At 45.1% G+C, this 43,917-nt stretch carries 48 protein-coding genes (1 of these 48 cut by a window edge); 14 read left to right on the top strand and 34 right to left on the bottom strand.

What is annotated here, in order from left to right; translation table 11 throughout:
• The 4 genes from R7P35_RS15000 to R7P35_RS14985 form a co-directional block, all read right to left on the bottom strand.
• On the bottom strand, positions 1–176 hold a 176-nt coding region (locus R7P35_RS15000), incomplete at its 3' end, for a nitronate monooxygenase (protein ID WP_318092289.1).
• Positions 177–363: 187 nt separating this feature from the next.
• Positions 364–1,767: an ethanolamine permease gene (gene eat, locus R7P35_RS14995; protein WP_213904400.1), complete on the bottom strand. Its 1,404-nt coding sequence runs from the start codon at positions 1,765–1,767 to the stop codon at positions 364–366.
• A gap of 11 nt (positions 1,768–1,778) precedes the next feature.
• Entirely contained in the window at positions 1,779–2,663 is an 885-nt protein-coding gene (gene eutC / locus R7P35_RS14990) for an ethanolamine ammonia-lyase subunit EutC (RefSeq protein WP_213904399.1), read from the bottom strand.
• Positions 2,656–4,068 (bottom strand): ethanolamine ammonia-lyase subunit EutB, encoded by a 1,413-nt coding sequence (locus tag R7P35_RS14985; RefSeq protein ID WP_213904398.1) that lies wholly within the window; start codon positions 4,066–4,068, stop codon positions 2,656–2,658. The genes eutC and R7P35_RS14985 overlap by 8 nt, the downstream gene beginning before the upstream one ends.
• Before the next feature lie 184 nt (positions 4,069–4,252).
• Here R7P35_RS14985 and R7P35_RS14980 point away from each other — a divergent pair, with 184 nt between their 5' ends.
• Positions 4,253–5,203: a helix-turn-helix domain-containing protein gene (locus tag R7P35_RS14980; RefSeq protein WP_017819780.1), complete on the top strand. Its 951-nt coding sequence runs from the start codon at positions 4,253–4,255 to the stop codon at positions 5,201–5,203.
• 44 nt (positions 5,204–5,247) lie between these two features.
• Here the strand turns inward: R7P35_RS14980 and R7P35_RS14975 are convergent, their stop codons facing one another.
• Positions 5,248–5,775 carry a TetR/AcrR family transcriptional regulator gene (locus R7P35_RS14975; protein ID WP_005373975.1) on the bottom strand — a complete coding sequence of 176 codons (528 nt, stop codon included), beginning with the start codon at positions 5,773–5,775 and terminating at the stop codon, positions 5,248–5,250.
• A 122-nt stretch (positions 5,776–5,897) separates the two neighbouring features.
• On the opposite strand from R7P35_RS14975, the gene R7P35_RS14970 reads away from it, so the two are divergent.
• Entirely contained in the window at positions 5,898–6,119 is a 222-nt protein-coding gene (locus R7P35_RS14970; RefSeq protein ID WP_017819779.1) for a hypothetical protein, read from the top strand.
• A gap of 98 nt (positions 6,120–6,217) precedes the next feature.
• Here R7P35_RS14970 and R7P35_RS14965 read toward each other — a convergent pair whose 3' ends face one another.
• Together R7P35_RS14965 and R7P35_RS14960 are read right to left on the bottom strand one after the other, a co-directional pair.
• Positions 6,218–6,589, bottom strand: a complete 372-nt coding sequence (locus tag R7P35_RS14965; RefSeq protein WP_005373979.1) for a VOC family protein — start codon at positions 6,587–6,589, stop codon at positions 6,218–6,220.
• 59 nt (positions 6,590–6,648) lie between these two features.
• Positions 6,649–7,539 (bottom strand): LysR family transcriptional regulator, encoded by an 891-nt coding sequence (locus tag R7P35_RS14960; protein ID WP_017819777.1) that lies wholly within the window; start codon positions 7,537–7,539, stop codon positions 6,649–6,651.
• Positions 7,540–7,648: 109 nt separating this feature from the next.
• Between R7P35_RS14960 and R7P35_RS14955 the strand changes: the two genes are divergently transcribed.
• Positions 7,649–8,260, top strand: a complete 612-nt coding sequence (locus tag R7P35_RS14955) for a LysE family translocator (protein ID WP_017819776.1) — start codon at positions 7,649–7,651, stop codon at positions 8,258–8,260.
• Positions 8,261–8,390: 130 nt separating this feature from the next.
• Here R7P35_RS14955 and R7P35_RS14950 read toward each other — a convergent pair whose 3' ends face one another.
• From R7P35_RS14950 to R7P35_RS14940, 3 genes are all read right to left on the bottom strand, one after another.
• Positions 8,391–8,600 carry a hypothetical protein gene (locus R7P35_RS14950; protein WP_005373984.1) on the bottom strand — a complete coding sequence of 70 codons (210 nt, stop codon included), beginning with the start codon at positions 8,598–8,600 and terminating at the stop codon, positions 8,391–8,393.
• A gap of 105 nt (positions 8,601–8,705) precedes the next feature.
• Entirely contained in the window at positions 8,706–10,304 is a 1,599-nt protein-coding gene (gene groL, locus R7P35_RS14945; RefSeq protein WP_158155724.1) for a chaperonin GroEL, read from the bottom strand.
• A gap of 33 nt (positions 10,305–10,337) precedes the next feature.
• Positions 10,338–10,628, bottom strand: a complete 291-nt coding sequence (locus R7P35_RS14940; RefSeq protein WP_005373989.1) for a co-chaperone GroES — start codon at positions 10,626–10,628, stop codon at positions 10,338–10,340.
• Positions 10,629–10,895: 267 nt separating this feature from the next.
• On the opposite strand from R7P35_RS14940, the gene R7P35_RS14935 reads away from it, so the two are divergent.
• Entirely contained in the window at positions 10,896–11,246 is a 351-nt protein-coding gene (locus tag R7P35_RS14935; protein WP_054865459.1) for a rhodanese-like domain-containing protein, read from the top strand.
• Between the two features lie 93 nt (positions 11,247–11,339).
• On the opposite strand, the gene R7P35_RS14930 is transcribed toward R7P35_RS14935, so the two are convergent.
• From R7P35_RS14930 to R7P35_RS14915, 4 genes are all read right to left on the bottom strand, one after another.
• Positions 11,340–11,738 carry a GFA family protein gene (locus R7P35_RS14930; RefSeq protein ID WP_005388696.1) on the bottom strand — a complete coding sequence of 133 codons (399 nt, stop codon included), beginning with the start codon at positions 11,736–11,738 and terminating at the stop codon, positions 11,340–11,342.
• Between the two features lie 251 nt (positions 11,739–11,989).
• Positions 11,990–12,253 carry a DUF3012 domain-containing protein gene (locus tag R7P35_RS14925; protein WP_005373992.1) on the bottom strand — a complete coding sequence of 88 codons (264 nt, stop codon included), beginning with the start codon at positions 12,251–12,253 and terminating at the stop codon, positions 11,990–11,992.
• 194 nt (positions 12,254–12,447) lie between these two features.
• Positions 12,448–13,467: a type 2 isopentenyl-diphosphate Delta-isomerase gene (gene fni, locus R7P35_RS14920; RefSeq protein ID WP_054576170.1), complete on the bottom strand. Its 1,020-nt coding sequence runs from the start codon at positions 13,465–13,467 to the stop codon at positions 12,448–12,450.
• Between the two features lie 238 nt (positions 13,468–13,705).
• Entirely contained in the window at positions 13,706–15,505 is a 1,800-nt protein-coding gene (locus R7P35_RS14915) for a cation:proton antiporter (protein WP_005373994.1), read from the bottom strand.
• A gap of 440 nt (positions 15,506–15,945) precedes the next feature.
• Between R7P35_RS14915 and R7P35_RS14910 the strand changes: the two genes are divergently transcribed.
• On the top strand, positions 15,946–18,609 hold the full coding sequence (locus R7P35_RS14910) for a DUF2339 domain-containing protein (RefSeq protein WP_044129539.1): 2,664 nt from the start codon (positions 15,946–15,948) through the stop codon (positions 18,607–18,609).
• 88 nt (positions 18,610–18,697) lie between these two features.
• Here the strand turns inward: R7P35_RS14910 and R7P35_RS14905 are convergent, their stop codons facing one another.
• The 12 genes from R7P35_RS14905 to flgB are packed head-to-tail and all read right to left on the bottom strand — an operon-like array spanning position 18,698 to position 28,688.
• Complete coding sequence (locus R7P35_RS14905; RefSeq protein ID WP_136976308.1) at positions 18,698–19,738, bottom strand: flagellin; 1,041 nt, start codon at positions 19,736–19,738, stop codon at positions 18,698–18,700.
• A gap of 18 nt (positions 19,739–19,756) precedes the next feature.
• Positions 19,757–20,656 carry a flagellar hook-associated protein FlgL gene (gene flgL / locus R7P35_RS14900; RefSeq protein WP_005373998.1) on the bottom strand — a complete coding sequence of 300 codons (900 nt, stop codon included), beginning with the start codon at positions 20,654–20,656 and terminating at the stop codon, positions 19,757–19,759.
• A gap of 13 nt (positions 20,657–20,669) precedes the next feature.
• Positions 20,670–22,043 carry a flagellar hook-associated protein FlgK gene (flgK, locus tag R7P35_RS14895; protein ID WP_005374000.1) on the bottom strand — a complete coding sequence of 458 codons (1,374 nt, stop codon included), beginning with the start codon at positions 22,041–22,043 and terminating at the stop codon, positions 20,670–20,672.
• On the bottom strand, positions 22,044–22,592 hold the full coding sequence (locus R7P35_RS14890; protein ID WP_005384422.1) for a rod-binding protein: 549 nt from the start codon (positions 22,590–22,592) through the stop codon (positions 22,044–22,046).
• Positions 22,593–22,602: 10 nt separating this feature from the next.
• Positions 22,603–23,739 carry a flagellar basal body P-ring protein FlgI gene (locus tag R7P35_RS14885; RefSeq protein ID WP_086026720.1) on the bottom strand — a complete coding sequence of 379 codons (1,137 nt, stop codon included), beginning with the start codon at positions 23,737–23,739 and terminating at the stop codon, positions 22,603–22,605.
• Complete coding sequence (flgH, locus tag R7P35_RS14880) at positions 23,724–24,395, bottom strand: flagellar basal body L-ring protein FlgH (protein ID WP_017635111.1); 672 nt, start codon at positions 24,393–24,395, stop codon at positions 23,724–23,726. Before flgH ends, R7P35_RS14885 begins: the two co-directional genes overlap by 16 nt.
• Before the next feature lie 32 nt (positions 24,396–24,427).
• Positions 24,428–25,213, bottom strand: coding sequence for a flagellar basal-body rod protein FlgG (flgG, locus tag R7P35_RS14875; protein WP_318092281.1), 786 nt, complete (start codon positions 25,211–25,213; stop codon positions 24,428–24,430).
• 24 nt (positions 25,214–25,237) lie between these two features.
• Positions 25,238–25,969 carry a flagellar basal-body rod protein FlgF gene (gene flgF / locus R7P35_RS14870; RefSeq protein WP_005374009.1) on the bottom strand — a complete coding sequence of 244 codons (732 nt, stop codon included), beginning with the start codon at positions 25,967–25,969 and terminating at the stop codon, positions 25,238–25,240.
• A gap of 12 nt (positions 25,970–25,981) precedes the next feature.
• Positions 25,982–27,178 (bottom strand): flagellar hook protein FlgE, encoded by a 1,197-nt coding sequence (flgE, locus tag R7P35_RS14865; protein ID WP_017635110.1) that lies wholly within the window; start codon positions 27,176–27,178, stop codon positions 25,982–25,984.
• 27 nt (positions 27,179–27,205) lie between these two features.
• On the bottom strand, positions 27,206–27,889 hold the full coding sequence (gene flgD / locus R7P35_RS14860; RefSeq protein ID WP_005384410.1) for a flagellar hook assembly protein FlgD: 684 nt from the start codon (positions 27,887–27,889) through the stop codon (positions 27,206–27,208).
• Positions 27,889–28,323: a flagellar basal body rod protein FlgC gene (flgC, locus tag R7P35_RS14855; RefSeq protein ID WP_318092279.1), complete on the bottom strand. Its 435-nt coding sequence runs from the start codon at positions 28,321–28,323 to the stop codon at positions 27,889–27,891. The genes flgD and flgC overlap by 1 nt, the downstream gene beginning before the upstream one ends.
• Positions 28,324–28,325: 2 nt before the next feature.
• Complete coding sequence (flgB, locus tag R7P35_RS14850) at positions 28,326–28,688, bottom strand: flagellar basal body rod protein FlgB (protein ID WP_005374013.1); 363 nt, start codon at positions 28,686–28,688, stop codon at positions 28,326–28,328.
• 77 nt (positions 28,689–28,765) lie between these two features.
• Here flgB and flgA point away from each other — a divergent pair, with 77 nt between their 5' ends.
• The 4 genes from flgA to R7P35_RS14830 all read left to right on the top strand — a co-directional run bounded on the left by flgA (position 28,766) and on the right by R7P35_RS14830 (position 31,165).
• Positions 28,766–29,563, top strand: a complete 798-nt coding sequence (flgA, locus tag R7P35_RS14845) for a flagellar basal body P-ring formation chaperone FlgA (protein ID WP_031777223.1) — start codon at positions 28,766–28,768, stop codon at positions 29,561–29,563.
• Positions 29,564–29,698: 135 nt separating this feature from the next.
• Positions 29,699–29,980: a flagellar biosynthesis anti-sigma factor FlgM gene (gene flgM / locus R7P35_RS14840; protein WP_005374016.1), complete on the top strand. Its 282-nt coding sequence runs from the start codon at positions 29,699–29,701 to the stop codon at positions 29,978–29,980.
• Positions 29,981–30,000: 20 nt separating this feature from the next.
• Entirely contained in the window at positions 30,001–30,438 is a 438-nt protein-coding gene (flgN, locus tag R7P35_RS14835; protein WP_005374018.1) for a flagellar export chaperone FlgN, read from the top strand.
• Positions 30,419–31,165: a lytic transglycosylase domain-containing protein gene (locus R7P35_RS14830; RefSeq protein ID WP_136976309.1), complete on the top strand. Its 747-nt coding sequence runs from the start codon at positions 30,419–30,421 to the stop codon at positions 31,163–31,165. Before flgN ends, R7P35_RS14830 begins: the two co-directional genes overlap by 20 nt.
• 434 nt (positions 31,166–31,599) lie before the next feature.
• On the opposite strand, the gene R7P35_RS14825 is transcribed toward R7P35_RS14830, so the two are convergent.
• Complete coding sequence (locus R7P35_RS14825; RefSeq protein ID WP_005374021.1) at positions 31,600–32,118, bottom strand: NUDIX hydrolase; 519 nt, start codon at positions 32,116–32,118, stop codon at positions 31,600–31,602.
• 277 nt (positions 32,119–32,395) lie between these two features.
• Here R7P35_RS14825 and R7P35_RS14820 point away from each other — a divergent pair, with 277 nt between their 5' ends.
• On the top strand, positions 32,396–32,662 hold the full coding sequence (locus R7P35_RS14820; protein WP_005374023.1) for a DUF333 domain-containing protein: 267 nt from the start codon (positions 32,396–32,398) through the stop codon (positions 32,660–32,662).
• Between the two features lie 249 nt (positions 32,663–32,911).
• On the top strand, positions 32,912–33,568 hold the full coding sequence (locus tag R7P35_RS14815) for a hypothetical protein (protein ID WP_005374025.1): 657 nt from the start codon (positions 32,912–32,914) through the stop codon (positions 33,566–33,568).
• Here the strand turns inward: R7P35_RS14815 and R7P35_RS14810 are convergent.
• The gene (locus tag R7P35_RS14810) at positions 33,558–34,400 is read right to left on the bottom strand and encodes a YdcF family protein (protein WP_136976310.1); all 843 of its coding nucleotides are present in this window, start codon (positions 34,398–34,400) and stop codon (positions 33,558–33,560) included. The genes R7P35_RS14815 and R7P35_RS14810 overlap by 11 nt on opposite strands.
• A gap of 131 nt (positions 34,401–34,531) precedes the next feature.
• Between R7P35_RS14810 and R7P35_RS14805 the strand changes: the two genes are divergently transcribed.
• Positions 34,532–35,902, top strand: a complete 1,371-nt coding sequence (locus tag R7P35_RS14805; RefSeq protein WP_017819764.1) for an L-serine ammonia-lyase — start codon at positions 34,532–34,534, stop codon at positions 35,900–35,902.
• 121 nt (positions 35,903–36,023) lie between these two features.
• Here R7P35_RS14805 and R7P35_RS14800 read toward each other — a convergent pair whose 3' ends face one another.
• A complete protein-coding gene (locus tag R7P35_RS14800) occupies positions 36,024–36,260 on the bottom strand; it encodes a hypothetical protein (protein WP_054579233.1) in 237 nt (78 codons plus the stop codon).
• A 248-nt stretch (positions 36,261–36,508) separates the two neighbouring features.
• On the opposite strand from R7P35_RS14800, the gene R7P35_RS14795 reads away from it, so the two are divergent.
• On the top strand, positions 36,509–37,384 hold the full coding sequence (locus tag R7P35_RS14795) for a LysR family transcriptional regulator (protein ID WP_005384388.1): 876 nt from the start codon (positions 36,509–36,511) through the stop codon (positions 37,382–37,384).
• A gap of 68 nt (positions 37,385–37,452) precedes the next feature.
• Here the strand turns inward: R7P35_RS14795 and R7P35_RS14790 are convergent, their stop codons facing one another.
• The 5 genes from R7P35_RS14790 to R7P35_RS14770 form a co-directional block, all read right to left on the bottom strand.
• Positions 37,453–38,322, bottom strand: a complete 870-nt coding sequence (locus tag R7P35_RS14790) for a LysR substrate-binding domain-containing protein (RefSeq protein ID WP_115386473.1) — start codon at positions 38,320–38,322, stop codon at positions 37,453–37,455.
• A 136-nt stretch (positions 38,323–38,458) separates the two neighbouring features.
• The gene (locus tag R7P35_RS14785) at positions 38,459–39,439 is read right to left on the bottom strand and encodes an OmpA family protein (protein WP_005374035.1); all 981 of its coding nucleotides are present in this window, start codon (positions 39,437–39,439) and stop codon (positions 38,459–38,461) included.
• A 454-nt stretch (positions 39,440–39,893) separates the two neighbouring features.
• Positions 39,894–41,018, bottom strand: a complete 1,125-nt coding sequence (locus R7P35_RS14780) for a M14-type cytosolic carboxypeptidase (RefSeq protein ID WP_205391264.1) — start codon at positions 41,016–41,018, stop codon at positions 39,894–39,896.
• Positions 41,019–41,131: 113 nt separating this feature from the next.
• Positions 41,132–42,532, bottom strand: coding sequence for an FAD-dependent oxidoreductase (locus R7P35_RS14775; protein ID WP_213904395.1), 1,401 nt, complete (start codon positions 42,530–42,532; stop codon positions 41,132–41,134).
• Positions 42,533–42,748: 216 nt separating this feature from the next.
• Complete coding sequence (locus R7P35_RS14770; RefSeq protein ID WP_064369428.1) at positions 42,749–43,108, bottom strand: DUF3316 domain-containing protein; 360 nt, start codon at positions 43,106–43,108, stop codon at positions 42,749–42,751.
• Positions 43,109–43,520: 412 nt separating this feature from the next.
• On the opposite strand from R7P35_RS14770, the gene R7P35_RS14765 reads away from it, so the two are divergent.
• A protein-coding gene (locus tag R7P35_RS14765) for a VirK/YbjX family protein (protein WP_005374042.1) crosses the window boundary here: on the top strand, positions 43,521–43,917 show its 5' portion. 530 nt of this gene lie beyond the right edge of the window; 397 of the gene's 927 nt are visible here — the first part of the coding sequence; it begins with the start codon at positions 43,521–43,523; its stop codon lies beyond the right edge, outside the window.

Genomic DNA, 43,917 nt, shown 5'->3' with positions numbered 1-43,917 from the left:
ATAAGTTGAAGTTCTTTTACGATGGCGTCTTTGTTCAGCATTCCACAAGGTAACGAGCCAAGCCCGCCAACATTACTGACGGCGATGGTCATTTGGCTGTCTTGCACACCGGCCATTGGCGCTTGAATAATCGGTAACTCTGTTCCCAAAAGTGTATTAAATACCTTGTTTATCATGATCTTTCCTTGAAAACTTAACCTTTACCTGTGATGGATCTGCGCCATCGTTATCCAGACTAGACTTTCACATGATTAAACACTTATAAAGTTAAAGTGATGCATTTGTGCGCTATGCACTTTTGATAGAAATGACAAAGGGAGCCTATGGCTCCCTTAATATGCTGAATAAAAAGAATCAAAGTGACTATCGTACGACATCTGATTCAAGCTCTAGCTCTGCCACAGACAGCATGGCAAACTCTTCCTCGGCGGTTGCTGCCACCAATTTGTTGCGGCTGTATAACCCATAATAAACACCACCGATAAGAAACAATCCCATTGTCATGAAAAAGGCTGAGGGATCAAAAGCATAAACACCTGTCATTGCGATCAAAGAAAGCACCAGAGAAATACTCGAAGTAATTATCCCACCAGGCGTTTTATATGGACGAGTTAATTCCGGCTGTTTAATTCGCAATAAAATATGGCTCAAGGACATTAATGCGTACGATACAGTCGCACCGACAGCAGCCATCGCCAAGATTAAGTCCCCCTCACCCGTAAGTGAAACCAAGAACCCAAAAACGCCCGGAACCAAAAGCGCACGAGAAGGCACTTTTTTGTCACTGGTTAATGACAAAGTTTGCGGTAAATAACCCGCGCGGGAAAGCGCAAACACCAAGCGACTGTAACCATAAATGATTGAAAAGAAAGAAGCGATAAGGCCAGCCAATCCAAGTAAGTTCACGGCCATTGCTACCGTTGAATTGCCCGTAAGCTTTAGGGCGTCAACTAATGGCACCGCGCTATCGCCTATGACCTTTGAGCCAACCGCACCAGCCAAAAGGACGACTACGAGAGTTGCGGTTAGCAATAAAAACAGCATCGCACCAATGATGCCTTTGGGAACATCTTTTGCCGGATTTTTTGCCTCCTCTGCCGCTAAAGGCACACCTTCAACCGCAAGAAACAACCACATTGCAAATGGCAACGCAGCCCATACGCCATACCACCCAAACGGCAAGATTTCTGTTGCCTGAGCCGTCGCCGGAGCAATATCGAATAAGTTATTAACGTCAAAGTGACCAATAAGCACAGCAGCAGTAATGAGAATAGCTAGCACAGCCAAACCGCTGATGACCATCATTACTTTGAGAGCTTCGCCAACACCTGCCATATGAATAGCGATAAAGACGGCGTAGAAAAGTGCGTAAACAACAGGGCCATCGATACCAACCAATTCATTCACTGCTGAGCCAATAAAAATCACTATCGCAGCAGGCGCTAGCGCATATTCAATCAAAACTGATAAGCCAGTGAAAAAGCCACCTGCCGGCCCCATCGCCTGTCTTGCGAAGCTGTAACCACCACCCGCAGCAGGAATAGCCGCAGACATTTCAGCTAAAGACAATACTAGCGTGAAATACATTACTGCCATCGCGATAGCAGCAATAAGAAAGCCTCCCCATCCTGCTTGAGCGATGCCAAAGTTCCAACCGGCGAAGTCACCAGATATAACATAAGAGACACCTAAGCCAGCAAGTAAAATCCAACCTGCGGTGCCTCTTTTTAGCTGCCTTTTGGCCAAGTACTCCTGATGTTTAGACATAGTAAATCCTTCTACTTTGATGAAATTAAAAAGTTGTCGCTGTGTTTATCTTCAACACTTGCGCCACTTGGCTCATTGATATCGGAGCGATCTTTCAGATTCACTCCTGACAGTTGTAATTTTCGAGCCTCCTTGAGCAAGTAAAATGCGCGTTCACAGGCATCGTCATAGTTGAGCCCCTGAGGGCGCACATTGGAAATGCAGTTTCTTTGGGAATCTTTAGAGCCTCGTTTAGCCCCCCAAGTGAGATACATACCCATGCTATCCGGAGAAGTTAGACCGGGTCTCTCTCCAATTAAAACCAGCACGGCCTTGGCGTTAAAACATTCACCAACATCATCCCCTACCGCTACTCTTCCTTGCTTTACGATTGTGATAGGTGCGAATTTCCATTGATGTTCATCATCAGCGCTTAAAAGAGAAGTCAATCGAGTAACAACAGGCACGGCATGGTTTTGAATTGCGACGGAAGAAAGTCCATCAGCAATAACAATCGCAAGATCAATGTCAGTGTTATGCTCATTTGCTATCGAGTTGAGCGTTTGCCAAGAAGATTCATCAAGCAGCCTTCCTAAATCTGGCCTTTGCAGGTACATAAGCCGGTCACTCACTTGACTGCTCACTACCACTGGAGGCTCTAAGGTATTTTCAAGAATCGAGTAAGAGTCCGATAAACCAGCAACGAGAGAGTCAACATTCAAACTGCAATGCACTGCATCCATAGCTTGGGCATGATCCAGCTGAAATGAGAGTAACTCGTTGGTTGGTACACTGTTTCCGCTACGACCCAGAGCGATCCGAGCAGAGGTGAAGTCACGTAACTTGCCCCACGGGTTGTGTGTGACAACTCCAGACTCATCTTGTGGGGACTGAGCAATGGTGATTACTTTACCCATGAGAATACCCCTTATTCAGTTGGTTAATTGCTCCCGAAAACGAGCGAGAGATTTGCTCACTTAACCGAACGTCTTGCACGCTCTCGAAAATCTGCATCTCCATTAACCATTTTTCAAACTCTGGTGCTGGCTTCAAACCGAGTACTTTTCTTGCGTAAAGGGCATCGTGAAATGAGGTAGTTTGATAGTTGAGCATGATGTCATCAGACCCTGGAATACCCATGATGAACGAGCACTCGGCCACACCTAATAGTGTCAGCAAGTTATCCATGTCATTCTGATCGGCATAGACATGATTGGTGTAACAGATATCGCAACCCATAGGTAAACCAAGCAACTTCCCACAGAAATGATCTTCAAGCCCAGCACGAATGATCTGTTTGCCATCAAACAGATACTCAGGGCCAATAAACCCAACGACAGTATTAACCAACAAAGGATCGAACTGTTTCGCGACAGCATAAGCGCGGGCTTCACAAGTCTGCTGATCGACCCCATGAAATGCATTCGCAGACAGCGCTGTACCTTGTCCGGTTTCAAAATACATCACATTGTTTCCTACGCTACCTCGATTCAAAGACAACGCGGCTTCATGGGCCTCTTTCAAAATCGACAAGTCGATTCCGAAGGTATCATTCGTCCCTTGCGTGCCGCCTATCGACTGAAAAACGAGATCGACTGGTGCACCCATTTCAATGGCTTCGATCGTGTTCGTGACATGAGTTAACACACAAGACTGAGTCGGTATTTGATAGTGTTGAATCACCTCATCCATTAAGTTCATTAACTTAATAGCTTGAGGTACATTATCTGTTGCCGGATTGATACCGATAACCGCATCGCCATTTCCGTACATCAGACCATCAAAAATGGTCGCTGCGATACCGTTGAGAGAATCAGTGGGATGATTCGGCTGTAAGCGAGTAGACAGGCGACTCGGCAAACCAATCGTATTCCGAAAAGCCGTGACAACTTGGCATTTTTTAGCAACGAGAATCAAATCCTGGTTGCGCATAATCTTACTGACTGCGGCCACCATTTCTGGTGTTAAACCTTGACGAATTTTAGCCAACGTTTCACCATCGGCTTCTTCACTCAGCAGCCAATTTCGAAAATCTCCGACCGTCAAGTGCTCAATCGGCTTAAAGGCTTCAAGGTCATGCGTATCGATAATTAGGCGAGTGATATCGTCGCTTTCGTATGGAATAACCGCCTCGTTAAGAAACGTTTTAAGTGGTAACTCAGACAGCGCCATTTGTGCGACTACACGTTCTGCCGCTGACTGAGCACAAACCCCGGCTAACGCATCGCCTGAGCGCTCCGGTGTCGCTTTCGCCATCAAGTCAGCTAATGACTTAAAGGTATAGACTTTACTTCCTTGTTGCCGACGATAAGTTGCCGTCATTGCTCTTCCTCTTCACTATTTGGTTCGCTTTTTGCTGAACTATCAATAAGCTTTAAGAAAGTATTGCCAAATGTGTTCCGTAGCGTTATCAAAAACTGGCAACATTTATAAACCAATAATAAACAATGAGTTATGTAAATACTGCTCCAACATGACTCACAAAAAAGGAATGAGCATCACAAGGATGAGTAACCAAATGCCCCAAACTGCACCAATGCTGTGCATCCATCACACTAAGGATGCAAACCAACAAGCTGCGAGTCTGATAAACTGGCAACAGGAATATGACCAACTCAGCGATGGTCGATTTTTAGGTCAAATTCGAGAACGACGATTTCCCAATTTCCATGTGTTTCGTGAAGACAGTAACCGCTCGCTAAGACAGCAATGCAGGGTTGAAGAGGGAGGTATTTGGTTGGGTTTGAGTGCGGAAAATAAGCCGCTACACCTAAATCACAGTCAGTTTAATTCAAGCCAGCTTTTGCTTAGGCAAGGTGGCGCTGATTTTGAGTTAATGACACCGGAGCAGTTTTCTATCTATGGAATAGTGCTCGACAAAAACTTCGTTCACATCATAGAAAATCAACTTGAGCTTGGGAGTATCCAGAACAACATATTTCACTTAACGGGTTTGACGGAAAAACACATTCAACAACTTAAATACTACTTAGGCACGTTACTTGGTTCCGCCGAGCCAAGATGGTCTGAAACCACACATCAAGCAATCTTAAAAGACATTGTGCTGGAGTTGTTCTCACTCAGTTCACTGCACACGAGCCATCCGATATCAATCTCTCATCGTCAACACGTGATGCAGCGTATAAAACAACAGCTACAGGATCTAGACTACCGTACACCAATAACCGTCAGTGAACTGTGTGACGCAGTACACGTCAGTCGTCGCACACTACAGTACACCTTTGAACATTGCTGTAATACTTCCCCAAAGCAGTTCATACATCGAATGCGCCTGAATCAAGTACGTAGAGTGCTACAAAGCCCTGAAGATAATCGAACAATTGCAGAAATTGCTTTTGACTTTGGTTTTTTCCATCTCGGGCAGTTCAGTCAAAGCTACAAGCGGCTATTTGGTGAGACGCCAACTGAAACGAGAAAATGGGAGTCCAGCAAATAAGATGACAGGCAGTATATTCTTTCAGATCCTGCGTTGGGGCCATGTTATGCAGTCGCAATGATTTGCTGAAACTTAGCATGAAGCTCTTCAAGTGCCGCTTCAACATCCGGTTCTGCACGGCTCAAGTGCGAGATTAACGTCATAAAATAGCAGTCAAAAATCAGCGGTATTTTTCCCTCAAGGACGGAGCTTCCGTTTACAGATTGAAACAAAGCTTGGTTAAACGACTGATAATAATCCAAATCCCAAATCACTTCTTTCAACAAAGCTCGGCTCAGCTCAACGTTCGCAAAATAGTAGCGATAGTATTTCTCCGTCAGCGCCAAACCAATGTCGATATCGGTTTTACCTTCCACACTGACTAGCGTTTCTTGGCTGATCTGTTGCAGTTGCGCCAGCATCCCTTCGCGCAAAATCGACAGTTTAGTCGGGAAATGGCTAAACACTGTGCCATCGGCTACTCCTGCTTCTCTCGCTATCTGCCTTGTGGTCGTCATGTCATAGCCATTTTGAGCAAAAGATGCCCATGCGGCTTTTAGAATTTTATCTCTGGTTTGTTGTCGCTTCGTCATTGATGTGTCTGCTTAATGAGCCTGAAAGGATCATACCTTGCGTGGTTGAGATTGACAAATTGAGCGCGCTCATTTATAAAATTGAGCATGCTCATTTTATATAAAAACAAAAGGAATCGCTCATGTACGTATTAAACAAACTAGGCCAAGGATTGATTTTCTTCCCGACCATCTTCTGCTTTTCGTATATTTTAAGACCGATATTAATGGTCATCCTTATTCCAGGAGGACTCGCACTTTTGGCGTTAATCGGTGGCGCAGAAGTCAGAGCAGAACTCAAAGCCATGCTGCTTGAGGAGCTTTTTGGCGTTAGCCCATCGCACACCACCTCGAAAAAGGCGTGAGTGCGCTACAAACGTTGGCAAGGCTAAGTAAAAAAGAAAACGCGCAGATATCGAGATCTCAATACCTGCGCGTAGATGTGGTGAAAATAAGACTGGCGTTAGTCAGTATTCATGTTCTGGCCAATTCGCCATAAAACGCCACTAGGGTCAAACAAACAACATTCGCGCATGCCCCAAGGTTGCTCGACCAGCTCAGTCAAACGCGAACCAAATTCTTCATGACCCACTTTGGATAAGTGCTGATGCCAGCTTTCTGCGTCTTCTACGAGCAAGTGCATCATGAAGTTATTGCCGTGTTCTGGCTCATAAAAATTCTGTAAAAGAAACGCGCAGCTACCTTGAGAGAAGTATGCTACATCACCGAAGTCCGATGCCATTTCAAAGCCAATCGCCTCATAAAAACGTTTTGATAGCGCGTAATCTTTCGCCGGAACAAATGATTTGATTTCAACAATATTGAGGTTTTCCATTTCCAATTTCCTAAGCCTTTTTCCATAAAACTGACTGACGTAATCTCGCTCTATGCCTTCTATTCGCCTTGCGTAATCTGCTGTGATGACAGTGGCACACACTCTGCCATTTGCGTTTGTAACCACGTGATAAATTTATGTTCGAGTTCTGTACGCTTTTTATCTTGACTCAATAAAACGTAATTGCAACTTGATGGAGAAAACCCAAATGGTGCGACCAAATTACCACGCTTAATATCGTCCATGACAAAAGGATACGATCCCATTGCGACGCCTAAGCCATCCACCGCTGCTTGTATGCAAAAATAAAAATGCGTGAATGATTGCTGAGTGTTGCCGTTGAAAGTTTCACAACGTGTTGATTGCTGCCAATCCGCCCAAGCATTCGGTCTGGTTTGGCTATTCAACAATCGAGCTGCTTTCAAATTGTCTTTAATGGATTGCCAATACTCAGGAGAAAATACCGGCCCCACCCACTCTTCCACAAGAATGGTTTTGTCGTAATCGTGATGCTGCGCAAAATCGTCTCGACGAATCGCCATCGAAAGCCCAGTTGATCCTAATGTTACCGGGCCACCAGCCGTCGACAAACGAACATCAGCACGGTGTTCATCATTAAACGCGGCCAACCTTGGCATCAACCAGCGCATGGTTAATGTCGGTTCACAAGACACTTCAAGATGCTGATGCTTCTCTTGCATAAGCGTATTCACGCCTTTTTCTAGCGTTTGGAATGCCGTTTCTGTGTATGTCTTGAGTAATTCGCCTTCTGCCGTCAACACGACTTTCCTGCCCTCTTTGAAGAACAAAGGTTGAGACAGATATTGCTCAAGTTGCTTGATCTGCTTACTCACGGCTCCGTGGGTAATGTTCAGTTTGTCAGCCGCTTCAGTGTAGCTTGAAGAACTCGCCGCAACGTGGAAGACATAAAAAGATTTCAGGTGACGCATCTGTGAGTTTTTCTCACCAATATGGGAATATTTTTCGATTATAGTCAGTAATAAAGACGCCTACAATTCCGCTACATCCCAGACTTCATCATTCAAACAGGAAATCGATATGGAATTTGTAACTCTTGCGTTATTAGGTGTGCTTATTGTTATTAGCCCTGGCGCAGACTTTGTTTTGGTATTAAGAAATAGCTTAAATCAAGGACGAAAAGCAGGCGTGTACAGTGCGATTGGTATCAGCATGGCGATCAGCATCCACATCGCATACTCCATGCTGGGGATCAGTTACTTAACTTCACAAAATGAATGGTTGTTTAATCTCGTGCGCTATCTTGGGGCCGCTTATCTTGTCTACCTTGGGATTAAAGGAATATTCTCCTCGCAGCCTGCGTCAAACTCAGAAACCATTCAACAGAGCGAGTATTCAATGTGGCGATTTTTCATGCAGGGATTTCTGTGTAATTTACTCAATCCCAAGACGATGCTGTTTTTTCTGAGTATTTTTAGCCAAGTGATTTCTCCCGACTCTAATCAGCAACACATCGCCTTTTTTTACGGGATTTATATGATTGCGCTGCATGGTATTTGGTTTTCTATCGTTGCTGTTTTATTCACGTCATCCCAGCTACAAGCTTTCTTGTTGAAGATTAAGCATCGACTCAATCAAGCATGTGGGGCGGGATTGATCATTTTCGGCGCAATGCTGGGCTTAAAGGTGTAGTGCGCTTGCGGTCCGATTACCCCAGTTCAAATTGATCATTGAACAAGTGGCAGTAATCAAATAAAATTCACATTATCAATACTTTAAATTAGAAAAAAACAGCCAACGTGCGCTGGCTGTTTCGATACAGTTAATGGATGACCCGAGCGTCCCCTTTAAATAACTGAGACAGATCGATAGTGAATATCGTCACTGTCGGACGTTTAGGCAGAGCATTTTCGATCGAAAACTCTGGCCCAGCTGGAACGAGGGGGAAGTGAATAGCAGTCGGCCACGTTGACGAAGCTTCATTACCGCCCGGCTCAGATATTGAGAAAGAAAACGCAGGTAAACGGGTCATAACACTTACCTCAAATGACTGATTAGCGGGCTCAAGCGAGCCCGCTTAGGTTTTGCAATGTTATTGTTATTTTAACGCTTACTTAATCACTAACGATTGATGACGTTAGATATCAAGTTCTTTGTCTTCAACGTGGTTGGTGATCATCGCTTCAGTGGTGATCATCAAGCCAGCAACAGACGCAGCGAATTGAAGCGCTGAGCGTGTTACTTTCGCAGGGTCCAAGATACCCATTTCGATCATGTTGCCGTATTCACCTGTTGCAGCGTTGTAACCGTAATCGGCATCACCCGCTTTGACAGCGTTCGCCACAACAGAAGCTTCGTCACCTGCGTTAGTTGCGATTTGACGAAGAGGCTCTTCCATTGCACGTAGGGCAACTCGGATACCCACGTTTTGGTCATCATTGTCGCCTTTTAGATCCGCCAATTCTTTCGCGATCTTAGTTAGAGCTACACCACCACCAGCAACAATACCTTCTTCAACCGCTGCGCGAGTAGCGTGTAGCGCATCGTCCACGCGGTCTTTCTTCTCTTTCATCTCAACTTCGGTTGCAGCGCCGATCTTGATCACCGCTACGCCGCCAGAAAGCTTCGCAACACGTTGTTGAAGCTTGTCTTTATCGTATTGAGAGGTGGTTGTTTCGATTTGTTTTTCAATCGAAGCCACACGATCAGTAATCGCGCTTGCTTCTGCTGCGCCACCCACAATGGTTGTTGTGTCTTTGGTGATGGTCACTTTCTTCGCACTACCTAGTTGCTCTAACGTTGCTTTTTCGAGCTCTAGGCCGATTTCTTCAGAGATGACCGTACCAGCAGTTAGTACCGCAATGTCTTCCATCATCGCTTTACGGTTGTCACCAAAGCCAGGCGCTTTCACCGCGGTCGCACGCACGATGCCGCGCATGTTGTTCACAACCAATGTCGCTAGCGCTTCACCTTCGATGTCTTCAGCAATGATCAATAGCGAGCGAGAAGATTTCGCCACTTCTTCTAGTACAGGCAATAGCTCGCGGATGCTGCTGACTTTTTTGTCCACCAATAAGATGTATGGGTTGTCTAGCTCGACGCTGCCATTTTCTTGGTTAGTGATGAAGTATGGCGACAAGTAACCGCGGTCAAATTGCATACCTTCAACCACAGACAATTCGTTGTTTAGACCTTGGCCTTCTTCAACCGTAATCACGCCATTGCGACCCACTTTCTCCATCGCTTCTGCAATGATTTCACCGATCGCGCGATCGCTGTTTGCAGAAATGCTACCCACTTGGGTGATAGATTCTTTGTCGCTGCATGGCTTAGACATTTCACGTAGTTTCTCAACCGCCGCTTCAGTGGCCTTGTCGATACCACGTTTTAGGTCCATTGGGTTCATGCCAGAGGCTACCGCTTTAAGACCTTCATTGATGAAAGATTGCGCCAGTACGGTAGCGGTCGTTGTACCGTCCCCCGCTTCATCATTCGCTTTGGACGCCACTTGTTTCACCATTTGTGCGCCCATGTTTTCGAACTTATCTTTCAGTTCGATTTCTTTCGCTACAGACACGCCATCTTTGGTGATGGTTGGCGCGCCGTAAGATTTATCAAGCACAACGTTGCGGCCTTTCGGGCCTAGTGTCACTTTTACTGCGTCCGCCAGTAAGTTCACACCTTTCAGCATTTTTTGACGTGCGTCATTAGCAAATAATACGTCTTTTGCAGCCATGGTTATCTCCTCAAAAAACTACTACAAAAATAATTACTCAACGATTGCTAACACATCAGATTCGGACAGAATTAAGTATTCTGCGCCGTCAATTTTCTCGGTTTTCACGCCGTAACCGTCATTGAAAATGATTTGGTCGCCCACTTTGACTTCCATCGCAGCGCGTTCGCCATTTTCAAGACGTTTACCTAAACCAACAGCAATGACTTTCCCGCGGTTTGATTTTTTCACCGACTGAGAAGTTAAAACGATTCCCCCTTCAGATTTATTTTCCACCTCTTGTCTTTCAACAATTAGCTTGTCATTTAAAGGACGAATTTTCATTTTTAAGTGCCTCCTACTTGGAACCAAAAATAAAAGACAAAATAAACATCAAGATGGATTTGCGAGTCGACAGCTCGCTTTCGATGAAAATAATAAGGTCGAAAAATGAGAGTTCAAGAGGTGAATTTGATAAAAAATTTTTATTAAATTAAATAAAATTTTCTATCGAATTATCGTATTCACAACCACTTAGCATCTCTTTATGATGGAAAATGTGCTCAATCAAATCTAGAGTGGTTACGTACTCTTAAAAAGGATAATCAAACAATGAAAAAGGCCGTATCTCTATTTCTTGCAACGTTATGCGTGGGCTTCCTCTCACCCAACGTGTCGGCTTCTGAACGCGCTGAACAAGGGTGGCAATTGATTGACAAGGGCGCGATGATTGTCGATGTGCGCACGCCGCAAGAATTTTCTGAAGGGCATTTGGATAATGCCGTCAACTTCCCTTTATCTGAACTTGATAAACATTTTCAAGACGTCGATAAAGATCAAGCTATCGTGTTGTACTGTCGCAGTGGTAACCGCTCTGGCAAAGCGTATCAATACTTAAAATCGCAAGGCTTTACGAATCTGCACAATGCAGGTGGCTTTGAAGAACTACAAGACGCCAAATAGTCGTCTCCGTTCTAATATACAAAGTAAAAGCACAGAGCGTGTCGCAAGCGTATTGTAACGCGCTCTGTTTCTAAATACTTATCTACAACAACTCTATTTTGGCCCTGCATCAAATTGAGTCAGGTTATCCGATATCTCGAGCCACGGCGCTTTCGACGCGACAAAAATATGGAAATCAGGCTTGTGAGAAGGTGTGTCATCCAAGATACCAAGGCGAATATTGACGATCCCATTGTTCTTTTTCGAATACAGGCTCGATCCGCAGTGGCGACAAAAGCATAGCATGGTATTTTCGCTTTTCTGATAAGTTTGAATATCTTCTTTCCCTTGGATAATAAGCAGTTTATCCAACGCAATACCACCGGCAGATGAATAGTCAGAACCTGTGAACTTGCGGCATTCAGAGCAATGGCAATTTCCCATGTACTTAAATTCATCTGCCACTTCCAACTTTACCTTGCCGCACAGACATGAGCCTTTTAGTACTTCCATTTGAATTCCTTTTTGTTATGAATCTAATTGAATTAGATGGCTACCTCGACACCATGCCATTGCAATACGAAAAATTAAAGACAGGCAATACAGGTTTTCAAAAATGAAACGAAAATGTAAAACATTCCATTCAGAGGGAGGTGCGCTGACACGTGAAAAATCGAGCTATTTTAGATACAAAAACACCAAGCAATAACGCTTGGTGTTTACCTCACAGAATGTCGCCTCAGAAAAGGCGCTTTCCGCTGTGCTTAAAAAATGCAGTGTTTAGTAAAGCTGGTCGCTTCGTTTGCAGTCCAGTCACCTTTCGGCTTATCTTTCAGGTTTTCACACCATTGCTCGCTGCCGACACCATCTTGCAGAACACAATGCTTTGCAAAGTCTACCGCGTTGTCTGCTGTCCATTCTGTTTTTGGCTTATCGCGCATGTCGTTACACCAGCCTTCAGTGCCCACTTCATCACTACAAGCGGTCAAAGCAGAAGCCGCCAACATCAGCATGACTAGTTTTTTCATAAATTTAAGGTTCCAGTTGCAAACAATAGTAAAATTAAACTCAATCTCTTCAACACGTGCCCATTCAAGTGTCTGAATAAAGGCGTCACTAGCTGAAGTGACTTTTGTATCAACTATAACGAAATTATCAGTCTACGTGTTAAGACATCGAAAAATTATTGAGCGACTCTGTGTAAAGCGCGCCATTCTAAAAGCTATAGGCAGCGCGCTTTCGTTAGCTCACCAACCTTAGAAGAGCCAGTACCAAAGCACGCTAAACGCAGCTCTAATGCCATTTGTTCAAAGTGTTCGACGACAGACTGCGTGCTGATCGTCGCAGCTTTTAATACCGCACCAGCTTGCCCAATGAGATTAGCACCCAAATGAATGGCTTTCGCCGCTTCAAGTCCGTTATGAACACCTCCCGAGGCGATCAACGGTAATGTAGGATGCAGTGCGCGGATTTGAGCCAAACATGTTGCTGTAGGGACACCCCAATCGCGGAAAAGCTCGGCTGCACGCTGCATTTTCGGATTGTCTTGGCAATACCCTTCAACCGCACTCCAGCTTGTACCACCCGCGCCCGCAACGTCAATTGCATCCACACCAGCATCAATTAATCGCTGCGCAATGTGTCCGCTAATACCAAAACCGACTTCTTTGATAATGATAGGAACCTTCACGCGAGATTTAAGCATCTCAATTGCCTGGAAAACACCAACCCAATTGTGGTCGCCATTTTTCTGAAACGCTTCCTGCATTGGATTAACGTGCACAAACAAGGCATCTGCTTGAATCGCCTCTACCGCACGTTGCGCATTATCGAGTTTACCTTTATCGAGCAATTGAGCGGCTCCAAGATTGGAATACAACGGTACTTCTTTCGCCAACTCACGAATGGTTTTACCCAAGCCCGAATGCTGACTTTCTTCTAAGCTAATCCGTTGCGAGCCCACACCCATGGCAATACCTAATTCACTTGCGGCTTCAGCCAAACGACAATTGATCGTTTCTGCGTCTTTTGCTCCGCCAGTCATCGAGCTAATCAAAAACGGTAGCGCTAATTGATGACCAAGAAACTCTGTCGATAAATCGATCGCGTGAAAGTCACATTCTGGCAGCGCACAGTGTTCAAACTCGACAGACTCAAAACCCGCCGTTTTATGCTTCATGCTCATATCATGATGTAAAACAGCATCTAGGTGTAAATCTTTTCGGTTAGTTTGCGGAGCCATAATGTCACCCTAAAGTAAAACAGTCGCGCAGTATTGCGATCCTTATCAGTAACGTCAATGCGAATTTTGTGAATTTGCCGGATTACTTTTCCGAAACGAGTAATGAATCTCGACTGCCCCTGACATTATAAGAAAAGAAACTCGCTTTCCGTTTTAAACAAGCCGGCAAGTTTCTCTTCAAATTGAGATAATCAGCGTACGATACCCATGATGAAAATGGATCACATTGCTCTGTAGTTTACTTTACGCTGTCCGACAGAATTAGCGACACAACAGTGCTTGTCGTCGTTGGTTCAAACTGTTCGGGATCATCACAGAATTGAATTTTTCCTTTTTCTTCTACATGGAACAGCGGTACAACTGAACTACCTTTGTGATGCGCTAAATAATCTTGATACGTGAAGTTATCGCTCAATTTCGTGTGTTTAACCTCTGCACCACGACTTAACATACTGGCTAGCTGGGTATAGCTTACATTGCCGCCCATCAGCAATTTACCATGGTACTCCTGAGCCACGGAGTGCTTCTCGCTGCCATTGCCGTTGGTTTTCACTTTTTGTAAGCAGTGAACTTTATCTTCCCCAAACTCGTCGACGAATTGCATGCAAGCCATAATGTTGAAATGCTGATCGGGCGTTAATGCAACCACTTGTCCAACTCCTATCAAGTTCAAGTTGTCGTCCGCGTGACTAGAAATAGGGTTGCCGTAATAGTAATCCAACCCCAACATACGAACCTGACTGATGTACTCCCAGTTTGAGTCAGTCATTAATACGCGGCGGTCATAACGCGCCAGCGCCTGCCCTATTTCTCTTGCTACTCGGTTAGCACCAATCAACAAGAAGCCGCGTGGTGCTGGCTCTGCAACGCCCAACGTCAGCGCTACAGGACGTGCCGTCGCACTTTGTAACACGACCGTTCCTATAATCACCATGAAGGTCATAGGGACCAGTAAAATCGCTTCATCAATGCCGTATTCGGTCAATTTGATCGCGAAAAGAGACGAAATCGAAGCAGCAACAATACCGCGCGGTGCAACCCAAGACAAAAACAGCTTATCTTTAAGACGCAAGTTGCTGCGGAAGGTTGAAAGAAAAATCGATAACGGACGCGACACTAACTGCATAAATACAAACAACAATAACGCACCGCTACCTAGCGCAGCAAAATCATCCAGACTGATTCGAGCCGCAAGGAAGATGAACAATCCGGTGATCAGTAAAATGGTTAAATGCTCTTTAAAGTGCAGAATTTGCTGAATATTGATGTCTTTAGCGTTTGCGAGCCACATACCCATTACGGTGACGGTTAGTAACCCAGCTTCAGACTCAATGTGGTTAGAGACCGAAAATACACCTAGAACCACCATCAAAACCGCAAATGGCTGCAAATATTCCGGTAGCCAAGAGCGACGCATGATCGTCGCAACTGCATAGCCTGAGGCCGCACCTAGCATGACACCGACAGCAATGATCGTCCCAAACACTTCGACGCTATTTATCGCGCTGTGAGATACGATAAACTCGTAAACCATCACAACAAAAAGCGCACCGAGCGGGTCAATCAAAATCCCTTCCCATCGCAAAATGTTAGCAAGCGTACTGTTAGGTCTTACGGTTCGTAGAAGTGGCACGATGACCGTCGGCCCTGTTACTACGGTTAAGCTGCCGAACAACATGGCAAGCTCCCAAGTAAAGCCGAGGAAATAGTGTGTTGCGATACTGGTCGCCGCCCACGAAATGATCGCCCCGATGGAAACAATGCTCCATACCGAACCACTCACGCCACGAATTTCTTTAAAATTTAAGGTCAAACTGCCTTCAAATAAAATCACTGCCACCGCCAAAGAGACCAACGGAAAGAGCAAATTACCTAATATCTCATCAGGATTTAACCACTGCATAAATGGCCCGACGATCAGCCCTGCCAACAACAAAAATAAAATCGCTGGCAAACGCAATCGCCAAGCTAACCATTGGCAACCTAAACCAATAACCCCAACCGCTGACAGCACCAGCGCTTCATTACCCACTTGCATCAATAATTACCTGTTTTTGCCTTTTTTCGCGTGAATGCGCTATACCCGAATACATTCAGCCTTACGGTCAAATAGAAACAACCGAACGTGCAAATCAAACGACTGACCTTCGATGACATCGCTACGAAACGCACATGTTTGAAGTCCTTTGGCGATCGCATCAGAACTATGAATATAGTTGACCCCCAATGACTTAACGACTCATTTTTGTTCATCAGGTCTTAAAGTGGCACACAAGTGTGCGACTTTGTCGAATTCATCATTACGCATTGAGTTTCATTATGTAGAATGATTTCTGAAGAAAGCGCGGAACCTAGCACTATATGAGGCTAAGGCATAGAGCATGAACTAAGCTTTAGCGTAAGTGCTCAAAGTTAAGAATCGTGGGTCACGCGACGTACGCAAGGAGAAATGGATTGTACGTAATACTAGCACTGTTCATGGCGTGTCTCGCCATCCTCATCGGAGTGAAAGCCGCCAACCGAGCTGCACTTTTAGAAAAAGAACTAACCAAACTTCGTGAGGAAGTCACATCACTACGAGCCAGTGTCCATGGGGGCTCAAACCCACAAGCGCACCAACAATCCAGCATCGAAAAAGACACACCATCTGTAGCGACGTCACCTCACATAGAATCACCACAGAAAAATGTCTCATCCTCTGGGGAACATGATCCAGCTGCCAACCTAGACTTGGACCAGAGCGCTGCGAATCAAGGGTACGCCCAGACAAGAGAAGTGCAACTGGATGTTTTTAGTCAAGAAAATGAGTCATTCCTTCAGAGTAAAGTTCAGAGCCTGCTTAGCAACATTCAAGAAAATTGGTTGGTTTGGGTAGGCGCATTGGCCATGCTGATCGGTGGAGGTTATCTCGTACAGGTAATTGGTAGTCACATCCAGTTTTCGCCATTTATGCGAGTGTCCTTTGCCTTTGTGCTCTCATTACTTATGGTGCTTGTTGGCGAGTGGTTTCACCGTAAAGAACAACAGAATCCGCAACGGGCAACACGAGCCCAAGGCTTTACGTATGTTCCTGCTGCTGTTACCGGTACGGGATTAACGGGCATTTACTGCACCGTCATTTTTGCCTTTGTGGTTTATCAAATGCTAACGCCAAGTATCTCGTTGATCATTTTGGCTTCAGCGGCATTTTTCAGTTTAGCATTATCATTGCGACAAGGGCCGTTAATGGCCGTGCTTGGCTTAATTGGTGGCTACACAGCACCACTGTGGATTGGAGGTAGTGAACCCAACTACTTTTTGTTAGCCGGATACATCTGCGCGATTTCGTTCGCGGCGACCTTATTGATGCAAAAAGTGCGTAGGGCATGGATTACGCCAAGTATCGCGATTCCACATGTCATTTGGATGTTGCTGTTGATTGAGAGTGTACCAACAGAACTGTTGTTCTCGTGGCTCGCGATTTATCTCTCCATCACTTTGTATCTCATTTTCGCGGTTCCGAGAATGGGTTGGATGCTCAATCCTCGCTTTCGTCACTATCAAAGCAAGTGGACAAACTCGCCGACCGCTACCGCTCTCGCAATTGTATTATTGACCTTTTCTGCCGTCACCAGAATGCCGGAGCTGAACACTCTACAAATAGCGTACTGTTATACGCTGCTTGTTGCGATCATCTGGCTACCAGCACTTCTCACAGGCTGGTCATTACGTGTATTTTTGCCATCCATTCTCGTCTCGGCAACCGCGCAGATTGTTCTTACTATCGCTTTTGATGCGCTGTATATGTTAGAGCGAGAAGCTAGCATCCTATTCGCATTGGCGGTGAGTATTGCGCTGATCTGCTATCGAACATATTGCCAAACACTTAGTGACCGTTCGCAACTCAGTGGGCTGCTTCTGCTGGTGCTGGCTCCCGCGATGAGCTTAATTACGTTGTTTTATGTTGACGAATTTATGCAAGGCTACCTGTGGTATTGGACTGCATTCTGCGCATTGATGGCCACTTACTATGTTGTGCTTGGTCAGCGTGCACGTCCGTTGGCATTAGAATGCTCTGCCGTTATGCATGCTTTAATCGTAGGTATCGCTTTTGTTTGGTTGAGCGATACTTGGTTAACAACAGCAATCTCAATACAAGTTGCGATAATGGCCTTACAGGCTCAAGTCGGGTTATTTCGACCTGCGAGTTGGGCGATTAAAGTGGCAATGGGAATACTGGTTATCCGACTCACGCTGCTACCTTTCATCCCCGAATGGCAACCGGTAGAAGCTGGGCATTGGGCTTGGGTTCTGGTGAGTTATCTGCCTTCTCTCTTCATCTTGTCTTATGCTCGTTCAACACTAAAACAAGTGGACCGAGAACTGACCAACTGGTTTGAAGGGGCGTTTTTACATGTATTCTTAATGGCATTGTTCACCCAAACTAACTACTGGTTAACGGGGCAATATGGTTACTTGGGGCACATCGACTTCACAAGTGCGGCAGTCTTTGCCAATCAAGCATTAGTTATGGGTTTGGTATACAGCTACCGCAGCCAATTTGCGCAACGCTTAAGCCGTATCTACGAAATCTATAGTTACTTGCTTTGGTGCGCGTTCGCTATATTGATTATTTTGCTTAATACGGCAGAATCGCCGTTGGTGACTGATAACGTCTCGGCACAAGCACTTCCCATCTTTAACATGCTGAGTATCGGCTGGCTGTTACCAGCTTGCATCCTGCTTATCGCAACCTTTAAGCGCTGGAATACGTTGCAAGTTCATCGATTTGCGATTGCTAGTCTAGGCTTTTTACTTGCAGCCATTTGGTTGGGGATGTCTATCCGTCAATTCTGGCAAACCACATCGATGATGCTGTATCAGCCAACCAGCATGGCAGAGTTGTTCAGTTATTCAGTGGCTGGCTTGCTCGTAGGTGGATTGCTTACTTGGCGCGGCGTGACCCAACAGGGGCTGATGATGCAGCGTGTCGGTCTAGTGGTCCTTGCCTGTGTCGCACTGAAAGTATTCTTATGGGATGTGAGCTCTCTGGATGGGTTCTGGCGAGCGATAAGCTTCTTAGGCTTAGGTGCGTCTTTGATAGCACTTGGATGGCTATTCCAGAAATTGAATCGTTCGGTGGCAAAAGCACTCGAGCCCTAGACGAGTCAAAGAGAGATTCCCGACAGTGCGCTGTTTTCGTTATTGGGGGACGATAACAGTGTAAAGCCGGGAATCATTGGAGTGTTCGTTACTTCAGTAAAGCGACCACGGTATGACGACGCACGTTTGCTTGCGCATTCAATGCCTGAAAAGTCGAAGTAAACTCGCCAGACTTTTGCATGAATCCATCCAGTTTTGCATTCACCTCATTGACTGAAAGCTGTGCGGTTTTGGTTTGGATAGAACGCATTTGAGTATTCAGTTCACCATGAAAAGCTTTCGCTTCCTGCAAGCTCGTTTGAACTTGTTTCAGATGCTGATTTACTTTGGCAATCGTCTGCTTGATGCCGTCGCGTGAGCCTAGATCAAACCCGAGCTCCGCAATACCATCTGGCTCAGACTTTAAGTTCAAAACGTTAGGCTGTCCCGCAGGGAATCGGTGCCCTTCCCCCGTTACCATCACCTTTTGCTGCATTTGTTGATAAGCGTTGTCTCTGGCTTCAAATAAAATGCTGCCATCATCGGCTAATGAGGCTCGCATTCCTAACGCAATCAAGCTGCGATCCAGCATTTTGACCGTTCGCTCACCGTCTGATTGTCCATCAAACTGAATCATCACCGCTTGACCTTGAGGAAAATCCAAACGGATTTGCTCGGCCTTGTCGCTTAAGCGATGAACATTCAAACCTGGAATAGAAAAGCGACGAATGTCCGCTTTATCCAGTTTTAAGTGCAGTTCGTTATTTAGGACTTTCTGGCCATCGAAACGTGCTTGCTCAACGACTTTTTGGATGGTGGCTTTAGAGCGAACCAATGTATCCTGCAAACCAGGAACATTTTGTACGCCTTGATTCACAGCTTGCGTCAAACCACGTTTAATTTGCGTGAGCTCTTTGCCAATCACCTGCAGCGATTTGGACGCGATCTGAACCGCCGTGGCTTGCTGCTGACCCTGCGTAAGCTGAATACCAGATACAGAGTAGGCTGACGCAGTGTCAGCCTGAATTTGCGCCGGGCGCGGTTTAATTGCCGTACTTGAGTCTGCAGAACGGGTCGGCATGATAGAGGCTTGTTCTTGTCCACCTAAGCGTATGCTATGGGGTCTAACCTCTACTGTACTCATTACCATAAAAAGAACTTCCTAACCTTATAAACGGTCAAACAGCGACAAACCATCGATCTTCACATAGCTTGCTTGCGTTGCTTGCAAAGCGGCCATGTAATTACTCAATCGTACCGACGCTTCACCATAGTCCAGAGCAGAGAGGTCTCCAGATACTTTGTCAACGAACAGCTTGTTTTCACTGTGCGCGCCACCAACAAGATCTAAGTTGTTGTGTCGACCACCAATCTCAGTCATGGTCCCTAGTACGTTTGAAAAAGTATCGTCGATAGCGCTGATACTCGCCTCAACTTCAGCTCTGAAGTTGGCGGTAGGGCTCTCAAACTCTTTGATCAGCGCATCAATTTGGTTAAGCACGTTATGGCCTCCCCCAAGGTCCAATATTTCTTTTGCAGTCATATTGGAATCCATCGTGACACCTTTAGCAATTGTTACTACGCGCTTGTCACTATTACCTTCAATTACGTAGCTGCCGCTCGCTTTACTTACAGCCGCAGTATCCGTTTTAGTACCAGAGAAAAGGTAGTGCCCTTCTTCATCCTGCGCGTTAAAAGACGACTCAATAGAGTCACGGTAACTCTTAAGCTCTGTAATCATACCGCCACGACTTTCGTCAGTAAGAGAGCCGTTCGCACCCCAAAGCGCGATGTCTCGCATGCTTTTTAAGCTTTCTTTGATCGAATCTAAATGGGTTTCTTGACTCGATAGCGTCGTTTTTACGTTTTCAATATTGTTTTTGTACTGAGCAATCGCACTGGTTTCTCGGTCTAAGTTAAGCAACTTGATCGAAGCCATTGGATCATCAGACAGCTTGGTCAAGCGCTTGCCAGTAGACATCTGTTGCAGAGCTTCGCCTAGTCCCGCGCTATTGCTCTGCAAGCTGTGCAACATCATTTGACTAAATTGATTGTCACTAATTCGCATCTAAACTTTCCTCTTAGAATAACTGCAGAATAGAATCGAGCAGTTGATTTGCTGTGCTGATCACTTTCATGTTGGCATTGTGCGCATTAGCAAACATCATTAGGTTAGCCGCTTCTTCATCGCTGTTTACGGAACTAACATTATCGCGAGCTGCGTGCGCTTGCTTGTTCATGGCTAACTTCGCTTGATAATCAGCATTAGCTTGGCGTGCTTTAATTGCGGTTTGACCCACCATTGAACTAAAGGCATCGTTCAAGCTTACTGAGCCGTAACCTGATACCGCCACTGGCTTGTTGCTTAACTCGATCAATGATTGCAACGCATCTGCGTTACCAGGTGTTCCATCACTTGAGAACGCAAGCTCATCTGGAGTTAGCTTGGTAATATCCAAACTGGCTGCAGGGTTTGCTGGGTCATAGCTGAACAAAGGTTTACCTGGGTTGCCATTTAAGTCTTTGCCAGTCGCAAGCACGGCGTTGTATTCATCCGCGAGAGCTTTCGCCATGTCATTCAGAGCCAGTTGGTTTGGTTTCAACACTTCGGTTTGATAGTCATTAATCGCACCTAATTTGCCACCAAGCGAGTCACCAATCGCAAAGCTTTGATTCGAGAACGTGACGTGTAAGTCCGCTAAGTAAGGATCACTCGGGTCAGGAATGGCTTCCAGTTTGCCATGGTCCGTACCCATCACAAGCGGTTGACCAGAGGTTAATGTGACCTGAACACTGCCGTCATGCTGCTGTGTTGTTTTGATTTCAATGGTTTGAGATAACTCACCGATTAACCTATCTCGTTCATCCATTAACTGTGATGGGTTACCACCTGTACCTTGCATCTCTACCAGTTGCTTGTTCACCTTCGCGATATTTTCCATAAGGCTATTCGCGTGGTTAAGCGCTGCATTACGTTGATCGCTCATGTCTTTATGTTGATTGTATAAAGATTCGGTAAGCGTATTAAAACGGCGGGCCAAAGCTTCAGATTCGTTAATGATCTGCTGGCGGTAAGGTATGGATTCCGGCTTAACGGTCGCATCGTTAAGCGCAGCGTTTAGCGAGTCCAAGCCAGCCGATATACTGAAACCATCGGCACCAAGCGTATTCTCCAGCTGACTCATGTTACTGGTGTATCCAGATGCGTATGCCGCCATACTGTTAGTCGACCACGTTTGCTTAATCAGAAATTGATCAGTAACGCGGCGAATGCTAGTGACTTCTACCCCTAAACCTGGACTTAAGCGATTGGCTTTACCATCATCGACAGACGCCATCAACGCTTGTTGACGACTGTAACCCACGGTATTCACGTTTGCCACGTTTTGCGCGGTTACGTCTAGGGCCACACGGTTCGCGCCTAAACCTGAAAGGGCAATATTAACTAGGTTCATTTACAGCTCCATTTTTCTGATCAACGGCTGAGAAAACGCGGTAGTCATACCGGCCTCACCGAATACCTGTTTAACAGAGGCGACGGCTTGAGAAGCGGTATTAAATAGGCTTGAATTCTTCTCCACCTCTTTAGAATCTACTTGTGAGATAGATTCAGAATTCGAACCTTTACCATCGTTAGCGGATGAGATGTTGCGCGCAGCATCGAAAGCAACCTCACGCATAGACGGGCTCAGCTGCTGGATGAGCATATTGGCAATGCCTGAGCTCTGTTTCTTTGCTAGTTCCATCGCCAGCTGACCGTCATACATATCACGGAATACCCCTTGTTGCTGACTGGCAAACGGGCTGTCTTTATCAGCAAGAGCGTCACTACTGCTACGCATTTGGCGTAACACCATTTGTAGGAACATTGCCTCAAATTGACCTGCGACGACTTCAAGTGCGCCTTCTTGATCACGACTATGCTTGATGTTAGCCAATGCACTGTTGTCGTGATAAAGCATCGAATTTAACTGAGTTTGTTCATTGGTACTGTCTAGCTTCATCCTTAACTCCTTATATCACGACCAATTCAGCGTTCAATGCACCCGCTTCACTCAAAGCTTGCAGGATAGACATCAAGTCTGTAGGCGTGGCACCTAAACTATTTACCGCATTAACTATGGTGTTAAGTTCCGTGCCTGGAGGCCAAATCACCATCTGAGCGAGATCTTCATTCACATCAAGATCCGTTTGGTTAACGACTTTCGTATCGCCATTTGCAAACGCATTAGGCTGACTAACTTGTTGTGATTCAGAAATTCGCACGGTCAAGTTACCGTGACTTACTGCTGCTTCACTCACTTTGACACTCTTACCGATCACTACGGTGCCAGTGCGAGAGTTAAAGACAATACGAGCAGGTTTACGGCCTTCAACGACGCTCATTTCTTCAAGCATCGACATCATGACGACACGCTGCTGTGTATCTTTTGGTGCACGCATATCAATGCGCGCTTTATTGATCGCAACTGCAACGTTAGGCCCAAAAGTGTTGTTAATTTCACGCGCAATATTTTTTGCTGTAGTGAAGCTAGGCTTGCGCAGGTTTAGGGTGATTTCATCACGTTGGTTGAAATCGGTTTTGATTTCTCTCTCTAAAGTCGCACCATTCGGAACGCGACCCGCCGTTGGTGTGTTTACTTCTACTTTGGAGCCACTTCGCCCCTCTGCAGATAAGCCGCCCACAACCACGTTACCTTGCGCAATCGCGTACACTTCGCCATCAATACCACGTAAAGGCGTTAGCAATAACGTACCACCGCGAAGGCTCTTTGCATCACCGATTGAAGACACAACCACATCCAACGTTTGTCCTGGGCCTGCCATTGGATCAACGGACGCTGTCACACTCACAGAAGCCACATTTCGTAGCTTAGGGTTCATACTGTCATCAATTTGAACCCCAAACTGACGTAGCATGTTGGTAATAGATTGAGAGGTAAATTTCACTTGGTTTCGGTCACCTTGGCCGGCTAAGCCAACCACCAAACCATAACCAACCAGTTGGTTTTCTCGAATGCCGCGAACATCGACCAAGTCCATGATCGGAATTTCCGCTTCAGCACGTGAAGTGCCTGGTAGTCCCAAGGTCAACACCAATAGGAGAGACATAAAGAAAGATTGCATTGTCTTCATTAGAAAGGTACCCATGGGCTGTTGAAGAACTGAGTTAGCCACCCGGCTGCGTTGCTGTCAGCTAGGGCTCCGCGACCTGCGTAGGTAATTCTTGCATCAGCAATTCGTTGAGAAGAAACTTGGTTACTGCGGTTAATATCATCCACACGGACGATACCGGTTAGGCGAATAAACTCGTCGCCTTGATTAAGACGAAGCCATTTTTCACCGCTGATACGCAATACGCCATTAGGTAATACTTCGTGTACCGTTACCGTAATGGCACCTTGAAGCTTGTTGCCTTGTGAACTTGATGCACTGCCATCGAAGTTACGTTTGCCATCCACGCTAACCCCTAACTCATCGATAGTTTTCGTGCCTATGGTCGGCGCCACAAAGTTAATTGCTGAACTTTTACCGAACTTAGTACCCGCATTTTTACTCGATGAGGTTTCTTCTGATAGTTGAACCGTTAATACATCGCCAACTCGGTAAGCACGACGATCCTGAAACAGGGTCATCGTGTATTGGTGACGATAAAGGCTACCAGATTGGGTTTCCGGCAGCGTGTAATCGAGCGTTGGTGGTGCATATTCCTCAGCATTCGGCTCAGGCGGAATAAATTCCTGACGGCCAGCACATCCCACCAGCAACACGGCGGCTACTGCCCAACTCTTAGAAAGCCATTTCATTGCTTTTTCCTTCATCATCACCAATTTCATACTTACATTGATTGCGAAACAAACTTCAGCATGTCATCTGCAGCAGAGACCACTTTCGCATTCATCTCATACGCACGTTGAGTGGTGATCAGGTCGACCATCTCTTCTACTACTTGTACGTTTGACCCTTCCAGTGCACCTTGCTTGATAATGCCGGCACCATCAGCTCCTGCAATCAGCTCATCAGCTGGACCGCTGGCTTCCGTTTCACGGAATAAGTTGCCACCCATGGCCTCTAAGCCGGCTGGATTGATGAATTTTGCAAGTGTAATTTGACCAAGCTGCTGAGGTGTTGGATCGTCTGCTGTTGTTGTAGTCACGGTGCCATCAACACCCACAGAGAAAGAGACCGCATTGTCAGGGATCTGGATTTGAGGCTCTAAAGGCAGGCCCTGACTGTTCACCATTAAGCCTTCTGAGTTTCGATGGAACTGACCATTACGTGTATACATGATCTGTCCGTCCGAGTTTTCTATTTGGAAGAAACCCTGACCCATTACAGCAAGATCCAACTCTTGCGTTGTGTTTTGGGTATTACCTTGCGTGAACACTTTTTGTGTGCCAACAACGCGAACACCGCTACCTAGCTGAATACCACTTGGTAGTTCGTTAACTTGGTCTACTTGAGCGCCTGGTTGACGCTGAATGCTGTAGAAAAGATCTTCAAATACGACTCGGTCACGCTTAAAGCCAACCGTGTTTACGTTTGCTAGGTTGTTAGAAATGGCAGTCATCTTCGTGTCTTGCGCTGCCATGCCTGTCTTACTTACCCATAATGCTGAATGCATTTTTTACTCCTTGCGGGGCGAGACTTAGCTCGCCGCCATTAATTTGTTACCAGCTTTTGCTAGAGTTTCCGCCGTTTTCATCATGCGAACTTGCATTTCAAAGTTGCGCGTCAGCGACATCACACTAACCAATTCATCAATAGCAGATACGTTACTGCCCTCAATGTGCTCAGGAGAGAGTTGCACGGTTTCATCTGCCGCAAATGGCACGCCATCTACGCTGTGCAGCAAGCTATCGCTCTCTTTTTGCAGTTGATTAATTTCCGGTTTAACCAACTTCAAAGTGCCTGCCACAATTTCTGCGCCGCCACCTGGTGGGATCACTGAGACTTGACCACGCTCGCTGATTTCAATCTTTTGATAATCCGGCACAACCAAAGGACCATTGTCACCGAGGACAGGGAACCCATTGATTGTTAGAGCGCCAAAAGTATCGACCTGAATATTGCCTGCACGGGTGTAAGCTTCGTTACCCGCTGGGGTTTCTACAGAGAGATATCCCTCCCCCATAACCGCAACGTCCAACGGACGTCCTGTTTTCACAATATCGCCAGCGTCGAAACGTGTTGAGGCAGAGTTGGTCACAACCATAGTGCGACCATCAAAACCTGGGCCTTGCATCTCTACACTACGCACACGCTCCATATCCGCTCGAAAACCCGCAGTATCAGCATTTGATAAGTTGTTTGAACGAACGTGCTGCGCTTTAAGAACTCGGCTGGCACCCGACGTTGCCGTAAATAACAAACTATCCATGCAAAACTCCCATTACACCGCGTTAAACAAAGCTTGAGTAAGCTTGTCGCTGGTAGAAATTGTCTTTGCGTTTGCTTGGTAGTTGCGTTGTGCAGTCATTAGAGCAACAAGCTCGCTGGTTAAGTCAACGTTAGAACCTTCTAATGCACCCGGAGTTAGGTCACCCATCGTACCTGAACCCGGAACACCCATAATTGGAGCACCTGAGCTAAAGCTTTGAGTCCATGATGTTCCACTCACTTTCGCTAAGCCTTGTGTGTTTGCAAAATCAGCAAGAACAACCTGACCTTGTAGCTGTGATTGGCCGTTAGTGTAAGTCGCGTAAACCATGCCGTTACCTTCAACGCGTACACCTGCAAGTTCACCTGATGTGTAACCGTTAGGACTATTAGTACTTACGCCAAAAGCTGCACCAAATTGCGTGCTGCCTTTCAGGTTAATGTCTACACTCATCGCGTTCGCGCCTGCTGCAGGGAATGAAACATTAAACGGCGCAGTCGGTGTTGAAAGCGATCCGTCTTTACCAAACGTTACAGGCACAGTTGCTACTGGCGTCGTACCGCCATCTACTTGAACGTTCACTTCCCACGAGTTAGAAGCAGTCTTAGTAAAGTACTGAGTTACCGTGTGCGAGTTACCCAATGAGTCGTAGACTTTTGTTGTGTAAGACGAGTTAAATGAGCTTGGATCTTTTGGATTGAATGGCGTTACGGCTTTATCAATAACAGACGCGCTTGCGTCGAAGTTCGCAACAAAATCTAAGCTGTCTGTTGCTTTAGCATTCAGTGAGGAAGTCGATACCTGAATATTACCCACAGAACCTGTCATTAGGTTGTTGTTGCTATCGACACTGTAACCTTGAAGCTTTGCACCGCTGTTAGCCGTAACAAAGTTGTTCTTATCCGTTGAGAACACACCTGAACGTGTGTACAACATTTGGCCCATATTATCTTTAGTAACAAAAAAGCCACCGCCATTAATAGCTAGGTCCATCGCACGGCCAGTTCCTGTGATACTGCCGTCTTTGTCGAAGTTCTGTGAAATTGACGCGACTTCCACACCACCAGGTTGCATGCCATTGTATACAGCGGAGAATTCTGTGCGGCCACCTTTAAAACCATACGTTGATGCGTTGGCAATGTTGTGGCTGATTGTGTTTAGCTCTGTGTTGGTCGCGTCCAGACCACTTAGTGCGATGTTAAAACTCATAAATAGACCTCTGATTTCCGTATTTGGTTAAGCACCAAACTGAGTGATTTGATAGAAAGGAACGTTGCCAACGCCATGGACATTGACTAATGCTGCGCCACCGGTATTAGGAATGCGCACTTGCTCAACAGTGCCTGCCATCAGCACATTTGGACTTGCTTGCCCTTCTTGCACTTCTACGGCCACTGAGTATTTGCCTGGTTTAAGACCAAGTTCTTCAGGATTAATTGAAAAGTCGACGTCACCTTTGCCGTGAGCACCTAGTGGCACTTTAGTTGATTGACCAAATTCATCTTTAACAACTAACGTGACTTGGTTTGAGCTATGAGCGAGTTCGATTTTTCCGTTTTGTACGTCTTCACCAAGCTGAAATTCATCCGCATTGACGTAAACCGTTTGCCCAACAAGGCCCGCTGTTGACAGCACTTGCATGTTGTCCAGTAACACCATGCTCTGTTGCATTGTCTTAGACATATTCTCGGTACTTTGTACCTGCGAGAACTGAGCCAATTGACCAACGTATTCCGTACCATCAAGGGGATTAAGTGGGTCTTGGTTTTGAATTTGAGCCACCATCAAAGAAATAAACTCATTCTCCAATGAAGAAGCGCTGTTCATGTCTTTAGGGTTTGGTGAGATACCGTTGCTGTCTTTTGCTTTTGTATTTACTGGAGCGTCAGACGATAAAGGGGTGTATTGCGCAATACTCATTAGCTGCCCTGCCCTAATCTAAGCAGACCTTGCTGCATACTTTTTACATTGGCTAATACTTCAACATTCGTTTCGAAGCTGCGTGTTGCGGACATCATGTCTGCCATTTCAGCAACTACATCAATATCTGGGTAAAACACATAGCCTTCATCATTAGCCAGTGGGTTGTTCGGCTCAAAACGCTTCTCTGCATCTCCAGCATTTTTAACAACGTCAACAATGCGAACTTCTGCATTGGGATAAGCTCCATTTTCTGTTGTCATTAGCGTTTTTTGGTACACAGTCGCAAATACTGGCTTAAGCGCTTTATAAGCATCTTCTGGATTTGCAGATACTGCATCTGCGTTTGCTAAGTTACTGGCTACCGTATTCAGACGCACAGTTTGTGCTGTCATCGCGGAACCAGTGATCGAGTAAATATCAGTGAATGACATAATTAACGTCCCTCAATCGCTTTCGCTAAGCCATTAAATTTCATGTTGAGAAACGTCAGGCTAGTTTGAAAGTCCATGTTGTTTTGCGTGAATTTTGCTTGTTCAACACCAAGCTCTACGGTGTTGCCATTTTTGCTATTCTGGTAAGGCACCGAGTATTGGGCCTGAACCTGGAACTTTGGCACCGGTTTGTTCACACCACCTGCCGTTACTTGGTTCATTACGGTGGTGAAACTTAGGTCTTTCGCCAAATACCCAGGGGTGTCAACATTTGCTAGGTTACTGGCGAGGACTTTGGTACGCTGAACGCGAAAATTAAGTGCCTCTGGATGTACTCCTAAAGCATTTTCAAATGTGATCGCCATGCATCTTCCTTACAGTTGGCTCGAATACGCCAACATACAAACAAGATACGTGCCATAAAAAATAGCTATATATATCAATGACTTACAAACAAGGATGGAAGCCAAACTTCCGGTTCTCGGAAAGCATTAAAAACAAGAGGAAAGTGTCCACTTCCTCAACAATAATGCTGACGTTACTCGCTTTGACATCAGAACAAGCATTCGCCAACACCAATGACAAAACCCTCAGCGTTGAAGAGATAAAATCCGTTGTAGCAACGGATTTCGAACAAGAGGTGGATCGCGTAGCGCTCTCCAATCAGTGGGGGGAGTACAAACTGGACTTCGACATGTGGGTGCCCGGTTCTGCCAATCACTTGCCAGAATGTCAATCGCCTTTAGTTATCACAGGTCGTGACAACAACACGTTGCCAGTCGGTAACCTCAAGCGCTCAGTCAGCTGCGACAATATCGCATCACCATGGCGAATTAACGTTACGATAAAGTCTTCGCTGACTCTGCCTGTTTTAGTCGCGACAACCACGGTTGGCCGAAATGAAGTCGTAACGGCTAAACACATAAAGCTTGAAACCCGAACCATCTCTCGCCAAGACGATTTTTATACTCGCCCCGAGCAAGCAGTAGGCTTAGAAACCTCTCGTCGTTTGAGGGCTGGACAAGTGGTTAATCCATCCAATTTGTCGGCCCCACCTCTAATCGAGAAAGGCAATGAAGTCATAGTCATTGCGAGCAAAAATGGATTTAGTGCCAGCACAAAAGGAGTCGCCTTAGAAGATGGAGCGAAAGGGCAACAAATTGACGTGGAAAACCCAAGTTCGGGCAAGGTCATAAGAGCAGTCGTAACTGGATTAAACCAGGTTCATACTCAATTTTGATTTTTTGACTCGGGGTAACATTTTTTAATTTTGGCTCTCGTCAGTAACACTGAACTTCGAGTACAAAAAAATATTTAATGTTTACCACATTCTAACCGCCTACTTAATTTAGAACATGATGATGAGGACCACAGCATGAAAATCGACAAAGTCGCGGGCGGTCATGTCCCACAAACAAAATTACAGCAAGCAAGCAAACAGCCTGTCGACGTCGTCGAACAGAGCAAAGTACACGAGCCTGCATTTCAAGCGAATACCGTAGCGATAGATCGCGCTCAAGCTGAAATGGCATCACTACCTGATGTTGATATGGAAAAAGTAGAACAAGTACGCAACGCATTAGCGCGTGGTGAACTTAGCCTAGATACAAAAGTGTTATCCAAGGCAATCATGCAGTTCCATACAGGTCACGAGTAATAAAACGCTAGGAAGACATCATGGCAAGCGCAGTATCGCAGCGAATTCAACAATTTGTTCGCTCTATATCTGAGGATATTAAGCTTTATCAACAACTGCTTCCTTTGCTGCAGCAGCAAAAGGTATTGTACTTAAAGTTTGATGGAGAGGCACTGAACGACAATGTTCAGAAACAAATGCCGATACTCAATAAACTCAGCCGCTCCGCCAATGACAGAAGCCAGTGTATGCGAGCGCTGGGGTTAGCGTGTAATGACGCCAGCGTAAAACGAATTTTCAATGCTTTGCCTGCCCAAATAGGTATGCAAGCTAGAAAACAATGGGCGCTATTGGAAACGTTGGTAAGTCAGTGCCAACAATACAATCAGAGCAATGGCCACAGCTCTGCGGCGTTCCATGAGTTGGTCAGTCAACTCAAACAACCTGTGCAACACACTTATGAAGATAAATCGTTCTAAACGATGTTCGTCTTGCCTACAGATTCAGTCGCCATCTCGGCTGAGTACTGTAGGCCTTTTTATTTTTATTGCCTTTCTGTCCTACCTTCCAATCACATGCCAGGCAAAACCAAATGCTGTCGATATTCAAACGCAGTATCAAGTATTAGCACCATACAAGCCACAAATTGCCAAGCGCCTCGATTCATCCAAACCGGTAATTAACCACATTTTCAAACAGCTTCAAAACCACTCATTACCAAATAGCCTAGCCTTAGTGCCAATGTTAGAATCTTCTTACAACCCCAAAGCCGTTTCTCACGCTAACGCCGCCGGACTTTGGCAATTGATACCAACCACAGCGAAACGATTCGGATTAACGATAAATACAAAACAAGACGATCGCTTTGACACAGAAGCCAGCACAACGGCCGCGCTCAAGTACCTGGCGTTTTTATACAACAAATTCGATCAAAATATGGCTCTCACTTTAGCTGCATACAATGCCGGAGAAGGACGTGTTGCACGTGCTATTCAGCGAGCAGGAAGTCGAGATTTCCAACAACTCACGCTGCCTAACGAGACTCGCCAATATGTCAGCCGCTTCTATGCATTGGAAAAGTTGATAGATATCGGTCAGTTACAATCCTCATCATTTCAACCTTTACTCTTGTTTGCTCCAGACACTCCTATGATTTCACAACCGCTGGTCGACTTTAGCCGACTGCCTCCGCTAGTTAATTTGTGATAAAAGCTACGACAGAGCTCAATGTCAGAGAAACGTAAAATTACAAGATCCTGTTCGGCGAATTTGAAAACTCGTGATCTCTATGCAAACGTGTGCAAAAAAGTTGAGGTAAGGTATCTCAAAGATAAGAAAGAGTAGTGGTTTACTAAAAAGCGCCCCAATTGCGCTTGGCAATTGGGTAGATATGCGTCACATTGCGTTTGCAAAAAACATGAAAACCAATGGTCAGACCTAATAATTATTTACACACTAAATGTAAAACAGCTATTGTTTTCATAGTTCGAAACAAATCTAACATATCAAGATGACGCTTCGCTTGCGCGTCTGGAATAAGTCCGGGTTCCGGGGGGGAGTCCGGACTTTTTTATTGCTCTAAAATCTTTACCAACAATAGCGCCAACAGAAGCTAAGTCGTAATGATGCAAGCTAGCTGTTTATAGTAATTCTTTAGAAATCAACTGAAGCAAAAACGTTTCGCGCTCAATGCTCATGCCTTTTTTCGGGCTTTCTGCCATCGTTTTTTCATTGTGTGCAATTGCTTCGTGTATGTTCATCCATACCGGGCGCATTCCATTTTTAACTTCGTAATCTTCATACGCCGTTTCGCCTAGCTCACGTTCGATTTTACATGTATAACAATACGACACCATGTGCATCACGTCAGCGTCATCCTTGTACCACGGACGAAACTCCTCAAAGATTCCGAAAGGCTTAATACCATGTATATTTTGGGCGCCCGTTTCTTCCTCTAATTCACGGACTAATCCAGCAATGACATCTTCACCATCATCAATACCACCGCCTGGTAGCGTGTAGTCATGGTAACGTTCTGTATAGAGCAACAGCACATCTTCACCATCAAGTACAATGGCTCGCGCTGCATTGCGCTGAAAAACAATTTTGTCATCCAAATGCTCTATGTCTGGATGAACGGTCGATTTTAAATGTCTCATCGAAAATACCACGGTCAATGTTTTGTGCGCATATTACCGAATTTCACACTTTAAATCATTGTTGTAGGCCAGGTACGTTCGAGCGCTTGTCAGGAAGTGATTGATATGACCTTCACAACAATACGCCAAGAACAGAAGTGTGACGTGCTAATCAGCAATAAATGAGAATATCTAAATTCTTATACGTCCCTCTTACTTTTAACATCGATAAGACAATAATCTCTTAAAGTTGCCTATAATCAATACAATACTCGCCCACCCCATGCGGAGATAAAGAATGAAAAAGACAAATTTAATGATGGCTATGGCTGCAACATTGGTACTGGCTGGTTGTTCAACTTACGAGGGAGCGACCCGATCAACTGAGTATACCTCCGTTGCAAATCCCGCAGCCGTATACTGTGTTCAGCAAGGTGGTGAGCTGGATACCGTGTCGGAAAACGGCGAACGTGTCACTTACTGTGTGCTGTCGGACAATGAACGCGTCGAGCAATGGGAATACTATCGCGAGAATCACAAAGAAAATGAGGGTGACAACTACTAATTATTTTTATCGATACGTCACCTTCCCTCTATCACTTAGGAGCCTTTGGGCTCCTTTTTTATTTGATTTATCAAAGTGTTCTTACGTTGTTTTTACATATCTCTGACTTTACCGCACATCGACCCTATATCGAACAGTGTTCTATTCTTGACATTCCCCTGACATAACTTTCCACTTGGACAATAAAATTCCAAACACAGATCACACTAATTCACATTTCTTCCACATTCTCTGGGACAGGTGAGCAAGATGAAAACACAAATAGTAAAAGAAGCCGAGTCAGCCCCAAGCAACGTTGTTACTGAAAAATCAAAGCGCATTATTTATAAATCGAGTTTAAACGCCTTGATGATTGTCGCTATAAGTATTCTCGTTAACCTTAGTCTTCGTCTTGATTATGTCGTGTTGGGATCAAGCCTTGGCGAGCTTTCCGTTACAGAAACGCTCCAGCTTGTGATGCTTGCTATTGCATCATGGTCGTTTTTCAGCTTATCGAAACAACAGCCTCAGCTAAAGCATGCGGCTATTTTGATTGCAGGATTTTTTGCAGTACTGATTATTCGCGAAACGGACTATTGGACAGATATGATTCATCATGGCTCTTGGGTTTTCCCAGCACTTGCTGTCACCGCACTGGCTTGCGCCAAAGCTTACCAAGGTGGTAAAGGTACCATGAACGAAATGGCGACCATTTTAACGGTGCCACATATGAAGCTATTAGTTGGTGCTGTAATGCTATTATTAGTCTTCTCTCGTTTGTATGGTATGGGTAGTTTTTGGCAACAAGTGATGGATGAAAATTACATCCGTGATGTTAAAAATATCTCAGAAGAAGGTATAGAACTGCTTTGCTACTGCTTGATCGCATTAAGCGCCGTCCGTACAAAACGCGAGCTTAATGAATAGACTCAGGATCAAAGCGACGGTTCAATGCAGTCAGTATCGGATGGAAGATACTTAATGCCTTTTCCGCAGCACCTACAGATTCATCCAAGGCCGTCATTTCGACGGCCTTTTTCATTTCTTCAATATGTTGCAAAGCCTCTTTATCGAGCGGTAAAGAGAGCAATTTGTGAATAGCATCTCTTGCGATCATAAGTGGCTTTTTTCGGACAATTGATAAATCTCGGAAAAATGCGCCATGCTTGACCCCTTCTAAATAAACTCGGTAGGTTGTGAGTTCATCGAGTAGCAAGAATGTCTCCGCCATAAGCCCTTTATGTGGGTATGGCACGCGAATATGTTTGCTGATATCCAGTGGAATATTGAGAGTCACCCCAATGGATTCGCAATCGGATTTAAGTACTCGTAATAAGCCTTGCTCATCCATCAAATTCTGGATATCAATGATTCGTTCGAGGTGGTAGTCATTAGATAGCAAGATAACCTCAACCGGATGCCCCAACCATAACTCGAACAACCCACTTTTGCACAAAACTTGGGAAACATAACGCATGTTTTGAAACGTGTTCAACGACTCCGTTTCTAAGAGTATATGACGTTCAGGGAACGGATTCACAGAGTCTGCGTTTAGGGTTCTAAAATACGCGTACATCGCCTCTGCTTCAGAAACGCTTTGTCCTTGCGTTACTCCGCCACAAAAAATAATCGCCGTTCGCTCTGTCGGTAGTGATGCAGTCCTACAAGACAAAACTTCGACTCTGGTTATGCCCTCAGAGGTCAATTTGTTATTGACGAGGCGTTTACCTAAAACGATGACGATGTTGTCTAACTTCATTTTAAAATCTCGCGCTTAGTTGGCAGTGTTACAAAAATCTTCTTTCACTCCCGACCCACAAGCTTTAACATCTAGTTAACAACACTGTTCTAGAGACCTTTATAAAGGTTCACTGCTAAAGGAAGTCAATTATGCTGTCGATTTTCGATATATTTAAAATTGGTGTCGGGCCATCCAGCTCCCATACTAATGGTCCTATGCTTGCCGGATTCCATTTCACTCAGCTAGTTAGCGACTCTATGGCGAAAGTGCATCGGGTGCAAGTGGACCTTTATGGCTCATTGTCACTGACAGGTCGAGGGCACCATACAGACCGAGCCACGGTCCTTGGTTTGATGGGAAATAAACCTGATACCATCAAAATGAGCAGTGCCAAAAGTGCGCTACAAAATACCATAGACAATAATACGCTCATGCTCGCCGGTACACACCAGATTGAGTTTAGCTACGACCATGACATCGTCTTTCATAGCGACAACCTTCCCCTGCATGAAAATGGCATGACGATTACGGCATTAGACGCTGCTGGAGATCAAGTAGCGTTTGAAATTTATTACTCCATTGGGGGCGGATTCATCGCCACCGCCGACGAACTAGAGAACGGCACGCAACAAGATGAGGTCGCAGTACCATTTCCGTTTACATCCGCAGATGAGATGCTGGAAAAAGCCGAGACGAACGGTTTCAGCTTGGGAGGCATGATCCTCCAAAACGAACTCGCATTTCGCTCAGACGAAGAAATTAACCAAAGAGCAGAGCAAATTTGGAAAGTGATGTCGCTCTGCATGCAACGTGGCTTCGATACGGAAGGGATTTTGGAAGGTGGTCTAAATGTCACTCGTCGAGCACCAAACCTTTTGAAAAAGCTCGAAGCCAACGCTGCAGTTGAAAACGATCCGATGGAGATCATGGATTGGATCAATCTCTTCGCCTTTGCGGTTAGTGAAGAAAATGCAGCAGGAGGGCAAGTCGTCACTTCTCCAACGAATGGTGCAGCAGGGGTGATTCCGGCGGTATTGATGTACTACCATCGCTTCATCAAAGAGCTCGATGTTAAACAGCTAAAAGACTTTCTCGCAGTCGCCGGCGCTATCGGCATCTTATATAAAACTAACGCGTCAATTTCTGGTGCAGAAGTGGGGTGTCAGGGAGAAGTTGGGGTTTCTTCATCCATGGCTGCCGCTGGCTTAACAGCGCTAAGAGGGGGCAGTAACGAGCAGATTTGTATTGCTGCGGAAATTGCGATGGAGCATTCATTGGGTATGACTTGTGACCCGATTGGCGGCTTGGTTCAAGTACCTTGTATTGAAAGAAATGCCATGGGAGCAATGAAAGCGATTAATGCATCGCGTATGGCATTAAAGCGCACAAGTAAATGTTTAATTTCTTTAGATAAAGTTATCGAAACCATGTATCAGACTGGTAAAGATATGAATAAAAAATACCGTGAAACCTCTTTGGGGGGCTTAGCTGTCATTCATATGGCACCGCCATGCGAATAATGGCAGGTGGTCATTGCGCTTAGCTTCTCACCATACGCTTATCTGGTAATTATGATCTGATGATATTACACATAGAAATGCCGCGTTCTTCGCGGCATTTTCTTAACAAGAAACTATTCGATTAATCACGTCGACCACGAAGTTCAATTTTTTGAGTTGCAGCATCCGAATGGATTGTTACACCGCCATAGGCCATTTCATTGCGACCCTTCAGCGTCAATTGAGAATCTGAACGCTCTACGTCAACCTGATTTTTCGTTGCCATCGTCATATCAATCGTGCCCGTGTATGACCCATCACCAGCAAATGCTACGTTTGTTGAGCAAACCATCAAAACAAGTGCGATTAGTTTTTTCATACATCACCTCTATTATCGTTCTTACTTTCTGTCGGTGGAAAAACTGTAACAACAGAAACGCGCTCATACGAGGAAAGCCATTATTTACCAAATGGAAATCCATGCTAATAAACTGATGTAACCAAGAATAACTTATCGTTACCTTCAATAAATCAGGGATAAGGCAGCAACTTAAATTGACCGAGCGTTGTCTTTTCTTAAGAAATTCAGCGATATGATTTGTCGACAAAAGCCAAGCGAGACAATGTATGAGCGTTAATCTGGATATTCAAAATATTTTGGTATTAAAACGGATGTATGAGTTACGTAACGTCCGGTTAGTCGCAGAATCACTCGGTAAAACGTCAGGAGCAATCAGCAAAAATCTGACAAAGATGAAAACTCAGCTCAATGATCCGCTATTCGTTCAGACCAAAAATGGCTTTGAACCAACAGCTTTTGTGGAAGCGAACATTGCGCATTTTGAGCAAATAATCAACAGTATTGATTCCATCAAACCACAGCATTTTTCACCAGCTCATTTTGACGGTTCAATCACTATTTATGCCAACACATTGTTTTGGGAGTACTTTGGTGACAAGTTTTACTTGGAGTTACTAAAGCACGCCCCAAACGCAAAATTCTCATGTTTGCGCTGGGGTAGCGAAGCAAAAAAACGATTAATTGACGGTGAAAACGCCATTGCGATTCATTACTTTGATGAAGATCTGCCACAGTCAATTGTTCAGACCGAACTAGGGCGAGGAAAAGCGGTATTTTTTGTTCGACAAGATCATCCCGCTCAAAACTCCCAAGAACTAGAAGAATACCCTTTTATACTTTTTAAAACGCCGGGATGGAACGACTACCGATACCCAGTGTTGGAAAGGCTCAAACATATGGGTTTTAGAACCACACCTAAAGTGGAAATTGAGCATCCAGCGATGATTCAAAAAGTGCTTCTGCAAACGAATCATTTTGGCATAACGATGAGTGGACATGTTCCTAAGGGTTGCCGGAGTATCGCGCTTCCTGCTGGGCTAGAGCTTGATGTTCGCTACGTGATGAGCTGTCGTCGCTCTCAACAGCAAGCTCCGGTAAATCAGTGGTTATTAGATGTCATTAAGCATGTCGCTCAGTCCTAGACTGATGACTTGCTACTGCTAATAATAGCCAAACCACACATGCGCTCTACTTACTCGCTGAACGAACATTAAAGACTCTGTATTAACCATTGAGCAAAGGTGTTTACGTGTGATTTTTCGGATGCTCGAACCACCATATAATGTGCACCAGAACTTGGCATATGCCAATTTCCAGCCTGGACTAATACGCCCTGTTGCAGCTCATCCTCAACAAGAAAGTCTCTTACCAGCAACACGCCAAGTTGATTAATCGCAGCATGAATAGCAAGCAATGAGTGTTCAAACTCGGCGACGACTTTGCTCACCTTCCCTTGGTAACCTTGGTGTGAAAGCCACTCTTGCCAAGATTCATGATAACCACTAGTACAGATTTTAGGCGCTTTAGCTAACTGCGAGAGGTCATTTATCGGGTTTAAATGCATAAAGCCGGGGCTTGCGACAACAATCCAGTTTTCTTGGGTTAATCGTATGGCTTCTTGCTCTTGCCAATCTCCATCTCCGTTAATAATTTCGATATCCGCAATCGCACTGGCGTTTGGAACTGTATTAGCAGTTGTCGAGACTTTAAAGGAAATGTCTGGGAATTGTCGCTGAAAATCAGCCAATCTTGGCATTAACCACTGAGAGCAAAAGCTGTGAGCGACATGTAAGTTAACTTGCGTATTCTTGGGACGAGTAAATAAATGCTGCGTCGTGGTCGATAATGTTTGAAGCACATGGTTAACCACAGGCCAGTATTCTTTTGCTGAGCTGGTCAGCGTAAGGTGCGTACCCTTGCGCTCGAATAACGTCGCATTTAACTGCAGTTCTAGCGATTTCACCTGCTGACTGACGGCCGCACGGGTCACATTTAGCTCCTCTGCGGCTTTAGTGAAGCTCTGTAATCGCGCCGTGGCTTCAAACGCTCGGAGCAAATTAAGCGGCGGTAAACTTTGCATAACACTCTCCCAAATACTTGGCAGCCATGGTATGAACTGGTGATGACAAATTGATGAAAGTGCTGAGTTTGTTAAGCGGGATCAAAAAAGCCAGCGTGATACACGCTGGCTTTTGGAACTGTCTCTTAAGCAGGAATTATTCTGCTTTCTCAGTGGTTTGGTATTCAAACGCAGGGACAACTACTTCAACACGACGGTTCATTTGACGACCTTGACGTGTTTCGTTGCTTGCTACTGGGTTAGCTTCACCCATGCCTTTCACTGTCATACGCTCAGCCGCAATACCTTTTGCTTGGAACTCGTCAGCAACGGCTTTCGCACGTTTTTCTGTGAGTTGCTTGTTGTAAGCAGCAGAACCTGTCGTATCGCTGTAACCCGTGATCTCAACTTGAGCTTGTGGGTAAGTATTCATCAAATCAACGGTACCAGAAAGGTTCGACGCATCTTTCACTTCTGCACTTTCTAAGTCGAATTGTACTGTCGCTGTTGTTTGAGCAGGGTAAACGTGATCTACAATGCGGGTTGCAGGACGTGCTTCTACCACCTCTTCAACGGCTTTTTCTTGAACGACTGGCTCAGAACCAAACTTGTAGTTGAAACCGATACCGAAGAAATCTGAATCCATGTCTTCAATTACATCATCAGACATATCTTGGTAGCGTTGGTATTCAGCACGTAGGCTCCAGTTGTAGTTGATTTGGTATTCAGCACCCAGAGAGCCAGTTGGTACGAAATCTTTCTCGTCACCAGCCATCATGTATGCAGCACCAACTTTCGCGAATAGATTCCAAGAATCCGTTAGTGGTAGGTTAAATTTAGGAGCAAGCGTCAATGCCCAAAGATCACCATCAACGGTGTTTAGGCCAGGCTTTTTGAAGTTTGCAGTGAAGTCACCAAGGTAATCAACACCATACTCTGCCGCAACGTACTTGTTGAAGCTGTAGCCTAAGTGCATAGATGCTGCAAAACTGTCGTCGTCACAAGGTTCGTTTAGGTAACACGCATCGTTTAGAGAGTTGTAACCTACTTTACCGCCCATGTAAGTGTCAGCAAGTGCAACGTTTGAGATCACACCACCAGCAAGTACAGTAGCCACTGCTATAGCGATTTTTTTCATTATTCTTTTCCTTTTTCTTGTACACAAAGCAACACATCGCGGCAGCATACTGCCGTAAAATATGAAGCCGTAACTTTCTCTTTTCTTCGAATAGAAATAGCTAAATAGCGTAGGAAAGAATCAAAAATGATATTCAAACGCCAATGACGTAAAACGGAAAAAGGTAACCTCAAGACCATCTATTCATGAGCTTCATCCGCATACCCAACCGAAAAATAAAGTTCGTTGCGTTGGTTTAGCCATAGTCAATTCGTTGCGGAGAATATCACAAAGAAGCCAACTTTCTGTGACGCAAATCACCATAAAAAACCACTTTCTCAAATTTAAGAATCATCATTTAAGCTTGTGAATGGCAACAAATTTTTACAGGGGAGCATGGATGTGGAGAGCACAAAAAAACAGCTCATTTAAATGAGCTGTTTTCGAAATAATGAAAAAGCGTTAACTCGTCGCGCTAAATTTTATCCGCTACGGTTAACGTTGCAGCTAATACATCTTGCCCAAACAAGACACTACGCTCAGGAGACCAACCGTAAAGTGGATCTGGGTGATTGTTGTTATCTTTAAATGGCATTTCGATTGTGTAAGACAAGCATTTGAACTGCTCTGCAACCCAATTTGAACCCACAGTCAAATTCGCTTTACCAGGCTCATCTTTATCGTAACCAATCTCATCTTGGAACTCTGGCGTAATAGTCAGTAACGCTTGCTTAAATGATGTCTCTAAAGCGGCAAGATTTTCATCGTAAGAAGGAATACCTTCTGAGCCAGCGACGAAGTTATACGGAATCGCTTCATCGCCATGAATATCTAAAAACATGTCAACACCCGTTTCCAGCATGCGCTGACGCACAAGGTAGACTTCTGGGCTCTTTTCCATTGATGGCGTTTGCCATTCACGATTTAGGTTTACACCTACTGCGTTGGTACGCAAGTGACCGCGAATACCACCGTCTGGGTTCATGTTTGGTACGACGTAAAGCACCGCTTTTTCAAGCAATGCACGCGCAATCGTGTCGTTTTCATCTAACAGACGTTGGATCATACCTTCCATGAACCATTCTGCCATCGTCTCACCTGGGTGCTGACGTGCAATCATCCAGATTTTCTTTTTACCTTCTTCTGGCTCACCGAAAGTAAGCAAGCTCATGTCGTTGCCGTCTAATGTGTGGCCTAGTGTTTCAAGTTGGCAGTGGTGCGCGCTTTGTGCCATGTGTAACAAGTCTAAATGACGATCGTACGTGTATGGCGCAAAGTACGCGAAGTAAATTGAGCTGCGCTCAGGGATTACAGTGAAAGTCAGCGTGTCGCCATCGAACTCTGCCGGTACTCGGAACCATTCTTCACGATCGTAAGACGCAACCACATCGTAACCTTGCCATCCTTCTGGATAAGCCGATTTAGCCAAATCAAGCAATTTGATGGTGTGTGATTGCTCGGCTTCTGTCTCAAGACGGAAGTGGAACCACTGGTAGAATTCCGACATATTGTCGTTAGGAATTTTGAGTTGGATGTCGTTTTTGTCGTCCGCTTTCACTACGTGAATGCTGCCGCTATCGAAGTTGCTGAATACTTTCATTTTATGACTCACCTTTTAAATCTGAGCTTGAAAGACAGAGGCTAACACAAGGCTTCATCGCGCCCCAATGACTTTCACTGCAAACTGTCTCGTTTGTGGCTAAAGTCTTCAGTTTAGTCAAGCTTATCCGCTTTGCCTGCTGGTCCCGCGAGTTTTGCTAGCCACTTATCCCAGATGAATGGCGTCTGCTCGTTATCTTCTGCTTCCTCTTTGCGACGTACCGCGTTGCGTACCATCATTGCTCCCGTCCAACGGAATGGCTCTGGCGGGAAATGCCCCAACGGCCCTTTGGCTAAACCGCTTTTCGTCCATTCATTATCGATTCCCAATGCCAACGAAGATAAGATTTTTCCGCCCATTCGAGTCTGCGCTACACCATTGCCTGAATAACCAAATCCGTAAAAGATATTGCTCTGTTTATCTAGCTCGCCGAAAAAAGGGAAACCAGTAGCAGAACGATCAGAGCCCCCCGTCCATGAATAAGCAAACTCCTCTCCTCTCAAATGAGGAAACAACTTATCGAACGACTTGCGCAGTAGACCTTGGTAGCGTGTTGGCTTGTTAAACATTGCGTCAACTTGGTTATTGAAAGAAAACTGATTGCCGCCTTTCCCCAACATCAAACGGCCATCTGGCGTATCTCGGTAATAGTGTACAAAAATACGAGAATCCAACACACTAGAACCTGCCTGCCAACCAGATTGAGGTAGTGCGTCACCAAGCGGCTTGGTGATCACCATGTCGGAAGAGACCACCACGATACTGTTTTTAAACTGTTTAAACTGCTCCACCATCCATGCGTTCAATGCCAACACCACCTGCTGCGCTTGAACATTTCCTTTAGGTGTACAGACAGTGGCAGGTTTTCCATAATCTAGACGCGTCATCGGCGTATTCTCATAGATTTCAACATCCAACTCCATTGCGACGCGTCTTAATCCTCTCGCCAATAAAGCAGGTTGAACGCTGGCTGCAACTGGAGAGTGAAAGCCTTCTATATTGCGCGGCGATCCCGCATTGGCACGCAGTTCCTCCACCGAGCAACGACGCCAACTGTTCACTTCTAATCGCTTTAACTCGTCCACAACTGGCTGCATTCCCCCAGTTTGAGCCTGATTGGTTGCAGTGTAATAAACCCCTTTCAACGATAATTGCGCATCGATGTTGTGCTGCTGACAAAAGTCGTCAATCTCGAGCACTGCTTGTTCCGACTCTTTTACCAACCAAGCAGCATGTTCTTCACCGAATAACCGTTTCAATGTCGGAAACTTTGTCGACCAAGTCAGCATACAACCGCCGTTTGCGCCCGATGCACCACTGCCACAAAGGCCTTTTTCAATCACGACTACCTTTTTTTCCGGAGATTGCTGCTTAATCATAATCGCGGTCCAAAGTCCGGTGTATCCGCCACCAACAATCGCAACGTCAGTATTAATGTTCTGCTGTAACGGTTGTGGCGTTTCTGGTTGCTCAGCTTCAATTGCCTGCTTGAACCAATATGAATGATGTGTCATCGGGTATCCTCGTTAGTGCGTTACATCCATTTCCGCAAACACTTTACAAACGATGATGACAATCAACGAGCAAGAAAATCTAACGCTGAGCGATAGAAAATGTTGCACTGAGAGTGTGAAAATTTTCGCTTTCGACAAAAAAAATGGGGAGCTCGTGGCTCCCCAAAACAAACAGCAAAAATATTAGTGGTAAACAATTCGAGTCCGTCTTACTGGTTAATATTTACCGGTATCACGCATGCGGTACTCGTATTGAACATTGAGAATAGGCTGGTAAACAACTTGCCCGTCACTTTGCAAGAACTCATTTACCATGACTTTTGAGTCAGTGATAGAAAACGATTGGCGATCAACATACGTTGTAAGGCTCGTAAACTCATCACGGAGTTGTCCAGATGATTTATTTTGGTAGCTTTGGATCATGTCTCGGCCCATTTCATAAGCCGCTTGTTTGCTATCCATTACGTCGCCATGGATAGTTTCGGTATCGTTTGTCCAATGATAACCACCAGCAAGAGCCATAGAAGGTGCAGCAATCAGAGCAATCGTACTTGCTAAAGTTGTTAAGCGTTTCATAAACCTCTCCTTACTTACCTTTACATCGGGCCAAAATTGGCTCGATACTTATAAGATACGTATAAAGACCTAAAACACGTCAAAACAATTTCAAATAATGTTCAATTTTCGTTCAACTTATTTCACATTAACTTAGCAACTCAACGTCATATTCAGCCGACATTCGCATTTTCTTCATTTTGAACAATGGGTTTCAACCTGACACTTTCTTACCAAACCATACAATACCTAAGGTCAATTTTCTCTTAGAATTCCAGCAAAAGAACAGTGTTCAAAACCTTACACAAACGTCGGACACAGCAAAAACCACCTCTTTTCAGTCGTGCTTTGCATTCCTCCTTTTCGGGTTCTTCGCTGCTCGTCCGTCGGTTCTTAATTGTCGCTATTGAGCACAAGTTAATCTGGAGTGAAAATGACCGCGAACAAATCCATTTTTTACCATAGCAAATCGATTTACTCAGATGATTATGCTGATGTCTACAAGCCAATTTGGACCTACAGAGCTAAGTTCATCTTACGTGCGCTTTATTACAAACGTGCGTTTAAGCACCTTTCAGACAATATTGAATCGTCATTGTTAGAGTTGCTTTGTACACGTACGCATCGATTTTTAGAGAAGCCGTTTCGTCCGTATATCATCAAAAACAACTCAGCGTTCGATCGTTCTAACTTGGTGGTTGATCACTATAAAACGATTTCAGAACTGTTTTCTAAACAAACAATCGAAGAAATCTACACAGACTCGAAAGGCCTAACATTAGCCTCTTTTGAAATTGACGAAATACTGTACTCGGTGAGATTAGTATACG

The organism is Vibrio sp. Vb0304, from assembly GCF_033338995.1.
In the GTDB taxonomy this organism is placed as follows: Bacteria; Pseudomonadota; Gammaproteobacteria; order Enterobacterales; family Vibrionaceae; genus Vibrio; species Vibrio alginolyticus.
The sequence above is the reverse complement of the archived record's forward strand: the minus strand, read 5'-3'. Positions and strand labels throughout refer to the sequence as shown.

What these genes read in the sequence shown, in the direction of transcription:
- eat (WP_213904400.1), bottom strand. Translation starts at nt 1,767, where the DNA reads ATGTCTAAACATCAGGAGTACTTGGCCAAAAGGCAGCTAAAAAGAGGC.
- eutC (WP_213904399.1), bottom strand. Translation starts at nt 2,663, where the DNA reads ATGGGTAAAGTAATCACCATTGCTCAGTCCCCACAAGATGAGTCTGGA.
- R7P35_RS14985 (WP_213904398.1), bottom strand. Translation starts at nt 4,068, where the DNA reads ATGACGGCAACTTATCGTCGGCAACAAGGAAGTAAAGTCTATACCTTT.
- R7P35_RS14980 (WP_017819780.1), top strand. Translation starts at nt 4,253, where the DNA reads ATGAGTAACCAAATGCCCCAAACTGCACCAATGCTGTGCATCCATCAC.
- R7P35_RS14975 (WP_005373975.1), bottom strand. Translation starts at nt 5,775, where the DNA reads ATGACGAAGCGACAACAAACCAGAGATAAAATTCTAAAAGCCGCATGG.
- R7P35_RS14970 (WP_017819779.1), top strand. Translation starts at nt 5,898, where the DNA reads ATGTACGTATTAAACAAACTAGGCCAAGGATTGATTTTCTTCCCGACC.
- R7P35_RS14965 (WP_005373979.1), bottom strand. Translation starts at nt 6,589, where the DNA reads ATGGAAAACCTCAATATTGTTGAAATCAAATCATTTGTTCCGGCGAAA.
- R7P35_RS14960 (WP_017819777.1), bottom strand. Translation starts at nt 7,539, where the DNA reads ATGCGTCACCTGAAATCTTTTTATGTCTTCCACGTTGCGGCGAGTTCT.
- R7P35_RS14955 (WP_017819776.1), top strand. Translation starts at nt 7,649, where the DNA reads ATGGAATTTGTAACTCTTGCGTTATTAGGTGTGCTTATTGTTATTAGC.
- R7P35_RS14950 (WP_005373984.1), bottom strand. Translation starts at nt 8,600, where the DNA reads ATGACCCGTTTACCTGCGTTTTCTTTCTCAATATCTGAGCCGGGCGGT.
- groL (WP_158155724.1), bottom strand. Translation starts at nt 10,304, where the DNA reads ATGGCTGCAAAAGACGTATTATTTGCTAATGACGCACGTCAAAAAATG.
- R7P35_RS14940 (WP_005373989.1), bottom strand. Translation starts at nt 10,628, where the DNA reads ATGAAAATTCGTCCTTTAAATGACAAGCTAATTGTTGAAAGACAAGAG.
- R7P35_RS14935 (WP_054865459.1), top strand. Translation starts at nt 10,896, where the DNA reads ATGAAAAAGGCCGTATCTCTATTTCTTGCAACGTTATGCGTGGGCTTC.
- R7P35_RS14930 (WP_005388696.1), bottom strand. Translation starts at nt 11,738, where the DNA reads ATGGAAGTACTAAAAGGCTCATGTCTGTGCGGCAAGGTAAAGTTGGAA.
- R7P35_RS14925 (WP_005373992.1), bottom strand. Translation starts at nt 12,253, where the DNA reads ATGAAAAAACTAGTCATGCTGATGTTGGCGGCTTCTGCTTTGACCGCT.
- fni (WP_054576170.1), bottom strand. Translation starts at nt 13,467, where the DNA reads ATGGCTCCGCAAACTAACCGAAAAGATTTACACCTAGATGCTGTTTTA.
- R7P35_RS14915 (WP_005373994.1), bottom strand. Translation starts at nt 15,505, where the DNA reads ATGCAAGTGGGTAATGAAGCGCTGGTGCTGTCAGCGGTTGGGGTTATT.
- R7P35_RS14910 (WP_044129539.1), top strand. Translation starts at nt 15,946, where the DNA reads ATGGCGTGTCTCGCCATCCTCATCGGAGTGAAAGCCGCCAACCGAGCT.
- R7P35_RS14905 (WP_136976308.1), bottom strand. Translation starts at nt 19,738, where the DNA reads ATGGTAATGAGTACAGTAGAGGTTAGACCCCATAGCATACGCTTAGGT.
- flgL (WP_005373998.1), bottom strand. Translation starts at nt 20,656, where the DNA reads ATGCGAATTAGTGACAATCAATTTAGTCAAATGATGTTGCACAGCTTG.
- flgK (WP_005374000.1), bottom strand. Translation starts at nt 22,043, where the DNA reads ATGAACCTAGTTAATATTGCCCTTTCAGGTTTAGGCGCGAACCGTGTG.
- R7P35_RS14890 (WP_005384422.1), bottom strand. Translation starts at nt 22,592, where the DNA reads ATGAAGCTAGACAGTACCAATGAACAAACTCAGTTAAATTCGATGCTT.
- R7P35_RS14885 (WP_086026720.1), bottom strand. Translation starts at nt 23,739, where the DNA reads ATGGGTACCTTTCTAATGAAGACAATGCAATCTTTCTTTATGTCTCTC.
- flgH (WP_017635111.1), bottom strand. Translation starts at nt 24,395, where the DNA reads ATGAAATGGCTTTCTAAGAGTTGGGCAGTAGCCGCCGTGTTGCTGGTG.
- flgG (WP_318092281.1), bottom strand. Translation starts at nt 25,213, where the DNA reads ATGCATTCAGCATTATGGGTAAGTAAGACAGGCATGGCAGCGCAAGAC.
- flgF (WP_005374009.1), bottom strand. Translation starts at nt 25,969, where the DNA reads ATGGATAGTTTGTTATTTACGGCAACGTCGGGTGCCAGCCGAGTTCTT.
- flgE (WP_017635110.1), bottom strand. Translation starts at nt 27,178, where the DNA reads ATGAGTTTTAACATCGCACTAAGTGGTCTGGACGCGACCAACACAGAG.
- flgD (WP_005384410.1), bottom strand. Translation starts at nt 27,889, where the DNA reads ATGAGTATTGCGCAATACACCCCTTTATCGTCTGACGCTCCAGTAAAT.
- flgC (WP_318092279.1), bottom strand. Translation starts at nt 28,323, where the DNA reads ATGTCATTCACTGATATTTACTCGATCACTGGTTCCGCGATGACAGCA.
- flgB (WP_005374013.1), bottom strand. Translation starts at nt 28,688, where the DNA reads ATGGCGATCACATTTGAAAATGCTTTAGGAGTACATCCAGAGGCACTT.
- flgA (WP_031777223.1), top strand. Translation starts at nt 28,766, where the DNA reads ATGACTTACAAACAAGGATGGAAGCCAAACTTCCGGTTCTCGGAAAGC.
- flgM (WP_005374016.1), top strand. Translation starts at nt 29,699, where the DNA reads ATGAAAATCGACAAAGTCGCGGGCGGTCATGTCCCACAAACAAAATTA.
- flgN (WP_005374018.1), top strand. Translation starts at nt 30,001, where the DNA reads ATGGCAAGCGCAGTATCGCAGCGAATTCAACAATTTGTTCGCTCTATA.
- R7P35_RS14830 (WP_136976309.1), top strand. Translation starts at nt 30,419, where the DNA reads ATGAAGATAAATCGTTCTAAACGATGTTCGTCTTGCCTACAGATTCAG.
- R7P35_RS14825 (WP_005374021.1), bottom strand. Translation starts at nt 32,118, where the DNA reads ATGAGACATTTAAAATCGACCGTTCATCCAGACATAGAGCATTTGGAT.
- R7P35_RS14820 (WP_005374023.1), top strand. Translation starts at nt 32,396, where the DNA reads ATGAAAAAGACAAATTTAATGATGGCTATGGCTGCAACATTGGTACTG.
- R7P35_RS14815 (WP_005374025.1), top strand. Translation starts at nt 32,912, where the DNA reads ATGAAAACACAAATAGTAAAAGAAGCCGAGTCAGCCCCAAGCAACGTT.
- R7P35_RS14810 (WP_136976310.1), bottom strand. Translation starts at nt 34,400, where the DNA reads ATGAAGTTAGACAACATCGTCATCGTTTTAGGTAAACGCCTCGTCAAT.
- R7P35_RS14805 (WP_017819764.1), top strand. Translation starts at nt 34,532, where the DNA reads ATGCTGTCGATTTTCGATATATTTAAAATTGGTGTCGGGCCATCCAGC.
- R7P35_RS14800 (WP_054579233.1), bottom strand. Translation starts at nt 36,260, where the DNA reads ATGAAAAAACTAATCGCACTTGTTTTGATGGTTTGCTCAACAAACGTA.
- R7P35_RS14795 (WP_005384388.1), top strand. Translation starts at nt 36,509, where the DNA reads ATGAGCGTTAATCTGGATATTCAAAATATTTTGGTATTAAAACGGATG.
- R7P35_RS14790 (WP_115386473.1), bottom strand. Translation starts at nt 38,322, where the DNA reads ATGCAAAGTTTACCGCCGCTTAATTTGCTCCGAGCGTTTGAAGCCACG.
- R7P35_RS14785 (WP_005374035.1), bottom strand. Translation starts at nt 39,439, where the DNA reads ATGAAAAAAATCGCTATAGCAGTGGCTACTGTACTTGCTGGTGGTGTG.
- R7P35_RS14780 (WP_205391264.1), bottom strand. Translation starts at nt 41,018, where the DNA reads ATGAAAGTATTCAGCAACTTCGATAGCGGCAGCATTCACGTAGTGAAA.
- R7P35_RS14775 (WP_213904395.1), bottom strand. Translation starts at nt 42,532, where the DNA reads ATGACACATCATTCATATTGGTTCAAGCAGGCAATTGAAGCTGAGCAA.
- R7P35_RS14770 (WP_064369428.1), bottom strand. Translation starts at nt 43,108, where the DNA reads ATGAAACGCTTAACAACTTTAGCAAGTACGATTGCTCTGATTGCTGCA.